This window comes from Candidatus Rhabdochlamydia oedothoracis, assembly GCF_019453995.1.
In the GTDB taxonomy this organism is placed as follows: Bacteria; Chlamydiota; Chlamydiia; order Chlamydiales; family Rhabdochlamydiaceae; genus Rhabdochlamydia; species Rhabdochlamydia oedothoracis.
In genome coordinates, this window is sequence record NZ_CP075587.1 from 1604994 (window position 1) to 1662664 (window position 57671).

At 36.1% G+C, this 57671-nt stretch carries 52 protein-coding genes and 9 pseudogenes (2 of these 61 cut by a window edge); 35 read left to right on the plus strand and 26 right to left on the minus strand.

Annotated elements, in window-relative coordinates; genetic code table 11:
• Positions 1–173 carry the 5' portion of a hypothetical protein gene (locus tag RHABOEDO_RS08865; RefSeq protein ID WP_220017560.1) on the minus strand. It extends 358 nt beyond the left edge of the window, so only the first 173 of its 531 coding nucleotides appear in the window; it begins with the start codon at positions 171–173; the stop codon falls past the left edge of the window.
• A gap of 204 nt (positions 174–377) precedes the next feature.
• Between RHABOEDO_RS08865 and RHABOEDO_RS08870 the strand changes: the two genes are divergently transcribed.
• The 3 genes from RHABOEDO_RS08870 to RHABOEDO_RS08880 all read left to right on the plus strand — a co-directional run bounded on the left by RHABOEDO_RS08870 (position 378) and on the right by RHABOEDO_RS08880 (position 2350).
• Positions 378–605, plus strand: coding sequence for a hypothetical protein (locus RHABOEDO_RS08870; RefSeq protein WP_215217366.1), 228 nt, complete (start codon positions 378–380; stop codon positions 603–605).
• 307 nt (positions 606–912) lie between these two features.
• Positions 913–1926 carry an IS630 family transposase gene (locus RHABOEDO_RS08875; RefSeq protein ID WP_220017561.1) on the plus strand — a complete coding sequence of 338 codons (1014 nt, stop codon included), beginning with the start codon at positions 913–915 and terminating at the stop codon, positions 1924–1926.
• Between the two features lie 13 nt (positions 1927–1939).
• Positions 1940–2350 carry an IS30 family transposase gene (locus RHABOEDO_RS08880; RefSeq protein ID WP_245397611.1) on the plus strand — a complete coding sequence of 137 codons (411 nt, stop codon included), beginning with the start codon at positions 1940–1942 and terminating at the stop codon, positions 2348–2350.
• Between the two features lie 74 nt (positions 2351–2424).
• On the opposite strand, the pseudogene RHABOEDO_RS11245 reads toward RHABOEDO_RS08880, so the two are convergent.
• A pseudogene (locus tag RHABOEDO_RS11245) lies at positions 2425–2589 on the minus strand (IS5/IS1182 family transposase); the annotation flags it as partial.
• Between the two features lie 88 nt (positions 2590–2677).
• Between RHABOEDO_RS11245 and RHABOEDO_RS08890 the strand changes: the two are divergent.
• The gene (locus RHABOEDO_RS08890; protein ID WP_215216525.1) at positions 2678–3691 is read left to right on the plus strand and encodes an IS30 family transposase; all 1014 of its coding nucleotides are present in this window, start codon (positions 2678–2680) and stop codon (positions 3689–3691) included.
• A gap of 224 nt (positions 3692–3915) precedes the next feature.
• On the opposite strand, the gene cutA is transcribed toward RHABOEDO_RS08890, so the two are convergent.
• From cutA to RHABOEDO_RS08935, 9 genes and pseudogenes are all read right to left on the minus strand, one after another.
• Positions 3916–4257 (minus strand): divalent-cation tolerance protein CutA, encoded by a 342-nt coding sequence (cutA, locus tag RHABOEDO_RS08895; RefSeq protein WP_215217814.1) that lies wholly within the window; start codon positions 4255–4257, stop codon positions 3916–3918.
• 185 nt (positions 4258–4442) lie between these two features.
• A pseudogene (locus RHABOEDO_RS08900) lies at positions 4443–4753 on the minus strand (transposase); the annotation flags it as partial.
• A 39-nt stretch (positions 4754–4792) separates the two neighbouring features.
• A pseudogene (locus RHABOEDO_RS08905) lies at positions 4793–4951 on the minus strand (hypothetical protein); the annotation flags it as partial.
• A 162-nt stretch (positions 4952–5113) separates the two neighbouring features.
• Positions 5114–5992, minus strand: a complete 879-nt coding sequence (locus RHABOEDO_RS08910) for an IS630 family transposase (RefSeq protein WP_220017562.1) — start codon at positions 5990–5992, stop codon at positions 5114–5116.
• A 55-nt stretch (positions 5993–6047) separates the two neighbouring features.
• Positions 6048–6548, minus strand: coding sequence for a helix-turn-helix domain-containing protein (locus RHABOEDO_RS08915; RefSeq protein WP_220017563.1), 501 nt, complete (start codon positions 6546–6548; stop codon positions 6048–6050).
• 70 nt (positions 6549–6618) lie between these two features.
• Positions 6619–6897, minus strand: coding sequence for a DDE-type integrase/transposase/recombinase (locus RHABOEDO_RS08920; RefSeq protein ID WP_215216869.1), 279 nt, complete (start codon positions 6895–6897; stop codon positions 6619–6621).
• A 120-nt stretch (positions 6898–7017) separates the two neighbouring features.
• On the minus strand, positions 7018–7137 hold the full coding sequence (locus tag RHABOEDO_RS11610; protein WP_215216886.1) for an IS3 family transposase: 120 nt from the start codon (positions 7135–7137) through the stop codon (positions 7018–7020).
• A gap of 95 nt (positions 7138–7232) precedes the next feature.
• Entirely contained in the window at positions 7233–8117 is an 885-nt protein-coding gene (locus RHABOEDO_RS08930; RefSeq protein WP_215216870.1) for a hypothetical protein, read from the minus strand.
• Between the two features lie 232 nt (positions 8118–8349).
• On the minus strand, positions 8350–8790 hold the full coding sequence (locus RHABOEDO_RS08935; protein WP_215216871.1) for a hypothetical protein: 441 nt from the start codon (positions 8788–8790) through the stop codon (positions 8350–8352).
• A 155-nt stretch (positions 8791–8945) separates the two neighbouring features.
• On the opposite strand from RHABOEDO_RS08935, the gene RHABOEDO_RS08940 reads away from it, so the two are divergent.
• Genes RHABOEDO_RS08940 through RHABOEDO_RS08960 form a run of 5 tightly spaced genes read left to right on the plus strand, consistent with a single transcriptional unit; the run spans position 8946 to position 12064 of the window.
• Entirely contained in the window at positions 8946–9329 is a 384-nt protein-coding gene (locus RHABOEDO_RS08940; RefSeq protein ID WP_215216872.1) for a type III secretion system chaperone, read from the plus strand.
• A 33-nt stretch (positions 9330–9362) separates the two neighbouring features.
• The gene (gene sctD, locus RHABOEDO_RS08945; protein ID WP_215216873.1) at positions 9363–11051 is read left to right on the plus strand and encodes a type III secretion system inner membrane ring subunit SctD; all 1689 of its coding nucleotides are present in this window, start codon (positions 9363–9365) and stop codon (positions 11049–11051) included.
• A gap of 45 nt (positions 11052–11096) precedes the next feature.
• A complete protein-coding gene (locus RHABOEDO_RS08950; RefSeq protein ID WP_220017564.1) occupies positions 11097–11333 on the plus strand; it encodes a DUF5398 family protein in 237 nt (78 codons plus the stop codon).
• 14 nt (positions 11334–11347) lie between these two features.
• Positions 11348–11599: a hypothetical protein gene (locus RHABOEDO_RS08955; RefSeq protein WP_215216875.1), complete on the plus strand. Its 252-nt coding sequence runs from the start codon at positions 11348–11350 to the stop codon at positions 11597–11599.
• A gap of 33 nt (positions 11600–11632) precedes the next feature.
• The gene (locus RHABOEDO_RS08960; protein WP_215216876.1) at positions 11633–12064 is read left to right on the plus strand and encodes a CdsG family type III secretion system protein; all 432 of its coding nucleotides are present in this window, start codon (positions 11633–11635) and stop codon (positions 12062–12064) included.
• A 125-nt stretch (positions 12065–12189) separates the two neighbouring features.
• Here RHABOEDO_RS08960 and RHABOEDO_RS08965 read toward each other — a convergent pair whose 3' ends face one another.
• Positions 12190–12420 (minus strand): hypothetical protein, encoded by a 231-nt coding sequence (locus RHABOEDO_RS08965; RefSeq protein WP_220017565.1) that lies wholly within the window; start codon positions 12418–12420, stop codon positions 12190–12192.
• Between the two features lie 470 nt (positions 12421–12890).
• Here RHABOEDO_RS08965 and RHABOEDO_RS08970 point away from each other — a divergent pair, with 470 nt between their 5' ends.
• The 14 genes and pseudogenes from RHABOEDO_RS08970 (at position 12891) to RHABOEDO_RS09035 (ending at position 25581) form a co-directional block, all read left to right on the plus strand.
• The gene (locus tag RHABOEDO_RS08970) at positions 12891–13556 is read left to right on the plus strand and encodes a hypothetical protein (RefSeq protein ID WP_215216877.1); all 666 of its coding nucleotides are present in this window, start codon (positions 12891–12893) and stop codon (positions 13554–13556) included.
• Positions 13557–13562: 6 nt separating this feature from the next.
• Positions 13563–14879: a type III secretion system ATPase SctN gene (gene sctN / locus RHABOEDO_RS08975; protein WP_215216878.1), complete on the plus strand. Its 1317-nt coding sequence runs from the start codon at positions 13563–13565 to the stop codon at positions 14877–14879.
• A 2-nt stretch (positions 14880–14881) separates the two neighbouring features.
• Positions 14882–15403 carry a flagellar FliJ family protein gene (locus RHABOEDO_RS08980; RefSeq protein ID WP_215216879.1) on the plus strand — a complete coding sequence of 174 codons (522 nt, stop codon included), beginning with the start codon at positions 14882–14884 and terminating at the stop codon, positions 15401–15403.
• Positions 15404–15458: 55 nt separating this feature from the next.
• Positions 15459–16397, plus strand: coding sequence for a hypothetical protein (locus RHABOEDO_RS08985; protein ID WP_215216880.1), 939 nt, complete (start codon positions 15459–15461; stop codon positions 16395–16397).
• The gene (locus tag RHABOEDO_RS08990; RefSeq protein WP_215216881.1) at positions 16398–16997 is read left to right on the plus strand and encodes a hypothetical protein; all 600 of its coding nucleotides are present in this window, start codon (positions 16398–16400) and stop codon (positions 16995–16997) included.
• Positions 16994–18124 carry a type III secretion system cytoplasmic ring protein SctQ gene (gene sctQ / locus RHABOEDO_RS08995; protein ID WP_215216882.1) on the plus strand — a complete coding sequence of 377 codons (1131 nt, stop codon included), beginning with the start codon at positions 16994–16996 and terminating at the stop codon, positions 18122–18124. Before RHABOEDO_RS08990 ends, sctQ begins: the two co-directional genes overlap by 4 nt.
• An 11-nt stretch (positions 18125–18135) precedes the next feature.
• Complete coding sequence (locus tag RHABOEDO_RS09000; protein WP_215216883.1) at positions 18136–19707, plus strand: serine/threonine protein kinase; 1572 nt, start codon at positions 18136–18138, stop codon at positions 19705–19707.
• 27 nt (positions 19708–19734) lie between these two features.
• A complete protein-coding gene (locus tag RHABOEDO_RS09005) occupies positions 19735–20814 on the plus strand; it encodes a hypothetical protein (protein ID WP_215216884.1) in 1080 nt (359 codons plus the stop codon).
• Between the two features lie 139 nt (positions 20815–20953).
• Entirely contained in the window at positions 20954–21676 is a 723-nt protein-coding gene (locus RHABOEDO_RS09010; RefSeq protein ID WP_215216885.1) for a hypothetical protein, read from the plus strand.
• A 78-nt stretch (positions 21677–21754) separates the two neighbouring features.
• A pseudogene (locus tag RHABOEDO_RS09015) lies at positions 21755–22397 on the plus strand (IS5 family transposase).
• Positions 22398–22642: 245 nt separating this feature from the next.
• Complete coding sequence (locus RHABOEDO_RS09020; RefSeq protein WP_220017566.1) at positions 22643–23860, plus strand: hypothetical protein; 1218 nt, start codon at positions 22643–22645, stop codon at positions 23858–23860.
• A 92-nt stretch (positions 23861–23952) separates the two neighbouring features.
• Positions 23953–24111, plus strand: a complete 159-nt coding sequence (locus RHABOEDO_RS09025) for a DUF4277 domain-containing protein (protein WP_215216483.1) — start codon at positions 23953–23955, stop codon at positions 24109–24111.
• Positions 24112–24247: 136 nt separating this feature from the next.
• On the plus strand, positions 24248–24835 hold the full coding sequence (locus tag RHABOEDO_RS09030; protein ID WP_215216482.1) for a hypothetical protein: 588 nt from the start codon (positions 24248–24250) through the stop codon (positions 24833–24835).
• A gap of 146 nt (positions 24836–24981) precedes the next feature.
• Positions 24982–25581: a hypothetical protein gene (locus RHABOEDO_RS09035; protein WP_215216481.1), complete on the plus strand. Its 600-nt coding sequence runs from the start codon at positions 24982–24984 to the stop codon at positions 25579–25581.
• Here the strand turns inward: RHABOEDO_RS09035 and RHABOEDO_RS09040 are convergent.
• Positions 25568–26482 (minus strand): O-methyltransferase, encoded by a 915-nt coding sequence (locus RHABOEDO_RS09040; RefSeq protein ID WP_215216480.1) that lies wholly within the window; start codon positions 26480–26482, stop codon positions 25568–25570. The two genes, RHABOEDO_RS09035 and RHABOEDO_RS09040, sit on opposite strands and share 14 nt — an antisense overlap.
• Before the next feature lie 141 nt (positions 26483–26623).
• Between RHABOEDO_RS09040 and RHABOEDO_RS09045 the strand changes: the two genes are divergently transcribed.
• Genes RHABOEDO_RS09045 through yidD form a run of 3 tightly spaced genes read left to right on the plus strand, consistent with a single transcriptional unit; the run spans position 26624 to position 31536 of the window.
• Complete coding sequence (locus RHABOEDO_RS09045) at positions 26624–30217, plus strand: secretin N-terminal domain-containing protein (protein ID WP_215216479.1); 3594 nt, start codon at positions 26624–26626, stop codon at positions 30215–30217.
• Positions 30210–31160: a tetratricopeptide repeat protein gene (locus RHABOEDO_RS09050; protein ID WP_215216478.1), complete on the plus strand. Its 951-nt coding sequence runs from the start codon at positions 30210–30212 to the stop codon at positions 31158–31160. Before RHABOEDO_RS09045 ends, RHABOEDO_RS09050 begins: the two co-directional genes overlap by 8 nt.
• Complete coding sequence (yidD, locus tag RHABOEDO_RS09055) at positions 31150–31536, plus strand: membrane protein insertion efficiency factor YidD (RefSeq protein WP_215216477.1); 387 nt, start codon at positions 31150–31152, stop codon at positions 31534–31536. The genes RHABOEDO_RS09050 and yidD overlap by 11 nt, the downstream gene beginning before the upstream one ends.
• On the opposite strand, the gene der is transcribed toward yidD, so the two are convergent.
• The 6 genes and pseudogenes from der to RHABOEDO_RS11195 all read right to left on the minus strand — a co-directional run bounded on the left by der (position 31524) and on the right by RHABOEDO_RS11195 (position 34861).
• Positions 31524–32915 (minus strand): ribosome biogenesis GTPase Der, encoded by a 1392-nt coding sequence (gene der, locus RHABOEDO_RS09060; protein ID WP_215216476.1) that lies wholly within the window; start codon positions 32913–32915, stop codon positions 31524–31526. The two genes, yidD and der, sit on opposite strands and share 13 nt — an antisense overlap.
• Positions 32916–33050: 135 nt before the next feature.
• Positions 33051–33206, minus strand: a pseudogene (locus RHABOEDO_RS11250) (hypothetical protein); the annotation flags it as partial.
• Between the two features lie 18 nt (positions 33207–33224).
• On the minus strand, positions 33225–33566 hold the full coding sequence (locus RHABOEDO_RS09065; RefSeq protein ID WP_220017567.1) for a transposase: 342 nt from the start codon (positions 33564–33566) through the stop codon (positions 33225–33227).
• Positions 33523–33876, minus strand: a complete 354-nt coding sequence (locus RHABOEDO_RS09070; protein ID WP_220017413.1) for a transposase — start codon at positions 33874–33876, stop codon at positions 33523–33525. The genes RHABOEDO_RS09065 and RHABOEDO_RS09070 overlap by 44 nt, the downstream gene beginning before the upstream one ends.
• Before the next feature lie 564 nt (positions 33877–34440).
• Positions 34441–34686, minus strand: a pseudogene (locus RHABOEDO_RS09075) (transposase); the annotation flags it as partial.
• A gap of 43 nt (positions 34687–34729) precedes the next feature.
• Complete coding sequence (locus tag RHABOEDO_RS11195) at positions 34730–34861, minus strand: hypothetical protein (protein ID WP_281069551.1); 132 nt, start codon at positions 34859–34861, stop codon at positions 34730–34732.
• A 424-nt stretch (positions 34862–35285) separates the two neighbouring features.
• Between RHABOEDO_RS11195 and RHABOEDO_RS09080 the strand changes: the two genes are divergently transcribed.
• The 4 genes and pseudogenes from RHABOEDO_RS09080 (at position 35286) to RHABOEDO_RS09095 (ending at position 38565) form a co-directional block, all read left to right on the plus strand.
• Positions 35286–35681, plus strand: coding sequence for a helix-turn-helix domain-containing protein (locus RHABOEDO_RS09080; protein WP_281069580.1), 396 nt, complete (start codon positions 35286–35288; stop codon positions 35679–35681).
• 12 nt (positions 35682–35693) lie between these two features.
• Positions 35694–36380 (plus strand): annotated as a pseudogene (locus RHABOEDO_RS09085) (IS630 family transposase); the annotation flags it as partial.
• A gap of 74 nt (positions 36381–36454) precedes the next feature.
• Complete coding sequence (locus tag RHABOEDO_RS09090; protein ID WP_220017570.1) at positions 36455–37498, plus strand: IS110 family RNA-guided transposase; 1044 nt, start codon at positions 36455–36457, stop codon at positions 37496–37498.
• Between the two features lie 53 nt (positions 37499–37551).
• The gene (locus tag RHABOEDO_RS09095) at positions 37552–38565 is read left to right on the plus strand and encodes an IS30 family transposase (RefSeq protein WP_215216525.1); all 1014 of its coding nucleotides are present in this window, start codon (positions 37552–37554) and stop codon (positions 38563–38565) included.
• A 551-nt stretch (positions 38566–39116) separates the two neighbouring features.
• Here RHABOEDO_RS09095 and RHABOEDO_RS11615 read toward each other — a convergent pair.
• The gene (locus RHABOEDO_RS11615; RefSeq protein ID WP_220017571.1) at positions 39117–40151 is read right to left on the minus strand and encodes an IS630 family transposase; all 1035 of its coding nucleotides are present in this window, start codon (positions 40149–40151) and stop codon (positions 39117–39119) included.
• Positions 40152–40383: 232 nt separating this feature from the next.
• On the opposite strand from RHABOEDO_RS11615, the gene RHABOEDO_RS11620 reads away from it, so the two are divergent.
• The 3 genes and pseudogenes from RHABOEDO_RS11620 to RHABOEDO_RS09120 all read left to right on the plus strand — a co-directional run bounded on the left by RHABOEDO_RS11620 (position 40384) and on the right by RHABOEDO_RS09120 (position 44395).
• Positions 40384–42090: a hypothetical protein gene (locus RHABOEDO_RS11620; RefSeq protein ID WP_220017572.1), complete on the plus strand. Its 1707-nt coding sequence runs from the start codon at positions 40384–40386 to the stop codon at positions 42088–42090.
• 143 nt (positions 42091–42233) lie between these two features.
• Positions 42234–43199: pseudogene (locus tag RHABOEDO_RS10995) on the plus strand (IS481 family transposase); the annotation flags it as partial.
• Positions 43200–43330: 131 nt separating this feature from the next.
• Positions 43331–44395: an IS110 family RNA-guided transposase gene (locus RHABOEDO_RS09120; RefSeq protein WP_220017575.1), complete on the plus strand. Its 1065-nt coding sequence runs from the start codon at positions 43331–43333 to the stop codon at positions 44393–44395.
• Here the strand turns inward: RHABOEDO_RS09120 and RHABOEDO_RS11000 are convergent.
• A pseudogene (locus RHABOEDO_RS11000) lies at positions 44315–44990 on the minus strand (IS5 family transposase); the annotation flags it as partial. The gene RHABOEDO_RS09120 and the pseudogene RHABOEDO_RS11000 sit on opposite strands and share 81 nt — an antisense overlap.
• A 416-nt stretch (positions 44991–45406) precedes the next feature.
• Between RHABOEDO_RS11000 and RHABOEDO_RS09135 the strand changes: the two are divergent.
• Both RHABOEDO_RS09135 and asnS read left to right on the plus strand, forming a co-directional pair.
• The gene (locus tag RHABOEDO_RS09135; RefSeq protein ID WP_215217502.1) at positions 45407–46273 is read left to right on the plus strand and encodes a deoxyribonuclease IV; all 867 of its coding nucleotides are present in this window, start codon (positions 45407–45409) and stop codon (positions 46271–46273) included.
• The gene (gene asnS / locus RHABOEDO_RS09140; RefSeq protein WP_215217503.1) at positions 46270–47655 is read left to right on the plus strand and encodes an asparagine--tRNA ligase; all 1386 of its coding nucleotides are present in this window, start codon (positions 46270–46272) and stop codon (positions 47653–47655) included. Before RHABOEDO_RS09135 ends, asnS begins: the two co-directional genes overlap by 4 nt.
• On the opposite strand, the gene RHABOEDO_RS09145 is transcribed toward asnS, so the two are convergent.
• From RHABOEDO_RS09145 to RHABOEDO_RS09165, 5 genes are all read right to left on the minus strand, one after another.
• Positions 47652–48788, minus strand: a complete 1137-nt coding sequence (locus RHABOEDO_RS09145) for a DUF8173 domain-containing protein (RefSeq protein ID WP_215217504.1) — start codon at positions 48786–48788, stop codon at positions 47652–47654. The genes asnS and RHABOEDO_RS09145 overlap by 4 nt on opposite strands.
• On the minus strand, positions 48776–49801 hold the full coding sequence (locus RHABOEDO_RS09150; protein WP_220017577.1) for a Rossmann-fold NAD(P)-binding domain-containing protein: 1026 nt from the start codon (positions 49799–49801) through the stop codon (positions 48776–48778). Before RHABOEDO_RS09150 ends, RHABOEDO_RS09145 begins: the two co-directional genes overlap by 13 nt.
• Positions 49802–49817: 16 nt before the next feature.
• Positions 49818–50267: a regulatory protein RecX gene (locus RHABOEDO_RS09155; RefSeq protein WP_215217506.1), complete on the minus strand. Its 450-nt coding sequence runs from the start codon at positions 50265–50267 to the stop codon at positions 49818–49820.
• A 163-nt stretch (positions 50268–50430) separates the two neighbouring features.
• Entirely contained in the window at positions 50431–51444 is a 1014-nt protein-coding gene (locus RHABOEDO_RS09160; protein ID WP_215216525.1) for an IS30 family transposase, read from the minus strand.
• Positions 51445–51749: 305 nt separating this feature from the next.
• Positions 51750–57671: the 3' portion of a DUF3638 domain-containing protein gene (locus tag RHABOEDO_RS09165; RefSeq protein ID WP_215216644.1), read on the minus strand. Its footprint extends 3786 nt past the window's final position; the window shows 5922 of its 9708 coding nt (coding positions 3787–9708); its start codon lies off the right edge, out of view; its stop codon occupies positions 51750–51752.

The following is a 57671-nucleotide window of genomic DNA, read 5'->3' on the forward strand; positions in this document are numbered from 1 at the left end:
TACGCTTCATCTTTAGATGAAGAGCATTGTTCCTCACTCAAATTAGAGAGAGTAGCTACTATCTCTGCTGCGGCTGCTAAAGAATTTTCTGCCATGATTAGCTCTCTTTTTATAGTTTGTGCTAATTTAATCGACCTTAGTTTTATTAAAACATAAAAATGAATTAATTTCACAGTCTTTTAATTCATTTTATTATTTATAAAGAAACTAAATGTAATAAATAAACAATAAAACTATTCGAAAAATTTAAAAGAAAACAGCTCTCTTACAGAAAGGCATCAAGAAAAAGAAATTGCTTTAGCAAAAACCTCTCTTTGACTAGAGATAAATTTTATTAATCAAATGCAGGTCAAGACAGTGCAAGGTTAGTTAGTTCTTTGATAGATAAAAGACAAATTTTCAAAAAACAATACACAGAAAACATACAAAAAATTTACACCTATTATAAATCAATGACAATTTCTCTTTCTAATCCAGAAAGAGTCCCAGAACGTATACAAGAAGAAAAGGCAAAGTTTTTAAAAATTTTCAAAACACAAGAAAATCAAATAGACTTTATCGAACGAGCCATACAGGATTACCAAAACATTAGATCTCTTGCATAACCAATAAGCAATCTAAAATTTTAAAGTATTTTAATCCAGGAGATATGATTGTTTGAGCGATATAGCTGGAAATGCTTTTGTTAAGATTAGGAATCTATAAATGAAAGCTTTAAAATAAGGGGTTATGCAAGAAATCTATTATAAATAAGGCTACAGCGGATTAATCGCGATGGAATGTTTAGTCCCAAAGTGTGATGGAGTGGGTTAATTCTAAAACTTTTTGGTTTTTTTTGCCAACTTTTGATGATATAGTGGTTCCGATTCAATCGGATAGAAAAATATTTTGTTTTGTGTTAAGCTATTGAGTATGAAAAAACTGACCCCTAGCCAGAGAGCTGACTTAGAACACAAGTTAAAGCATCCAAAAGACTATTCTGAACGGAATAGGCTTTGTGTAATTTTGGGCTATGATGAGGGTATCTCAACAAAAAATCTTGCTAAAGCACTTCGGATAAGCCCTATCACTGTTCAGGAATACCTCAGAGAATATGATTCCGAAAATAAAACTGGAAGTAGCCCTCGAGGCGGTAGCAAATTAAAACTTTCACAAGACCAAACAGAGTCTCTACTAAAACACCTACAGGAAAAGACCTATCTTAAAGTCAAAGGGATCATAGCTTATGTGCATGAGCAATATGGGATAAAATATTCCCGAAGTGGCATGACAGATTGGCTCATACAGCACGGATTTGTTTATAAACGTCCTAAAAAGATTCCTGGGAAATTAGATCCTGAAAAACAACGAATTTTCATAAAACAATATATGGTTTTAAAGGAGACCTTAAACCCTGATGAAGAGATCTATTTCATAGATGCTGTGCATCCTGAACATCAGTCCCAAGCCGTATGTGGATGGATCAAAAAAGGCGTTCAAAAGACTTTGCAGACATCCGGGAAACAATTGCGATTGCATTTTGCTGGAGCTCTTTGCCTGACAGGAATGAAGATTGTTACAGAGGAATATAAGACAGTTGATGCCGATGCAATGCTCGATTTTTTCAAGAAGCTAGAAAAACAGACAGAGGCTCGAATTATTCATGTAATTTTGGATAATGCGAGATCAAACAAAAATAAGAAACTAGAAGAGTTTCTGATGTCTTCTAGGATTAAAGTGCACTATCTCCCTCCTTATTCGCCGAATTTGAATCCTATTGAACGCTTGTGGAAGATCTTAAAGGAAAAGACGGTATACAATCGATATTACGAAACGTCGGTGACTTTTTTTCAGGCAATTAGAGGATTCTTCTTAGAAGAGATACTGAAAATAACAGATATTTTGAAATGTAGGATAAACGACAAGTTTCAAGTCGTTAGATATTAAGCAACGGCCTTGTATTGTAGAAAAAAAGACTCGTTTAGGAGACTGGGAACTAGATACAGTCATAGGGGCAGGACATAAAGGCGTAATTGTATCAATGGTAGAAAGAACTTCCAAGCTAACTAAGCTCGCCAAAGTTTCTCATAAAACTGCAGAGGAAGTAAGTCAAGCGTTAATTGAACAACTTAAACCTATCAAAGATTTTGTACACACATTAACAGCAGACAACGGAAAAGAATTTGTCTATCACCAAATAATTAGTTTCGAGCTAGAGACAGACTTCTACTTTGCAACGCCCTACCATTCTTGGGAAAGAGGCTTAAATGAGCATACAAACGGACTAGTTAGGCAATATTTTCCTAAAACACAAAGCTTTTTAGATACGACTTCCAAGGATATGGAAAGGGTGGAAACTTATACTAAATAACAGACCTAGAAAGGCTCTCAACTTCGAAACTCCAATAGAAGTGTTTTAGGAGATTAGACCTCTTTCAAAACCCATTAACATAGCTCCAGATTATAAATGCCCGCAATTAGATTGAACCGAAGACCAAACCTTTTTCGTCTATTTCTATAACGATCAGCTAAAATTTTGAATCGCTTAAGCAGACCAATAGCATTTTCATTAATTACACGTTCTTTGGAAAGGAATTGATTATTTTTTTGTCTTGTTTTGTTAAAGGAAGTCTTTTCAAGTTTGAAGTGCACAGAAGAATTAAAAAAAGAATAGGCAGGCGATGAAAGAATCTCTATTGTGATTTTTAACAATCAAACACAAGGAGAGACCTTGCCTAAAGGCTACCATCACCTAACCTATGACCAAAGATGTCAGATTTATATTTTAAAAGCTAGAGGAGATACATCTAGCTCAATAGCAAACATTCTAAAAGTTCATCATAGCACTATTAGTAGGGAACTTAAGAGAAATAAAGGGCAACGAGGATACCGTCATCAGCAAGCTCAAGAAAAAGCATTTCTTAGAAAAAATTCTCAGCCCAATAAAAAAATGACTCCTCAAATAGTTACCCGTATTGAAGAAAAAATCAAGTTGCAATGGAGCCCTATACAAATATCCGGATGGCTTAAAAGACATGGTAAAGAACATGTTAGTCATGAGACCATCTATAATCATATCTGGAAAGATAAACGACAGGGAGGACAGCTTTATAGAGAGCTCCGTCATCGAGGGAAAAAATATAACAAGCAGAGAAAGGGAGCTTCTGGAAGAGGGAACATGCCTGGTCGTATAGATATTAAGCAACGGCCTTGTATTGTAGAAAAAAAGACTCGTTTAGGAGACTGGGAACTAGATACAGTCATAGGGGCAGGACATAAAGGCGTAATTGTATCAATGGTAGAAAGAACTTCCAAGCTAACTAAGCTCGCCAAAGTTTCTCATAAAACTGCAGAGGAAGTAAGTCAAGCGTTAATTGAACAACTTAAACCTATCAAAGATTTTGTACACACATTAACAGCAGACAACGGAAAAGAATTTGCCTATCACCAAATGGTTAGTTTCGAGCTAGAGACAGACTTCTACTTTGCAACGCCCTACCATTCTTGGGAAAGAGGCTTAAATGAGCATACAAACGGACTAGTTAGGCAATATTTTCCTAAAACACAAAGCTTTTTAGATACGACTTCCAAGGATATAGAAAGGGTGGAAACTTTACTAAATAACAGACCTAGAAAGGCTCTCAACTTCGAAACTCCACTAGAAGTGTTTACGAGATTATCTACAAACATGCTATGCTCGGGTGCACAATAGATGTTTTTTCAAGTATTTATATGTTCTTTTTTGTGCACTTCAAGGTTGAAAGGGCCGGATTTTTCTTGCTTCTTCTTTTAGGCATTTGGGTTTTAGCATGAAGCTTTTTAATTCCTAGATACCCTCTTTCTTACACTGGAGGCATTTGAAATAGCTCTTCTGGATTTTGATGGCGCCATCTTGGTTATTTCTCACGATTCGACTTTTATCGAAAAAATTGCTACTCAGGAGTGGTCACTGAAAGAAGTTTCCTGAACAACCCACGATAAGTAACGAGGATTGCCTTGAGCAATATCGACCTGTAAAATCTCTGGCACTTCATAGCTGCAGTGTTTTTGAATATAGCTCTGGGCCGCACCAAAATGCTTGAGAGTAGTCTTGAGAATGACTTTTACCTCTTGGCTCTCTTCAATTTTGCCTTCCCATCGATAGATTGATTCGACTTCGGGGAAAATGGATGCGCAGGCGATCAACCGTTGATCAAGTAATCCACGAATGATCTTTTTGGCCTCTTGTTTCTCTCGGCACATCCAGAAAACGTAGATCAACTTTGTCTGATGGGTCATTGCAAGTTCTTCCTTAAAAGGTATATTTTTGAATTTTTCTCATACCCTTCTCGCACAAATTCGATCTCTTAGCCGAGTTTCTGGCAGAACGGAAGAGCCTCCCAATCCATCGTTGTCAGAGAGACAAAAGTACAATGTCGCTCTTGCCCCAACTTTTCGCATGCGTCGATCAGTTAAGAGCCTGTTTAAAATCTTTTCAAAAGTAGAGCAATAAAAGCAAGAACCACCATATTCAGGCTTGTATGTAGTTTTCTTTCGCAATTTTTCCATAGCCTGCGACATTTTTCTATCCACGCAAAAGAACGCTCTACAACCCATCTTTTGGGAATAACTGTAAAAGTATGAAGTGTATTTCTTTTGGCTATTTCTAATATACATCCTAATATTCCTGCACGCTCTTTGCAAATTTCTCTCCAGAATATCCTCCATCTGCTAAAACATTTTTTACACCGAACAAATGGTTTTTATGTAGTGAAAATGCTTCTTTGCCACCTTCTAAATAAGTTTTATAGTAACGCCTTATCGTATCCTCATCTAGGAGTAAAGCATGTGCTACTTGTGGGTATGTCCACCCTTCATCTAACAATAAAATAGATTTGATTCTATCGCATAGCCTTTTATCCCGTTCATGGCGATGACGAGCCTTGAGGATGTCTTTTTGGTTTCTTGTGATAAAGTTCGCTTCAGGTTGCATAGATGTAAGATCTATAACTCAATCAATGAGAAAAATTCAATGAATTTAGTGTTTGAAAAGTCTTTTTTCTAATGCATTTCAGTATATCGCTTGGATAAGAGCGGGTCATAACTACCTCCAAAGGTTTTATGAAAACTATCATTATACCTTAATGAAAAGATTTTAAACAGGCTCTAAGATGTTCCACAAGCATTCAATAGGATTCAAATTCGGCGAATAAGGAGGGAGATAGTGCACTTTAATCCTAGAAGACATCAGAAACTCTTCTAGTTTCTTATTTTTGTTTGATCTCGCATTATCCAAAATCACATGAATAATTCGAGCCTCTGTCTGTTTTTCTAGCTTCTTGAAAAAATCGAGCATTGCATCGGCATCAACTGTCTTATATTCCTCTGTAACAATCTTCATTCCTGTCAGGCAAAGAGCTCCAGCAAAATGCAATCGCAATTGTTTCCCGGATGTCTGCAAAGTCTTTTGAACGCCTTTTTTGATCCATCCACATACGGCTTGGGACTGATGTTCAGGATGCACAGCATCTATGAAATAGATCTCTTCATCAGGGTTTAAGGTCTCCTTTAAAGCCCTATATTGTTCTATGAAAATTCGTTGTTTTTCAGGATCTAATTTCCCAGGAATCTTTTTAGGACGTTTATAAACAAATCCGTGCTGTATGAGCCAATCTGTCATGCCACTTCGGGAATATTTTATCCCATATTGCTCATGCACATAAGCTATGATCCCTTTGACTTTAAGATAGGTCTTTTCCTGTAGGTGTTTTAGTAGAGACTCTGTTTGGTCTTGTGAAGGTTTTGATTTGCTACCGCCTCGAGGGCTACTTCCAGTTTTATTTTCGGAATCATATTCTCTGAGGTATTCCTGAACAGTGATAGGGCTTATCCGAAGTGCTTTAGCAAGATTTTTTGTTGAGATACCCTCATCATAGCCCAAAATTACACAAAGCCTATTCCGTTCAGAATAGTCTTTTGGATGCTTTAACTTGTGTTCTAAGTCAGCTATCTGGCTAGGGGTCAGTTTTTTCATACTCAATAGCTTAACACAAAACAAAATATTTTTCTATCCGATTGAATCGGAACCACTATATGCTACCAGGGATGTTCCCTCTTCCAGAAGTTCCCTTTCTCTGCTTGTTATATTTTTTCCCTCGATGACGGAGCTCTCTATAAAGCTGTCCTCCCTGTCGTTTATCTTTCCAGATATGATTATAGGAGATGATCTCATGACTAACATGTTCTTTACCATGTCTTTTAAGCCATCCGGATATTTGTATAGGGCTCCATTGCAACTTGATTTTTTCTTCAATAGGGGTAATTATTTGAGGAGTCATTTTTTTATTGGGCTGAGAATTTTTTCTAAGAAATGCTTTTTCTTGAGCTTGCTGATGACGGTATCCTCGTTGCCCTTTATTTCTCTTAAGTTCCCTACTAATAGTGCTATGATGAACTTTTAGAATGGTTGCTATTGAGCTAGATGTATCTCCTCTAGCTTGTAAAATATAAATCTGACATCTTTGGTCATAGGTTAGGTGATGGTAGCCTTTGGGCAAGGTCTCTACTTGTGTTTGATTGTTAAAAATCACAATAGAGATTCTTTCATCGCCTGCCTATTCTTTTTTTTAATTCTTCTGTGCACTTCAAACTTGAAAAGACTTATTCAAATAAGCTATCCACAGCTTCTTCTTTTATTTTAAACTTACAAAAGTTAGCATGCTCTGTTTTTAAGCTGTGAAAAAAGCTCTCTACAACAGCATTATCGTAAGAGTTTCCTTTGCTGCTCATACTTAAAATAATTTCATGTTGATCGGTTTTTCTCTTGAAATCTTCACTTGTATATTGAGAACCACGATCAGATTTTCTTGAAAACAGATCTAGCACAACTGCTAAATATAGCCATCCTTCACGAGTAGCTATATAACTGATATCTGACACCCAAGTTTGATTCGGAGCGCCTACTGTAAAGTTTTGATTTACCTAGTTAGGAATTATTTCTTTATGCATTTTAGCTACAGCTGTCTTTCTCCATACCTTATATGTTTTAGCTTGTATCCCCTATGCTCTCATGATTTTTGCTATTCTTCTACGAGAACAAATCACACCCTCTTTTTTTAGTTCGGCGTGAATTCTTGGGCTACCATAGATGGATCGACTACGCTCATGAATGCTTTTAATTTAGATATTCTGCGGTTTCCCTAGCTCTTTTACCGGGCTTTCTATGAAGAAAGCAATAAAAATTGCTTCTAGACACCTCTAAAAGTTTTGCCATCTTATCCGGTTTTTTGGTTTCGTATGATAGCCTCTTTTCCTTGAGAAGAAGCCTGTATACCCTGTTGTCCGATGTTATTAAATGAGTTTAAAATCTGCATAAACCCTTGGACAGCAGTTGTTTCCTGCTGTGAGGTACCGGAAGTTAACTGTTCACAAGCCTGGACGGATTGACCCCATTCGCCCAAGTAATCGGTATTAGTATCACCAGAGCCTGGGTGATTTTTATCGTAGAAGTTCTTAGCTAGAGCATAAATAGCTCCACAAAGGTTATTCGCTAAATCTTTACCATTTAGAGGAAAGTCTGTATTTCCATCCCATTTTTTAAGCAATTCATCAAAAGGATCTAATTTTCCTTTATCACCAGAGGGTGTAGGAATAGAAGAATTTAGATCTTTAAGCCAGTTACCCACCATATCAGCTACAGCTTTCAGTTTAGGATCCGAGCTTCCTGCTAGTGTTTTTTGGTCTTTACAAAGCTTTTCATAGGTGTCTTTTAACTGCTTTAGTAAGGATTTATCAAACTTTTTCCATTCATCGGGAGAAAGGTTTTTCTTAGAACCAAGCTCAGCTTCGATTTTACTAAGAATTCTTTGAAGGTTGATCAAGTCATCTTGCACATCACTAAGCTCATTAGTTTCTTCTGTAATTTTTATAATATCTAAAGAACAAATGTCCATCGCTCCATTTCCAGAGTCATTAGTCATAATCGCTAAAACAATCAATTCAAGCGTAGCGCCGCTTGCAATCATATCTTTAATACGATCTGCTAAAGATTCGGTGGGTAGAGTTGGGTCATCTTGAAGCCAATCCACCTGTTTATGGTGATGCTGCATATCATCGCTAATACCCTGTAGTAATTGTTGATTAAGTAATATATTTGACATACTTTCCTCTTATTATACTTTTATAATCTATCTATCTCTTCTAATATCTATTTAATCATAAAAACGTTAAGTAATTATTAAAAATATAATAATATTTGATTTAAATTCTGATAATAAAAGACTTAAGGGATCATTTTTATTTTTAAGAAAAATGAGCCGATGAGAAAATTCCTCAAAAAGACATAAGTTATTAAAGATAAAATTGTTATGTAAGTAACTGATGTAAGGTTAGTTAACTGCGCATCCAATTGGATTTTTTGATTTTTTTATTGGGATCGTGGGGTTTTTTCTCTATTTGGGGGTTGGAAAGCTGCTCTAGAGCTTTGGCTAGATCCTCCCCTGCATGAAAAATTTTCTCTCTAGATTCTTGAATAGACGTCCATTGCTCGGGTGAAAAGTTGGTGGGATTTTCCGCAAAAGCAACAAGCTGCTCTTCTGTCATTTCTGAAGTTTCACAGATGAGCTTGGTATCTTTGATCATATGCTGATAAATTTCCATTAACATGGTCATGGCTTCTTGTCTTCTTTGTGGATCTTTCTCTTTTAATTCCACTTTTAGTCGTTCAAAAAACTGTAGGGATTGAGAAAACACTTGCTGTAAATCTATCGATTGCCCTTCTGCAGCACGACGAAATAAGTCGCTAAGCTGTTGACATTCTTCCTTTAAACTCATGAGAATCCTCTTTATTCAATTTAATTATACTATAATTTAATTATTGATTAATTTATTTATTAATACAAATAAGACTTCGCTTTCTTCTCCCTTAAAAAAAACGATTTACTTTTATCTATAGAGCGGTTTAAACGTTATATAGAACGGAGATTTACATGTTAGAAGAATGTCTTATACAATTGGTCGAAAACCTTGCTTTGGAAGATGCCTTATCCAAAGAAAATAAGCTCTATCTATTAAAATTACATAAAGAACTAATTATTGCTTTTCGAGAATTAGATCCGGGGTGTACCTTCTTTGCGACAATTGGAATGTGTCCTTTAAATAAACGAGAAGAGCTATTTATATATCTCATGAAAGCGAATTTATTAGGACAAGGAACCGGGGGCTCTGTCATTGGCTTAGATCGAGATGAGAAGTTCTTGACACTGTGTCTGGTTTTACCGTATGACATGAAATACAAAGTATTTAAGGATACTCTAGAGGACTTCACAAATTATCTCGATTTTTGGAAAAATGAGCTCTCTTGTTATCAATAAAAAAAACATAAGTTCGATAAAGATAAAATAAATATGGCTGGATATTTAATTGGAGAAGAGGGCCCTCTAACAGGGTGTGTTGCACGATTTGAAGAGGAAGAGGAATGGATCTTAGGAAGAGACCCTGAAGTAGCTTCCATTGTTTTAGAAGATCCTCTTGTCTCACGTAGACACGTGATTTGTAGATATACAGAAGAGGGTTATTTATTAGAAAACATCAGCACAACTAACCCTGCGCTATATAACGGACAGATTCTTATAGAACCTGTTTTATTAAAGGAAGGAGACTTAATTAAGATTGGTAGTAGTGTCTTTAGATTTTCTCATTCCTATCCAGATTTAGAAACAGAAACTTTACAAGACGATACCGATCTAGAAAGTGTAAGAATAGGATCTGGAGCATTGGGTCGTTTTATTATTAAAGTGACAAATGGACCAAATGCCGGTGCCGAGTTTTCTATGCATAAAGGATCTTCCTATGTCCTAGGAAAAGATCCCAACTTATGTGATATTGCTTTTCAAGACTTAAGCGTTTCTAGACAGCATGCGCGCATTAGCATTGATGATAACCATCAAGTATTTATTGAAGATTTAAGTAGTCGTAACGGCGTATTAGTTAACGGAATAGCTATTGCCAGTAAACACCTTCTTTCCTCAGAAGACCTCATTTCACTAGGAACCACCTCCTTTTTGCTGATCGATCGAGAACAGATACAAGAAACCATTTTTTCTCCTCTTCCACTTGCAACGAGTACCAAAACAGAAGAGTTAAAACAGGAAGAGAACCCTGCATCTGCTGATTGGAGAGAAATGATTATCCCTAAAAAGCATTTAATCATAGCATCTGCTTTTGGGGTGCTTGTTTTAGCTGGTATTACCAGCATGATTACACTTTTTAAAACCGATAAGATTGAAGTTGTCTCTCAAAAAGAAGAGCATACAATTCTGCAAGAGAATCTTAGCGCTTTCCCCTCTGTGCAATTCTCTTTTAATCCTCCTAATGGCAAGCTCTTTTTATTAGGACATGTAATAAGCTCCGTAGAAAAACAAGAGCTTCTATATAAGATTGAAAATCTTCCCTTTGTGCAGGGTATCGAAGATAATGTGATTGTCGATGAATTAATTTGGGAAAATACAAATGCCCTTTTATTAACCAACCCCAACTGGGTTGGTGTTTCTCTCTCTTCCATTGCACCTGGAAAGTTTGTGCTACGAGGCTATGTACATACATTAGAGCAGGCTCAAGCACTATCTGACTATTTGAATCTCAATTTTCCTTATTTAGATAGTTTGGAAAATCAAATTGTTGTAGAAGCCAATTTACAAATGCAGGTCGAAAGCACCTTGATTGAAAAAGGATTTAGTTCGGTTACCTATCAGCTTAGCAATGGAGAACTTGTATTAGCAGGTAGAGTGGATCAAAAGAAAGCGCATACTTTCAATGCAGTTATTGATCAATTTTATACAGTACCAGGAATTCGTCTGATTAAAAACTTTGTGATTTATACAAAATCGGATACTTCGAGGATTGATCTATCTACAAAATACCAAATCACTGGTTATTCTAAAAAAGATGATCAAAATATGTTTGTTGTAATTAATGGAAAAATCCTCACTATTGAGGATGTAATAGATGGAATGAAGATTACAGAAATCTTATCCAAGATGGTATTGCTTGAAAAAGATGGCGTAAAATTTAGAATTAATTACAATCTGCAATAAGACTATAAGTATTTTTCATTCGCGCATCAATGAGGAGCTAAAATTATGTTTGGTTTGGAAAAAAAAGATAAACCGCTATTTGAATTTGATCTCGAAAAAGAATTAAAAAAAGAACCTGGAAAAGCAAAAGAATTACTCAAAAAAACAGATGAAGCTATTCAAGAAATCAAATCAAAATTAAGACAAGGCACCGAAAGCGAAGACTTTGAAAACTATGGTAAGCTATTGCATGCTTACGCTGCTTTGCAACGAGTATTAACTAGAATTGCTAACAAAAAATAAAATAAGGATGAAAAATGCCACAAGGATCGAATTGGGCGACCATTACATTTAGCACATTGATCAAGCAATACGCTAAATTACAGAGTACTGTAATTAGTCAAGTTCGGGCTGTTGCAAGTTCTATTTCGCATGCAACCCCAGGAAAATTCCTACTTCTGCAATTTTCCATGAGCCAAGTTACTCAGATTGGCGAATCAATTTCTAACTTGATCTCTCAAGTACAAGCAACGATTAATAATATGGTGCGTAACCAAAAAACTTCTTAATGCTATCCATCATTTTGCAAAAAGGATTTTACAATGTCTCTTCAAAAATTTAAAGATCACTTTATCTTAATGGCAGAAGCCGGCTTCATTGCAATTAACCAAAGCGATGAAGATGCAGCTATTAAGTTATTTACAGCAGCAGAATTACTCGATCCTAATAATCCACTACCTCGTTTAGGGATGGGATATCTCAATCTCTGCCAACTTAAACTCAAACAAGCAGCGACCATTTTTGAAGAAATCTTAGCTAAAGAACCTTCGAATGAAATGGCTAAAACCCTGCTTGGTCTGACTCTGTCTTTAAATCCAACAGAACTTGCTAAAGGAGAAAAGACCCTAGAGGAATCCATTCAAAAAAATCAAGACCCCATGGTTAAAAGCCTAGCTAAAACCGCCCTTGATTTTGTGGAAAAGTTCATTAAGAAAGCCCCTTCTCCTATCGAAACCAAATCTCCCAAAAAGTAATTTTTTCCAGGTTGTGCTTCAAAAGCGTTTAGTGATGGACACAACCTCTTAGAGGTTTAGTCCCAAAGTATAATGGTGTATACTAAGAATATTTACTTAACATTTACTTTGTACAGGACAATTTTTTAGGAGCAGATAAAAAGAATAGCCCGCAAATATGACCAGAGATCTGGCATAATACTTCCAGAAAGTAATCTAAGAGGTATTATGAAACATAATTGCGAACTGAAAAATATTTTAGCAGAACATTTTGATGGGAACAACTCTAGGAAAAAAATGCATTTTAGGTATGTTTTGAGTAGGGTAGAAAAAATTGTCCTGTACAGAGCTCCTTGTGTTTGATTATTAAAAATCACAACAGAGATTCTTTCATCGCCTGCCTATTCTTTTTTTAATTATTCTGTGCACTTCAAACTTGAAAAGATATCTTATTTAAGAGTATAATAATTAAATTAATACCTAGGTTAGGTTATCTCTATGGGCAAGTCCTGTTACACTCTTTTGACCTATCTAAAGAGCAAATAGAAGATTTACAAAAATATATCTTGGATGTAACCACTGCGGTCAATTTCTAAGAAGATTATTGATTGGGCCATTTAATCCTAGCATTTTAAAGTAGAAATAAGAAGATATCCACTTGTTGAGATTTCCCATATATAATATTATTTAATAATAAATCTTTTTTTGTAAGATCCATATTTTATTCCTTATACTTAAGTTAGTAGATGAAAGTTTCATGACGAAAAACCTCTAATTGTGCTATTTGTTAAGATACGCGGTATACCTATGCCGAAGTTTGAAAAAGTTAAACAATACGGATCAGATTATGGCAGACCAAGACTTTCCTACTAAAGACTTAAGCAATGCAGAGCGCGTTTCACCAACTGTTAAAATCGGAGAGGATAATAAAACCCTTCCTACAGGGCAGCCCTTTTCTTCTCTTATGAAAACAGGTGAGTCTCCTCTTGCCAATAACGGAAAAACTCCGATGATTTCTCCTTTTGATTTGATGGAATCAGGACATTCCCCTATCACACAAGCTGCTACGACAGATAATTTGCTAGCTCAAGTTAAACATGCACAGAGCACCTTAGGAGATATCTCCAATCAACTAAATACACCAAAACTTAAATTGCGCTCTTCCGATAAATATCTCTTAAAAAACAAGTTGAATAATACAACCGCTAATTTACGTGCGGTAAATGCTAAATTAGGGGCAAATGAGGAAAAACCAGAAAAAGAAACTCCTTCTACTAAATTTCAAGGTCCATTGGGCAGATTTATGAATTATCTGGCCGACGGCCAACAACAACTAGTATCTGCTCAAAAGCAACTGCAATCGCTTAAAGCAAAAGGAGATAGTCTCTCTCCTGCTGATTTTTTACTGATTCAGGTAAAATTAAATAAAGCTCAACAGGAATTAGATTTTACCTCTGTATTGCTTTCAAATGCTGTTTCTGGGTTTAAAACGCTGATGCAAGTACAGCTATAAGGACATATGAAACCAACGCCTGATTTTGATCAACTAGTCTCCCATCTTGATGAGTTAGAACTTACAACAGTACACGGAAGAATTACTGAAGTCGTGGGGATGCTGATTAAAGCAATCGTTCCCCAGGTAAAAATGGGCGAAGTTGTTCTTATTAAACGAGAAGAAGCCCCTTTAATGGCAGAGGTTGTGGGTTTTACTCGAGAAGAGGTCTACTTATCTCCTCTTGGAGAGATGCATGGAATAGGCTCTTCCTCAGAGGTGATCCCTTTGCGAATGTCTTTGCATATTAAAGTAGGAGAAGAGCTTCTCGGACGTGTAGTTGATGGTTTAGGCAATCCTTTAGATCTCGAACAAAAAGGCCCTCTTCACTTAACAGAAAGCTATTCGGTAATCAATCCCCCTCCTGATCCTCTCAAACGAAAAGTTATTACCGAACCGATCTCTTTGGGTATTCGTTGTATTGACGGTCTACTTACTTGTGGAGAAGGACAAAGAATGGGAATCTTTGCTGCTGCAGGGGGAGGAAAATCCACCCTTTTGGGTATGATTGCCCGCAATGCGAGAGCTGATATCAACGTTATTTGCCTAATTGGAGAAAGAGGAAGAGAGGTACGCGAATTTTTAGAAAACGATTTAGGCGCAGAAGGAATGAAAAGATCGGTTGTTGTGGTTTCTACATCCAACCAAGCAGCGCAATTGCGCATCAATGCAGCCTATATGGGAACAGCGATTGCAGAGTATTTTCGGGATCAAGGGAAAAAAGTGATCCTGATGATGGATTCAGTAACTCGTTTTGCAAGAGCTTTAAGAGAAGTAGGCCTTGCAGCAGGAGAGCCTCCAGCAAGAGCTGGTTTTACTCCTTCTGTTTTTGCAACACTCCCCCGCTTATTAGAACGCTCGGGCAATTCTGACAAAGGCTCCATTACAGCTTTTTATACTATTCTAGTAGCAGGAGACGATTTAAATGAACCTGTCTCTGACGAAGTGCGCTCTATTCTCGATGGGCATATTATTCTCTCTAGAGAACTTGCACGTCAATATCACTACCCAGCCATTGATGTTCTTGATTCGGTTAGTCGAATTATTTCACACATTGTCGATAAAGAGCACTTGCAGCTCATTGGCAAAGTTCGTGAAGTGTTAGCTAATTACAAAAAAAATGAACTGCTCATCCGCATTGGAGAGTATAAGCCAGGCTCCGATAAAGGAGCTGATTTTGCTATTAAATACATCGATAAGGTAAATCGTTTTTTACGCCAAGCAGTTGATGAAGCGTGTAGTTTCGAAGAAACTCTGCAACAACTCAAAATGCTTTTTAGATAGATATGCCAAGTTATCCCCTTAAACAATTAGCTGAGATTAAACAAAAAAATCTCGAAACAGCAGAAGTTAATTTGCGAGATAAAAAACGCATTCTTGAACAAGAACAAACAAGTTTGACCAAAAAAGAAAAAGAACGAGATGTGGTAAAAGAACATCGTATTGATAAGCTTCAGCAATTACGCGATCATATGGATGAAGGAGCAGTTCCTCATAAAGTAGAGCAGATGAAGCAATATTTAAGACTCGTTGATGAAAAGCTAGCTGTTAAACAGCAAACTGTCGTAGAACAAAAAAAAAAAGTAACACTCGCTGAAGAAGAAGTGGATAAAGCGCGCAAAGAGCTTATAGAATGCCAACAAGATGTAGAAAAAATGCGCTTACATCACAAAGAGTGGGGGCGCGAAATGCACCTTATTGAAGAACAAAAAGAAGGCGTTGAAATGGATGAAATAGGCTCTGCTGGTCATGAGCGTAAAAAAACAGCCGCTTCTCGTCAAAAGCATAAGAAAAAGAAGTCTCGCTAAAATGCTGGACAACCTAGATAAAAATCAAGTATGAGATGATAAAAGAGAGGTTTCTATGAGTGAAGTTGGCAAAATTCCTAACCCTCTTAATCCTGCTAATGATCCTAAAAAAGATAAGCATCGTCTAGGATCTAATCAATTCAGAGAAAAATTTGATTACAGAAAAAAAGAAGAAACCTCTTCAGGAAGCAATAGACAGCGCTATTCACCAGATGAAGAAGAGCAAACAGCTAAAACACCCACTCGCGATTCCATTTTTAAGAGTTCTAGTACTGGAAAAAGTTCTTTCCGAACAAAAAAAAATGTAGGAGCATCTCATAAAAAAGTAGCTTTATCCTCTGAAAAAGAAATACAAAAGAAGTCTATAGAGGAAACCTCTGTTGAAAAAAAGGTAGAAGAAAAGCAAATAGAGGAAAAAAGCATTAAAAAAAAAGAGGTTATTTTAGCAAATCCTAAGCCAGAAGCCCCACCACCTAAAGCTTCTCCTTCAAAACACATCTCTCCAATTGCAAAACCTAAGGGGAAAAAAAAAGAAGAGGTCCCTGCTTCTTTTGAACCTTTAGCAAATATACAACCCCATCAACCTAGCTATCAACCTTCTGTATTGCCAACGGGATCTGCTTTTACCTCTTATCAAATAAGTCAATTGTTTGACAGAATGGCAGGTGTGATGACGATTATGGAGCTTTCTGGAACAACAGAAACAGAGCTTACTCTTTCAGGAGAAGAATTTGCTTCTTCTGTTTTTTATGGAGCTCGTATTACAATTACCGAGTATGGTACGGCTCCCAAAGCCTTTAACGTTCAGCTATCTGCTAATCCAGAAGCAGTAGCCTTATTTCAAGGAAATATGTCTAATTTACTCGCAAACTTTGCAAGCGGTAATTATGCTTTTCGCATTCATCGTTTGGAAACAAACATAGAAGAGGGCCCTCTTTTTAAACGCAAAGAATCCTTTGGGGGCGATCAACAACCAACGCAAGGAGATTCTTAAATGACCATATCGTCAAAATTACCCGACTCTTTAAAAAAACAAGAGAGAGGGAAACAAACACCTAAGGATTCTTTCAGCAAACTTTTAGGTGAAAAACAGAAAAAACTTTTAAAAAACGAAGATGCGAATCTTCCAGAAAATCCCATTTGGGCACCTAACCTCTTACTTTCTCCTGAAAAAAAACCTGATTTATCTACCATTTTATCGACAAAAATCTCTGAGGTTGAATTGAGTACCAATGCGCCTGTAACATCTCATTTTCCCATAGAAATAGAAGAACTTTGGGAAAAACTGGGCTCAGCTTGCATTCTTATGAATCATTCGCAAGATAAGGAAACCACTTTTATTCTGGACACAAATACCCTTTTCTCTGGAATGCGCATTACCATAAAAGAATACTCAACAGCGCCTAAGATTTTTAATATTGAGCTAGCTCCTACCTCTAGCACTGCCTTATCCTTAATCGCTTCTCACGTACCTCAGTTACTTAATCGATTTCGTCAAGAGTCCTTTGGTTTTTCTATTAATAACATTATTCCAGAACTGCAATCCTATGAAACAACTGCTCATCAAAAACAAGATGATGAGGATAGTCAATGAGCACAATGCCAATGCACTGGATTCATCAGATCCACCATACCTTGCAAGAGATGCAGGAAGTTCCTTTATGGGGAAACCCTCCTAATATTCCTTGGGATCAATGTATACAAGAAATAGCTTCTCTTTTACAAACCCCTGAATTAAGTCTTGTGGAGGGAGATACTCAACTACTTCCAGAGGAAAAAGTACTATTAGGATTGGGCAATCATCCGATCGTAACAAGTATGCAATTAAGTCCCCTTGTAGGGCAATGCTTTTGGGTCATGGCACAAGAGGATATCACCTTTTTAATCTCACTTGCCCTCACAGAAAATCAGAACCAAAAAGCGATGAACTCTGCTTCTTTTCAAGAAGGTTTTTATAGATTTCTACTACTAGAAATCCTAAAAGCCCTTGATCCTTTAAAGCCTTTTTCCGATCTGTCTTTGAAAATGGGTTCTCTAACCACTATTCTTCCCAAAGAAAATTGTATTTGTATGGATATCGGGATTCATCACCCTAAAAAAGTAATATGGGGAAGAATCGTATGTCCTGTCAGTTTTCATCAGACTTTTAAAACCCATTTTGCAAATACAGCTTTTTCGATGTATGAGAGCAACCTTACAAAAGATATAGACTTAGCCGTATCTGCTCAAATCGGCTACACACAACTTACATTATCGCAATGGGAAAAAATCGCGGTCGGCGATTTTTTGATCTTGGATGTTTGCTCTTACTCTCCTCATACAGCAAAAGGAACAGCAACTCTTTTTTTAGAACAAACCCCTCTATTTATTGTAATTTGTAAGCCAACTAATTGCAAAATTATCGACTATGCCTATCAGGAGGAATCCATGGATGAAGATTTTGAAGAAGAAAATATAAATCAAGAAGAAGAGACAACACAAGAACTAGAAGAGCCATTAATCCCCGTACCCGATGCTCTCTTGACTATTCATGTAGAAATAGCAAGAATGCGGATGAACCTAAAAAAACTCACACAGCTTAAACCCGGCAATGTAATCGAATTAGCGGCAAGACCTGAACAAGGAGTAAAATTAACCTTAAATGGGAAAGCTGTGGCCAAAGGAGAGCTTATTCAACTCGGCGATGTACTTGGAGTTAAAATTCTGCAGATGGGAGAGTAATATTTTCAAATATGGTAGAGTATTCTTTCTACAAACAAAATACGCTCCCTGATCTGGTAGGAAAAGAAGATATCCCTCTGCCTGAAAAAATCGGCCCTTATAAAATAGAGAGTCTTTTGAATAAAGGAGGAATGAGCCTTCTCTATTTAGGTTTAGATCCTAAAACCAAAAAACCTTTAGCTATTAAGGTCTTATCCCCTAACCATATTAATCATCCTGAAGCTGTTGAGCATTTCTTAAGAGAAGCTAAAGCAATCTCTGTGTCTAATCACCCCAATATTGTAAAACTCTACGGGGAAGGAAGCTGGGAAAAAGGGCTTTACATTGCTATGGAGCTAATCAACGGCGTTTCGCTTAGACAATTTATCGTACAGCATTCTTTATCTATACGCAGAGTTTTAGATATCTCTTTACAAGTAGCCTATGCTCTTCAACATTTACACTCCCTTCGGATTATTCACAGAGATGTAAAGCCGGAAAATATTTTAATTACAGAAGGCGGTGAAGTAAAACTTATTGATTTTGGAATCGCGCAATTACAAGATGAGCAAGATCAATTCGCACTACCCTCTTATTTTATCGGTACACCGAATTACATGAGCCCTGAACAAAAAGAGAACCCCTCTCATTTAAGTTTTGCCTCCGATGTGTATTCTTTAGGCATCATCTTATATGAACTCATTTCTGGAAAACTCAGTTATGGCGCTATTAATCTTACCTCTATTCCTAAAGGATTAAGGCATATCCTCGTAAAAGCTCTAGCTATCTCGGTTAGTGAACGCTACCAAACCACTGAAGAGTTCATTCATGATGTCTCTTTCTATTTACAATCTAAAGAATTAGAAAAAGAGTATGCGGGCCCAGATCAAGTCAAGGAAGTCTATGAAGCCCTATACTCAGCATTTCAGCTAACATTGCCTAAGGTCCCTCCTTCCTGGTCTCATGCAGATATTGGTTTAGCCAAATGGCATGGGGTTCAATTTGGTCTTTATTACGATTTTATTCGTCTTCCTAACAATTGTCTTTGCATATTACTCGCCTCTTCTACTACAACAACAATGGAAACAACCATTTGCATGAGTAGCTTACAGGGGATGATTCATATGTATACACACCAATTAAACTTAAGTAAAATTGATGAACTAACCTCTAGCTTAAACCAACTGCTTTGTAAACAAGCCTGCCCAATTATTTTTAACGCGCTTGTTCTCGATCCTCTACAAGATAAGCTAAGCTGCATCTCTTGTGGATACGACAGTTTGATCCACATTTCTCAAGAGAGTTTTCATCCACGAACCATTGTAGCTAAAAACCCCGTATTGGGAACAAATCCCCAGTTAGAATTCTCTGAGACCATCGATAATTGGGATATTGGCGATACCCTTATTTTACACACCTTTGATGTCTCTGATAAAAATACAGAATTAGCCAACTTTGAAAAAATGTTTTTTGAAGAGATTAAAGAACATTTACTCTTTTCTGCACAAAGACAAGCAGAAACCGTTCTTCGATCGATTGTGCATGATCCCATAGCATCCAATGCTGTTTCTAAAGCATTAATTTGCATACAAAGAATTTCTTAAAAAAAACTTTTTAAAAAGGAAAGATCTATGAGTGTATTCATTACATCTATTTTAGAGTTATCTCAAAATTTTTTTAAATCAGACCCTTTAAAATTCAATCAATATTTTGCTATTACTCCCGATTATCAAAAATACTGCTTAGCCGCTAATCTACCTACTCGCTTTACCATAACGTTAGCCAAAGAAGCCATGCTTATTCACGATATTGCTATTCACTTGCTTGCAGGAGGATGTAAACTCACAACAGGCACAGTAAAGGGCATATGCGAAATTGCCTCTGGAATTCTTGGCTTAGAAACAGACCATCAAACATCTAGCAAACAAGCAGTTGTTCATATAGGTTTTGCATTTGTCTATACTGTAGACTTCTTTGTATCTATTACCAATATCAATAAGACATATCCTCAACATTTAATTGATAAAATAAAAAACGTTTTCATAAATTTTTTAGAAGTTTCGAATAAAGAAATTCCTATTAAATATATTGCTGATCCAGAAATAGAAAAAGCTCTTAAGAAAAAGCAAGCAGAAGCAGAAGAGAAAGAACTAGCTCTTCAAGAAGAGCAAAGGAAAGCAAAAGAACAAGAAAAACTTCTTAAAAAGACTCAACAAGAACTAAAAGACCTACGCGATAATGACTTTATTCCTGAAGAAGAGTTGGAAAAGATATCTCAAGAAGCAAAGAAAATTGCTGTAGATACCGCGACACATAAAAAAAAATCTATACAAGAAGAACCTACAACTATTACTACTTCCTATATTATTGATAATAAGAAACAATGTACTGATCTATACAAGCTAACTAGTGGGATTGAAAGCGATGATGATACTGATTCCTTAATCCAGAAAAAACCCAAAAACCCCGAACTTTTTTGGCTTGAAGATGAGCTAAGTAAGGATAAAAATGATACAGGAAAAGAGGAAGAAGATGGTCCATTTAAAAACGAATCAGTAATTCTTGAAACAAAAAAAGTAACGTCTCCAAAGAAGAAGAAAAACGCCTTTTCTACTAACAGTCCCCTTACAAAAAGTGCTTTTACTCGTCGTAAGGAATATGCTAAAAGCATAAAAAAACCTCCAAAAAAAACTTTAACAACTAAGTCCTAGAGCAAGTGATCTTTTATACTAGTTTGATTTCAAATTAAGAATTGCATAACTGGGTTTTTTTGAAAAAGCTACTCTAGCTTGCAAAAATGTTTATATATTTAACCTCTTAATTTGAATGTATATTAAAAAGGGAAATTTTATGAATATAGTTCAATCAATGACATCTTTTCTCATTTCAGACCCTATCGGTTTTAATCAAAGCCTTGGGAATCGATGTCAAACTTTTTGCTCAAAGAATCCCTTACCTAATATATTTTCTCGTCTTATTGTAGGTGTTATTATAAAAGATATTACCCGTATTTCTGATATTGCTATCCATATCATTGTAGGTTTGGCAAAATTAACTATCTGTTTAACAAAGCTGCTCTGTTCTATTCCAGCAAGGCTATGGGGATCTATTCCAAACTATGCAATAGGCAAAGAAGGCCTCTCTCATTTAGGTTTTGCTACGTTCTACTTAGCTGATATATTTATTTCTCTAACTAATATTATAGGTAATTATCCTAAAGATTTAATAGAAAGGGTAGAAAACTGTTTCTCTAGGTTTTTATCACCTAAAATAAACAATGCTAACAAAGAAGAAGTACATAAAACACAATTAGAAGAGTCACAAACAGCACCTTGTTCTGAATCTGAAGCAGATTTAGATGAATCAACTTTTACAGTACAAAAGACAGATACAGATTCGGATATATCTTTTGAAGAAGAGTCCTTTCAATCACAACAGGAAAACCCCTTATATCAAGGACTATTAGAATGTGGAACGGATCCAGAAAAAAGCAAAATATTGGCTACTAATTATCTTTCAAAGTACCCAAAAACCTTGCGCCATTCTACAAATTCGATACCTTCAGAGTATTAGATATTAGAGCTCTTTCAAAACTAGGAAATAAAAAAGCCCTTGTATAAAATAATGCCCTTAAAAATACGTAAGGGCATGATGAAATTTGAAAAAGCAAAAAGTTTAGACAACGAGAAATTCCGAAGATTAACCGGAGTAAAACGTAGCACATTTGATCAATGGGTAGAATACACCCTGATAAAACATCCCCTATTTGCACTGCCTGGACGTAAAGAGCTATTAAAAAGCGATATGGAATATGATGTTATTTTAATAGATGCCACAGAAACACCCATAGAGCGCCCTAAAAAAACAAAAACATTTTTACTCAGGGAAGAAGAAAAGGCACACCTTAAAGACGCAGCTTGTAATGAGCAAGGACACAAAAAAGATTATTTGTACCTTTTTTTCCAAAGGTAGAAGACATGATTTTAGGATATTTAAGGATTCTAAAATCAAGTTTCATTCCGAAATAAACCTTCTAACAGATGGAGGGTATCTAGGACTTAAAAAGCTTCATGCTAAAACCCAAATGCCTAAAAGAAGAAGCAAGAAAAATCCTTTAACAAAACAAGACAAAAAAAATAATCAATTCCTTTCCAAAGAACGTGTAATTAATGAAAATGCTATTGGTCTGCTTAAGCGATTCAAAATTTTAGCTGATCGTTATAGAAATAGACGAAAAAGGTTTGGTTTTCGGTTCAATCTAATTGCGGGCATTTATAATCTGGAGCTATGTTAATGGGTTTTGAAAGAGGTCTATTATTATTTAATAAAAATCATACATTATGTTTTACAATAAATACATGTTAGTAATAATGTTATTATTATAAAGCACATTTATTATATAAACATAAAAATACTAATTAAAAAAGAGTTTTAATATTAAACGCATTTTTTTCTTGTTTAGCTTAAAATAATAAAGCTCTGGCATTGAATCTTATATCTTGTACAGGCAAAAGACTATTTAAACAGAGGGGAATTTTTATGAGCGTATCTAATCCTGTTGACTCTAATCGAAACCTGGGAAATCATTTTCAAAACTTTTGCTCAAAGAGCTCTTCTCCTAATATATTATCTCGTCTTGTCGTGGGTATTGTTATAAAAGATATTGCTCGTATTTATGATATTGCTATTCATATAATTATAGGGTTAGGAAAATTAGCCCTCTGCGCCACAAAGATCCCTTATTCTATTCCAGCAAGATGGTTTGGATCTACTCCAAACTATGACATAGGCAAAGAAGGCTTTGTTCATTTAGTCTTTGCTGGGCACTACTTTGCAGATATGTTTATTTCTCTTACAAACATTATAAATAGATATCCTAAAGATAAAATGGAAAAGATAGAAAACCTTCTCTCTAAGCGTCTACTTACACTCAAAAAAGAGGTTGTTAACAAAGAAGAATTTCAAGATATCCTCTCTACAGAAAAAGCAAAATACTCCGTTAAACACCCTCCAAAAGTCGCTGAAGAAATGGCAAAAATCTCTTCCGAAAACCATCCTAAGTTATTCGGTATGTTATATGCAGAATACGTAAAAAACAATGAAAGCCAAAAAAAAATACAGCAAAAGGCAATAGCATATGCTAAAGGCTGTATTAGAATATATTCTATCATGTATCCAATTTTTTCAAAAGACCGTTCAGAAAAAGAAGCTAAAGAACAAGCATTGCTTTATGCTAAAACTTATGTTAATGCCTACTCCAAAAAATTCGCAAGACAGTCAAAAATACAATCAAAGAAAAAAGCTGAAGAACAAGCAGATCTACATGCTAAATATTTTACTAAGCTTTTTTTTTCAGAATATCAACGCTGCTTAGAAAATACACCTGAAACTGCTGAAGAACAAGCACTAGTCTTTGCCGAAAAAAACATCGAAATATTTTATAAAGTTTGTACTTTTTCGCCTGAATTCTCAGAAGAAGAAACTAAAGAAATAAAAGATATTCTTTTTAATGATTACCTTCATAAGATTTCTCAAGTAATAAAAAAAGGAATAAACCCAGAATTTTATTTTATACCATATGTTCGGAAATATGTAGAGTGCCTAAAAAATGGTAAGAAAAAAAAGGCTAAAAACATAGCGACTCGTCATGCCGAGCGACTTACTCAAGAAATAACACCTGAAATAGTAACCAAATTCAATAAAGCTAAGATGAACTCTGTCTTGCATAAGAAAAAAGATAAGGACAGCTTAAAATGAACCCTCCTACATTCCTACCCCCTAGGGCACTTTTTTGGAATTAGCTAAGCTTTTTTGTGCTATTATGTCTTTTTTGAACAAAGAGGTGCGGTATGGTAGAGGTTTCAGAAGGAGAAATTCAAACGACAGTAATGGATCATCATGGCTTAGTGGCTGCCATTTGTCAGGACTTAAAAATTGCTGAAAGGATTGACAATCGTCTGCCATCAGGTGCTTGTTTGGAGAAACGGCAATTCAAATCTATGGGCTAATTCCAAAAAAGTGCTCTAGGGCGGTGGGAATGTAGGAACCCTCATCTACAGCAAAAAGTTAAAGATTTCGAGAAAACGTCAATACGTCTAATAAGATAATCATACTTTTAATTAATAAGATACTACGAGGTCATTAATGAAATTTATAGGTGGCTACAATCCCTTATCTTGTGATAACTACATTAATGCTGGGAACTATTTCCAAAAACAGCTCTCAAACCATTCAAATCTGGTTGTACGTACAGCTTTTGTGTTTGCAAAAATTGTGGGAAGAGGGCGGGACGTGCTTATACATGCAGGTTTGGGATCTATTAAATTAATCGCTAGTACTGCAATGGCTATTTATTCCATTCCAGCTGCTGCATTTGATTCAATCCCAATACACCACAAAATTGCTAGACAAGCATGGCGACATTTTGGTTTTGTTTTGTTTTTTGTGGCAGATATTCCCCTCTCTTTGGCCAATATTTTGAAGATATATCCTAAACTTTTTTGTGAGAGAATCCAAGAAAAACTTAAAGTATCTCCTAGTATACTTACGTACGATCAAATTATAGATGATAAAAATACAGATGTCGGGATCTTAAATGAACGACAAAATATACAATTAAAACAAGAAAACAAGCAATTAAAAAATAAGAATAAGAAACTCTCTCAAGAGTATATAAATCTTCTTGAGACCAAACTACCACATGAAAACCATTTATTTGATAGTTTTCAATAGAAAAAGAAGAAGCTTTTGTAGTTAAAGCTAGGGCTTTTTAATGAAAAAGATTTAATAATTTTTTTAGTTTTTCTTTACTATAAATTGAATTTATTTTTCTGTCATAAACAGAACTTGATCTATCTAGGACAATCTGCGAGGTTAGTATGAGCTTTATAAATAAATGCAAGCCCTTATCTTGTGATAACTATATTAATGCTGGAAACTATTTCCAACAACAACTCTCAAACCATTCAAATCTGGTTGTACGCACAGCTTTTGTGTTTGCAAAAATTGTGGGAAGAGTGCAGGACTTGCTTATACATGCAGGTTTGGGATCTATTAAATTAATCTTTAGTACTGCAATGGCTATTTATTCCATTCCATCTGCTGCATTTGATATAATCCCAATACACCACAAAGTTGCTAAACAAGCATCAAGACATTTTGGTCTTGCCTTGTTTTTTATAGCAGATATTCCTCTTTCTTTAGCTAATATCTTGAAGAAATATCCTCAACATTTAGCTGATAAAATTCAAAAAAATCTTATAATAGAGAATATAATGGAAGAAATGGATATTGAATTTGATAAGACATACCCAACTGAAAAACAAATGATTATAAACAGTAAGTCTGAGAAAATACAACAATTACAAGAGGAATTGAGCCAAACAAGAGAAAACTATGACAATCTTTTACAGTCTTGTAAAGAACAGGTCCTTGAGCAAATAAAAAAAGAAGGACTCCAAGAATCTAAAGCCTCTTAATAATGACTATAACAAGAGCCTTATCCCCTTTATAATATTTGCAGTTATCAGGCACTTTGATCGATATCTGTTTTTCTTGGTAATCAAGATAGGGATGAGCAATGATTTCAGAAAAGCGAGGATCTATCAGCTTTGAATTAGGATCGCTTAAAAAACAGGAGAACCGGGACCCATTGCGCATATGAGAAGACAAACAGGGCTGAAGAAAAGAAAATAAACGATCGGAGGGCCCTTGAAAGCTAAAGGGTTGTTTTTCAGAAGGCTCGTTCAAATGTATGTTGTGGTTTTTTGTGAGTCTCTCAAATTGTTGCTTAGTGATTTGTTTATTGTTATAGAGTTGTTGTAGAAAAATAACCAGTTGATCTTCTGGCTCTGATGCAACTGTTTTTACAAAATCATCTAAATCTTGGTCGGAGTACTTTTGTGTAGATAAATTGGGGAATTGCTGATTAATTTCTTTAATGAGCAATTCTGCTTGTTTTACAATGTGGGAGGACTCTTGACTTTCTTTTTCTATGTTTTCTAAATACTGCTGGCTCTCTAAAGGGTAATCGTCAAAAAAAATACAATCGAATACCCCTAAATCTTTAAGAGCATTTTGCCAAGTATCTTCGATAATTGTGACATGGGGGTATTTTTTTGCGAAATCGCGCGCTTTTTGCGCGATTAAGGGATGATATTCAATGATCGTATGAGATTTAGGTTTATAGGATTGAATGTGAGTAGCGGAGTATCCCAGTCCAAAACCTATTTCTAAGACATCACCAAAAGGTTGTAATTCATCGATGCAGGTTTGCATATAAGGTTTTTCCCATTCCATCATTACCTGAAATGTATCTTCTTTTAATAAAATTTCTTTGCCGTTTTCATCGTGATCATAGCGCATTTTGCAAAAAATCATAAGTAATTCCTAGTTTATTAAGGCTTATTGCTTAAACAGCCGTTTACAATAAACCAAACAGTATTTTAGGATTCGTTACAAGCTATTTTATCTTTTGTATAGCTCCTTGTAAAAGGGTCATAACCGGAGTCTCCTTAATCTATGAAAGAATTTCGATCTCACTGTTTTTACAAAATCACTTTGTGTGCACTAGCATTTTCTACTATTGCCTATACTTTAGATACTGCTACCGCAGATCCTATTGCGTACAAATTAGAAAATTCTAAGGCGCTTATCTACTCAGATAAGGATACATATACTATTAATTTTAATAACGTGTCTATTATCGAGTTAATTCGCTTTGCAAGTAAAATTACAAATTTAAATTTTGTTTTTGAAGAATCAGAATTGCAATTTACTGTTACTGTTGTTTCTGAAGAGCCTGTATCTGCTAAAAATGTGATGACTGTTTTAATACAGGTGCTACGCGTGCATGACTTAAATTTAGTGGAACAGGATAAAAATATCCTGATTACTTCTAGTAAAAGAGTCCATCAAATCCCACCGATCATTTCCCAAGATCAACCTGCCGCTAAAATAGAACCTGCGGCTTTAGTAACACGTGTATTTCGGATTAAAAATGCAAATATCAATACGGTTGCAAGTATTCTTAGACCAATGGTATCCGATGCAGCTTTAATTGAAATGTCTTTAGAGACAAAGCAGTTAATCGTAACCGACATTGCTGCAAACATAGAGCAAATCAGTACCCTTTTAAGCAGTTTAGATGCGCCGCATAGTCCTTTAGAAATTGATTCCTACAATGCAAGAAAATTGTCTTTGGATCAGTTAATTCTTTTAACTCAACAAATTATCGCTCCTTTTGTTGAATCAAACCCGATCGTTTTCGTTCCTCAATTAGAATCACATATGATTTATATCGTTTCAACTCCCTATTTAATTGAAAAAGCCATGGAGATCATGGAGGATTTAGATGTCACTTCAGAAGCAGGTCTTTTTGCCAAACCTGGTTTAAGAAAAGTATTTCTCTATAAAGTCAAAAATCGCACGATTAGTGAACTAAAAAAAGAATTAGAGCAAGTAAGTTCTGAGCTTAAACAAACAGGAAACTCTGCATTAGCTTCTGCTATTTTTGGTGTTCAGGTTTTGCGTGATTCTAATTCTTTATTATTTGTGATTGATGATCAAAGCATCGCTAAACTACAAGATATTTTGTCAAAATTAGATACCCCTGTTCTTTCAAAAACGGGAAATAGCTCTTTTTTCATCTATAAAATTGAACATGCTGAAGAGTCTCAAATAGCAAATTCTCTGCACCAAATGCTAGAACACCTCCAAGCTTCTCCTCATCCCGATTCAGATCTTGTTGATGTGATTAAAAGCATGAAGTGGATCAAGGAAACCAATTCTTTAGTATTTACAGGAACAAGGCCTGCTTTGAGACAGATAGAAACCATTTTACCCACTTTTGATATTGCACCTCATGAAGCTCATCCTAATAAAAAAACACCTCCTAAGTCCAATTATTTTGTATACAAACCGGTATATCGCCAATCCGAAGATTTAGAAAAAGCGTTAAAAGACATGAGTCATGCTCTGAAAACAGGCGGCTTAATCGATAAATCCTTCTTAGCTGCTGTAGCAACTATGCAATGGGTTGAGAGCACAAAGTCTTTAGTATTCACGGGAGACCCTGACTCTTTAGAAAAAATTCAAACACTTTTAGTCTCTTTGGATAACAACGAAGGATACCCCGCAGGGGCTTCCTCTTTTTCTATTTACAAACCCAAATACGTCCCTGCAGAAGAGATCCAAGCTGCACTTGTCGATCTGGCTTTCGATCTAAAAGAATCAGGATTAAACGATCCTAAATTACTAAACACCCTATCCTCTGTGCGTTATGTTGCAGCTACTAAATCTTTTGTATTTGCAGCAGACCAAGAAACCCTTGTTAAAGTACAATCTCTACTCGATAGCATAGATGTTGCCAATGCTTCTGGGTCAATCCAACACGTAGGCAGTATTACCTTTTTTGTCTATAATATTCAAAACACCACTGCTACGCAGTTAATTGCTTCCCTTAAAAATTTTGCAGCCCAATTGGAAAAATCCACACTGCCCGATAAAAGTCTTGCAGAGACCTTAGAAAAAGTGCGCTGGATTAAAGAGACCAACTCTCTCTTATTTACGGGAACAGAGCAAACTCTTGAGCGTGTACAACAATTAGCGCAAAATTTTGATTTATCTAAAGGGGGCAAACCTCCAAAAATCCCCAACGAGCGTAAAGCAAGTACGTTCACTACTTATACCCCCAAATTTGTGAATGGCGATGATCTGATTGAAATTCTGCAAGAATTTATGAATAATTTAATCAGCGCAGGCGTTTCAGATACCTCTTTATTCGATGCTATTAACAATTTAAAATGGATCCCTAAAACCTCTATTCTCTTGATTTCCGGAGAACCTGTAGCTATTCAAAGAATAGAAGGATTGCTCCAAAAATTTGATATCCCCGGCCAATCTACTGCAAATCCAGCGATTGAATCGATTGATAATACAAGCTTTTTGGTCTACAAATTACAGTTTCATGGTGGAGATGATATTCAAATTGCCTTAAAGCAAGTAGTGGCTAGTTTAGCTAAATCTTCTGGAGAATCTTCCGCACTAGCTGATGCTGTGAGCTCTTTGCAATGGATTAAAGTGACCAATTCCCTTCTTAGCACAGGACAAGAGGGTATTTTGATTAAGCTCAAAGAACTCATCCAAAATTTAGATACTCCTCTTAAACAAGTTTTCATCGAAGTGCTCGTCATTGAAACACGTTTAAACAATGCCCAAAACTTTGGTTTGCAATGGGGCAGCCAAATGCAGTATTTAAATAAAGCAACAGTTGGTTTTGGAAACTTCCCTGGAGGAGCACCTTTAGTACAAAGTCAAGCTCCACAGGATTTTTCTCCAACTCTTAAATCAATCAATGCGAAGACTACCCCAAAAGGAGGAATGGTACCTTTTACTAATGGCTTTGATTTAGGAGTCATTGGCGATATTATTATGCATAAGGGGAAATCCTTTATTTCTTTGGGTAGTTTGGTTAATGCACTACAAACAGATGTGGATACGACAATCGTGATGAATCCTAAGATTATTACCCAAGACAATCGCCAATCCAATATCTTTGTCGGACAAAATATCCCTTTTACCGGAGCCATTGTAACAAATAACTCCACTAACACAGTTACCACTTCAAATGTGGAATATCGAGATATAGGAGTCAATCTAACGATTACCCCTATACTAGGCGATAACGATATGGTTACCTTAGATATCGTGCATGACATTACAGAATTAGTAAATACTGTTGGTAGTGTAAGCAATGCACAATTAACAGGCATTCAAACCTCGCATACACATATGGATACTAGGGTGCACGTTCCTAATAATCACTTTGTGATTTTAAGCGGAATGATTCAGAATGCTAAGACTCGCCTCAAAACAGGTCTTCCCTGTTTAGGAGGTTTACCTGTAATTGGTGTTTTATTTAGCGAAAATGACCGTAATCTGGCAAAATCTAATGTAATTATTTTTGTTAGACCTCAAATTATTAACTCCTATGATGAATATAAAAAAGTTACCGAACATCAAGAATGGCTCTACAAAGATGATGCTTCTTTACCGGTCCTCAAAGAAGAATTTGATCAAGGGCTCGATTTGGTTAAACTTCCTGAGAATGAATAAACTTTGTTTATACATTCTCTTTTTATCCAGCTTATGTAGTTGTTATAAAAGAGTCTCTGATGAGATAGAACCTGTACTGCAATATTTTGTGCATGATCGCTATATAAGAGCACTGCCTTCTGCATTTGAAGCTCTATCTCACGATGAAGAGTCAGCCGACTGGGGCAAAGAGATGCGGATTGCTTTAGGTTTTGCTAAAGAATGCGATCTCTATCAAGCTATCACGGCTTTTAAAAGAGCGGAGATCTTACTTTCTTGTTCTGACAGTCCTCGTCTTTTGCAAATACAATACGGGATCCTTATTTGCTACTATATGGGTCAGAAATACGATCAAGCCCTTGCTGTTTTTCAAAACAGCGCTCTTAGACTTGTCTCTACAGAATTTGCACCTTTACAAGATCTCTTAGTGGTTCTCTATGATTGCTATATCCAAACCAATCAATTAACCCAAGCTAATCATATTCTGCAGTTATTTAATCAGTACTTCCCTGATCAATCAATAGATCTATATTTATCTAAATCTTTCCTGACTGCTGACTTTCCCGCCTTAAGTCTTATTGAAGAGAGTCTCCCTCCAAGACCTTATTTAAGCGATTTTTTGCAAGAGTATCAAATGCATAAAAAGTCTGTTGGTAAAGCACAATTGCTAAATGCCCTACTACCAGGTTCTGGTTATTTGTATTTAGGACAAAAACAATCCGCTTTAACCGCTTTTTTACTAAATGGGTTATTTGTCGCTGCATCTGTCTATTGTTTTGACCATGGCAACGTTGCAGCTGGAGTAATCTTTACAAGTTTTGAAGCCGGATGGTATTTTGGAGGGGTGTATGGCGCAGGTTTAGAAGCTAAATGCTATAACGAAAGACTCTATGAAACCCTGGGTTGCCATTTGATGAGAGAACAACGTTTATTTCCTATATTGATGCTTAAATATGCTTTTTAGATTACTGCTTCTTTTATTCCCTTTTTATTTGTATGCACTGCCAGGTTACTTTGAGCCATGGGGCAAAGATGCAGATCTCATTTTCCTACAACAAAAAAAAACAGAACCGACTTCTTGCTCTTTACCTATATATCTTGCAGAAAAGATCATTTGGTTCCATCAGCATATTCTATCGCCAGTAGACGGACCAAGAAGCCACTTTTATCCTTCTTCTTCTAGCTATATGAAACAGGCCATGCAAAAACATGGCTTTGTACTTGGCTTCCTTTTAGGCTGCGATCGTTTACAACGAGAAAATAGCGATCCTTGGGTCTACCGCTGTATCGAGATAGATCAAAAGCTCATTAAATATAACCCTGTACCTCATTCAAAATAAGAAGGATCTATGTCTTCTTCTAAATCAATGGTTTGTTTTTCTAATTGAGGATTTGATGAAACTAATTTTCTTTCTTTGCGCCCTCTTAGAATAAATTCAATAGGAGAGCCTAAAAACCCATACTGTAAACGAAACTGATTGATTAAATATTTTTTATAAGAATCAAGCATCAACTCGGGTTTATTGACAAATAGAACAAAACGAGGGGGCTGCACGCCAATTTGTGCCATATAATAAATACGCAAGCGCTTTCCATCAATCATGGGGGGATGATATTTTTGCACAACTTGTTCAACAAACTTATTTAACTGTCCTGTTGTAATACGACGCAATTGTTGCTCGTGCACTTTAGCAACTGTATCGAAAATCTTTTCAATGTTTCTTCCGGTTTCTGCAGAGGTAAATAATAAAGGACAGTGGGTTAAAAAAGGTACATCGAGCGCAAAACTTTTCTGACAATGTTCCATTCGGAACCCTTTGACAAGGTCCCATTTATTAAACACTAAAATACAACCTTTACCTAAAGCAGCGATTTCATTAGCAATCCGTTTTTCTTGCGTGCTAATCCCCTTTTCTGCATCGATTACAAGTACGCACACATCTGCTCGATCCATTGCTCTTTCTGTACGCAAAGCTGCAAACTTATCTACGACTTCTTTCTCTGATTTTTTTTTGCGAATACCTGCTGTATCGATTAAAGTAAACAGCTGATCTTCTAATTGAATCTCCACATCGATAGAATCACGAGTGGTGCCTGCAATAGGACTAACCACACACCTTGCTTCTTTTAACAAGTAATTTACAATGGTAGATTTGCCTACATTCGGGCGGCCAATAATTGCAGTACCGATTCCCTTTGTCTCTTTAATCACCTCATCAGGGAAACTTACCCCAAGAAATGCAACCTCTAATAATTCTGCAATCTGAAACTTTTGCATAGCAGAAACCGCAACAATGTCTTTAATTCCTAGAGAATGAAACTCATAGATTGCTTGCGCTTTAGAAAAGTCATCTACTTTATTAACAGCTAAAACAACCTTTTTTTTAGTGCGCAATAAAATTTTTGCTACATATTCATCTAAAAGCGTAATTCCTACAGTGAAATCCACCACCATGATCAATACATCAGCCTCTTCAATAGCAATCTCCGCTTGACGGCGGATTTCTTCCTGGAAAGAAATCCTCTGATCAGAATGAATTCCTCCTGTATCGATCACCTCAAAAGACTGGCCAAAAAAATCAGTTTCAGCATATAGACGATCACGCGTTATCCCTTCTGCTTCGTCTACAATAGCAATTCTTTTTTTGCAAATTGCATTAAATAAGGCAGATTTTCCGACATTTGGACGCCCTATCAGAGCTAGTTGTATTGTTTTCATAAGCCTCTTTAAGATTTAAGATAATCATAATAAAAAAAAGCCCATTAAAAAACCACAGATTGCGAAAGAACTAAAAAAATACTTTAGTTAAAACTTATTAAGTTTTAATCCGTATGAACCTATCTTGAATTAAATTTACTGTTTTAAAGATACTTGCCGACTTAAGAAATTCATCCAATATCCCAGTAGTCCAAACATTAATAGTCCGTTCCAATATATTGCCTTTCTTTCCCAGCGCACTGTAAGACGACGGAAGCATGTCTTTAACCAAGAAATCGTTCTCTCAACGACCCAACGTTGCTTTTCAAGTTAGCAAATGCCTTTTATCTTATATCCCTTGGTGTTTCTTTTCCGAGCTATCAGAGGAAAAACCTCATGGGAAAGAACATCGATACGTGTTTGCTCTGAGTCATAACCTTTAGCTGCTTCAAGTATGGGTACTTTTCCCTGATTCCATGCTTTTTTAATGAAGGGAATGACTTTCCTAAGCAGAGGAATCACTTGTTTTTTCTCATCCCCGGATGCTGATGTAAAAGTGATTGCAAGAGGCTTTCCTGATTTTTCTACCAGTAAATGCGATGTCACGCCTTTACCTTTGTAGCCATAATCAACTTGCTCTCCTCCTCCGCGTCCGCTGGAAAAAAAAACCATCTACAGAGAGTCTCTGGACATCAATACACTCCAGTTGTTCGGCAAGCTTAAGCAGCTCTTCTAAAAATTGATCTAAAAATCCAGCAGATTGCATTCTTCCAAGCCATGCGTGTGCTGTTGAGGGATGAGAAAACTCCTTGTTTCTAGGTGCATCTTTCCAAGGAGCTCCTGTCCGAAGCACCCAGAAAATAGTATTCACTACAGGTCTCCATGGCGCTAATTTTCTTCCATAATGGTTACGATTTACCCATTTTTCCATTTGAGGTTCGAGTATTTTAAACTGTTCTTCATTTAATCCTTGCTTGCTCATGTCATCTGTCTTTAGTTAAAAAATAAAAAGATCTGGTATCATAGCGAAAATTTATATTCAATTCAAGATAGGTTCATCCACAGAAACTTAAATATATATAATTTTTTTAATTTACATCAAAAAACTGTTAAGAATGTTTTTATCCTTATGGACCTCAGTTTTGGGTTTTAGTCAATAGATTTCTTGCATAACCCCTTATTTTAAAAGCTTTCATTTATAGATTCCTATCTTAACAAAAGCATTCCCAGCTATATCGCTCAAACAATCATATCTCACGGATTAAAATACTTTAAAATTTTAGATTGCTGATTGGTTATGCAAGAGATCTAATAAATAATCCCCAATTACTCTACACAAGAAATATTTCTAAGATGTTTAGTCCCAAAGTGTGATGGTAGCCTTTAGGCAAGGTCTCTCCTTGTGTTTGATTGTTAAAAATCACAATAGAGATTCTTTCATCGCCTGCCTATTCTTTTTTTAATTCTTCTGTGCACTTCAAACTTAAAAAGATATATATAAGATATTAAACCATTTACATTAAAAACATATTATAGTTATTTAAATCTATATTGATAAAACAGCTTGATCTAAGGCTTCGGATAAATTAGCTACAGTAGGTAAAAGTTCTCGGATTTTCGTTTTCATATTGGCCCAATATTTTTCGATAGGATTTAAGTCAGGTGAATAAGGCGGGAGAAAGAGCATTTCATATCCACTTTCCTCTATCAATGTTCTAGTTGTCTTTGATTTATGAAAGCTCGCGTTATCGAGAATCAAAACTTGGCCATGAGTCAAATTTGGAATCAATTCCTGTTTTAGCCATACATTAAATAGATCCGTATTGCAAGTTTCTTCAAAACAACATCGGTGCCAGCAATTTCTTCCCTTGTAGTGCTGAAATTAAACTCTGTCTACCAAATCGTTTTCCTGAAATTCCTCCAAATATTTGTTTTCCCTTCGCGCTCCTCGCATATTGCCTATGCACATATTAGAGCTCTTTCAAAACTAGGAAATAAAAAAGCCCTTGTATAAAATAATGCCCTTAAAAATACGTAAGGGCATGATGAAATTTGAAAAAGCAAAAAGTTTAGACAACGAGAAATTCCGAAGATTAACTTGATTTTGGAAATAAGTCACAAAGAGAAAAAAGCCCGAGGAGGCCGCGTCAATAAATTAAAAATTGATTCTCTACCCTTTGGAATAGATAAAAAGCTTTAGGTTGCCATATAGCCCCCTCATCCGTATCAGGTACGTAAGTTATTCCCATAGATCTAGCAATCAGATTCCATTCTTTTTCTATCTTTTTTAGATCTTGAAAACATGTATATAGTGGTTCCGATTCAATCGGATAGAAAAATATTTGTTTTGTGTTAAGCTATTAAGCATGAAAAAAACTGACTCCTAGCCAGATAGCTGACTTAGAACACAAGTTAAAGCATCCAAAAGACTATTCTGAACAGAATAGGCTTTGTGTAATTTTGGGCTATGATGAGGGTATCTCAACAAAAAATCTTGCTAAAATACTCCGGATAAGCCCTATCACTGTTCAGGAATACCTCAGAGAATATGATTCCGAAAATAAAACTAGAAGTAGCCCTCGAGGCGGTAGCAAATCAAAACTTTCACAAGACCAAACAGAGTCTCTACTAAAACACCTACAGGAAAAGACCTATCTTAAAGTCAAAGGGATCATAGCTTATGTGCATGAGCAATATGGGATAAAATATTCCCGAAGTGGCATGACAGATTGGCTCATACAGCACGGATTTGCTTATAAACGTCCTAAAAAGATTCCTGGGAAATGAGATCCTGAAAAACAACGAATTTTCATAGAACAATATATGGCTTTAAAGGAGACCTTAAACCCTGATGAAGAGATCTATTTCATAGATGCTGTGCATCCTGAACATCAGTCCCAAGCCGTATATGGATGGATCAAAAAAGGCGTTCAAAAGACTTTGCAGACATGCAGGAAACAATTGCGATTGCATTTTTCTGGAGCTCTTTGCCTGACAGGAATGAAGATTTTTACAGAGGAATATAAGACAGTTGATGCCGATGCAATGCTCGATTTTTTCAAGAAGCTAGAAAAACAGACAGAGGCTCGAATTATTCATGTAATTTTGGATAATGCGAGATCAAACAAAAATAAGAAACTAGAAGAGTTTCTGATGTCTTCTAGGATTAAAGTGCACTATCTCCCTCCTTATTCGCCGAATTTGAATCCTATTGAACGCTTGTGGAAGATCTTAAGGGAAAAGACGGTATACAATCGATATTACGAAACGTCGGTGACTTTTTTTCAGGCAATGAGAGGATTCTTCTTAGAAGAGATACCGAAAATAACAGATATTTTGAAATGTAGGATAAACGACAAGTTTCAAGTCGTTGACTTGAAACTTGTCGTTTATCCTACATTTTTCTATGCGATTGAATCGGAACCACTATATACATGCCATAATTGCACACAAAGAAGGGGTTGCTCCTTAAACGGAGTAGGTTAAACTCTCCAATATAAACGAGATTTTTTCAAATCTCAAAACCGCTCATTAAAGAGCAAAAAAATGAGGAGCAACCCATGAAGCATTATATTGGATTAGATGTATCAATGAAAAGAACTTTTATCTGTGTATTAAATGAACAAGGTAAGATTGTCCATGAAGGTTCAGAAAAAACAGATCCTGATTTACTAGCAGATTATTTTTCCAAAAGAGATTTTCAAGAAATCGTTGTTGGCTTTGAAAGTGGATGTTTATCTCATTACCTAGTCACAGGATTTAGAAAAAGAGCTATAGATCCCCTATGTATGGATGCAAGGAAGCTGAGTACGATTCTTGCTTTGAAAATAAATAAGACAGACAAAAATGATGCACGAGGAATCGCAGAAGCTCTTCGATCAGGTATGTATACACGAGTACACTGTAAGCCCCAAGATTCAGTAGAAAAAAGCATTTTGTTAGTTTCCAGAAGAGCGCTAATTAAACAGCAAACGCAGTTAAAAAATACTGTAAGGGGCTTGCTTAAAAGTTACGGAATACGATTGGGATCTGTGGGATCCAAAAGATTTTCGTCTGTGGTTGTAAAGCAGATAGAAAAACAGGAAAAAAGTATTGTTCTGAGCATAACCTCTCTATTAAATACCTTTGATAAGGTAGTTGAGGAAGTAGAAAAACTGGATAAAGAAATGCTTAAGCTGGTCAGTCAAGATAAAGAAGTACAACGGCTTATGACAATCCCTGGCGTAGGACCTGTAACAGCATTAACCTATAAAACAGAAATTTTTGATCCCACTCGTTTTAACGATTCTAAATCAGTAGGAGCCTATCTTGGTATGACGCCTAAACAGTATGCCTCCGGAGAGGTGCAAAGACAGGGAAGAATTTCAAAATGTGGATCCAGTGAACTTAGATCTCTATTAGTTGAAGCCGGAATAGTAATGCTGACACGAAGTAAGAAATGGAGCAAGCTAAAAGCTTGGGGATTAAAAATCATGAGAAAAAAAGGAATGAAGAAAGCCGCCTTAGCAGTAGGTAGAAAGTTATCCGTAATTATGCATAAGATGCTGATTGAACAAAAAGAATTTATTTACGGTGAGCCAAAGGCAGAGTCTTTTCAAGTTTGAAGTGCACAGAAGAATTAAAAAAAGAATAGGCAGGCGATGAAAGAATCTCTATTGTGATTTTTAACAATCAAACACAAGGAGAGACCTTGCCTAAAGGCTACCATCACCTAACCTATGACCAAAGATGTCAGATTTATATTTTAAAAGCTAGAGGAGATACATCTAGCTCAATAGCAAACATTCTAAAAGTTCATCATAGCACTATTAGTAGGGAACTTAAGAGAAATAAAGGGCAACGAGGATACCGTCATCAGCAAGCTCAAGAAAAAGCATTTCTTAGAAAAAATTCTCAGCCCAATAAAAAAATGACTCCTCAAATAGTTACCCGTATTGAAGAAAAAATCAAGTTGCAATGGAGCCCTATACAAATATCCGGATGGCTTAAAAGACATGGTAAAGAACATGTTAGTCATGAGACCATCTATAATCATATCTGGAAAGATAAACGACAGGGAGGACAGCTTTATAGAGAGCTCCGTCATCGAGGGAAAAAATATAACAAGCAGAGAAAGGGAGCTTCTGGAAGAGGGAACATGCCTGGTCGTATAGATATTAAGCAACGGCCTTGTATTGTAGAAAAAAAGACTCGTTTAGGAGACTGGGAACTAGATACAGTCATAGGGGCAGGACATAAAGGCGTAATTGTATCAATGGTAGAAAGAACTTCCAAGCTAACTAAGCTCGCCAAAGTTTCTCATAAAACTGCAGAGGAAGTAAGTCAAGCGTTAATTGAACAACTTAAACCTATCAAAGATTTTGTACACACATTAACAGCAGACAACGGAAAAGAATTTGCCTATCACCAAATGGTTAGTTTCGAGCTAGAGACAGACTTCTACTTTGCAACGCCCTACCATTCTTGGGAAAGAGGCTTAAATGAGCATACAAACGGACTAGTTAGGCAATATTTTCCTAAAACACAAAGCTTTTTAGATACGACTTCCAAGGATATAGAAAGGGTGGAAACTTTACTAAATAACAGACCTAGAAAGGCTCTCAACTTCGAAACTCCACTAGAAGTGTTTACGAGATTATCTACAAACATGCTATGCTCGGGTGCACAATAGATGTTTTTTCAAGTATTTATATGTTCTTTTTTGTGCACTTCAAGGTTGAAAGGGCCCAGCTTAAAAACGCATTTTTTTAGAAATAAAAACATTAGGAAAAGTGACTAAAATTTTTTGCAGGAGAAAACCGAAGAAATAGGTAAAGACGACAAATGAGTTGGCTCTTAGAAGCCGTAATATACATTGTCTTGCCCATTTCATTTCGGATAGCATAATGGAGCGAAGAATCTAAAATAGTTTTCTTCAAAAAGACTCCGCAGAGAACCCTGGACTTATCTCCCGCATTAAACTTTGCTGTCCTAAGATCTTAAAAAACGCCTTTTATTTTGCAAGCAAAATATCGGCTCGGAGAGCTTATGAAGAATTAAGAGAATTTATATTCCCCTTGTGTGCAATTAGAGAACTCGTTTGCATTCAAATTAAGAGTTTGAATACATAAAAATTTTTATACAAAAAGATAACATCTTCTTGCAAGATAGAGCAGTTTTTATAAAAAAACCTAGTTATGCAATTCTTAATTTGAAATCAAACTAGTATATACTAGTGCCGATTCAAACGGCTAGCTTAATGGGATTTAAGTCAACGACTTGAAACTTGTCGTTTATCCTACATTTCAAAATATCTGTTATTTTCGGTATCTCTTCTAAGAAGAATCCTCTCATTGCCTGAAAAAAAGTCACCGACGTTTCGTAATATCGATTGTATACCGTCTTTTCCTTTAAGATCTTCCACAAGCGTTCAATAGGATTCAAATTCGGCGAATAAGGAGGGAGATAGTGCACTTTAATCCTAGAAGACATCAGAAACTCTTCTAATTTCTTATTTTTGTTTGATCTCGCATTATCCAAAATTACATGAATAATTCGAGCCTCTGTCTGTTTTTCTAGCTTCTTGAAAAAATCGAGCATTGCATCGGCATCAACTGTCTTATATTCCTCTGTAACAATCTTCATTCCTGTCAGGCAAAGAGCTCCAGCAAAATGCAATCGCAATTGTTTCCCGGATGTCTGCAAAGTCTTTTGAACGCCTTTTTTGATCCATCCATATACGGCTTGGGACTGATGTTCAGGATGCACAGCATCTATGAAATAGATCTCTTCATCAGGGTTTAAGGTCTCCTTTAAAGCCCTATATTGTTCTATGAAAATTCGTTGTTTTTCAGGATCTAATTTCCCAGGAATCTTTTTAGGACGTTTATAAACAAATCCGTGCTGTATGAGCCAATCTGTCATGCCACTTCGGGAATATTTTATCCCATATTGCTCATGCACATAAGCTATGATCCCTTTGACTTTAAGATAGGTCTTTTCCTGTAGGTGTTTTAGTAGAGACTCTGTTTGGTCTTGTGAAGGTTTTGATTTGCTACCGCCTCGAGGGCTACTTCCAGTTTTATTTTCGGAATCATATTCTCTGAGGTATTCCTGAACAGTGATAGGGCTTATCCGAAGTGCTTTAGCAAGATTTTTTGTTGAGATACCCTCATCATAGCCCAAAATTACACAAAGCCTATTCCGTTCAGAATAGTCTTTTGGATGCTTTAACTTGTGTTCTAAGTCAGCTCTCTGGCTAGGGGTCAGTTTTTTCATACTCAATAGCTTAACACAAAACAAAATATTTTTCTATACGATTGAATCGGAACCACTATAGTCGAAAGATTTTGACAATTTATGTATGCACAAAATTCAAGATAATGTATTTCTTTGCAAAAGAATAACTTCAGCGTTATTAGGGTATTTATTTTCGCGAAATTTTGCAATAAATAAGTCTTCGTATTCTTGTTTTTTAAAAAGTTGAATAATTTAATCTTAGGAAATAAAAATGAGCTTTATCAATTCAAGTATAGCAATCAATGGATCTCTAACTCCATTTAATATAGGGAATAATACTAGTATACTTCCTTTAAATCTCACACAAGCACAAGATTACTTGTCTAATAATAGTCTAATAAATTCTATATTGCCATTTTCAAATGAATCTCCAATGAATGTAAAGAATGCTGCCAATATATTTTCTTCAAATCGAACAATAGATAGAGTGACTAAGGTGAAAATTGGAAATGGGTTTACAGATCCAAAGTATGGAAATATTCCACGGTCAAAGCGTATTCATGCAAGACATAGAAGATCTATTGATATACCATTTGATGATCTAATCCCTGAAAGAAATGCTTGTGAAAATTCCTTAGTTACTTGTAAAGAAGAAAAACTTAACATAACATCAACTATGGAGGAAGAGATTAACCGTTTGACTCATCAATATATAAATAATTTGAAAGATGAGAGATCTAGATGTAGAGAGATAAAATTAAGTAAAGACCAAGAATATAATAATCTCATTAATCATTACAATGATTTAAGAAAAAGAGTTTCAGTATTAAGAACTACAAAGGATAATTGCATAGAAGAAAATCAGTTATGTAATAAGTCTTTAAAAGAAAAAGAAAGCAAGATTGCTCAATTAGAAGAGCGTTGGAGTAGATTAAATCAATTTTCAAATGAATCTCCAATGAATGTAAGGAATGCTACCAATATATTTTCTTCAAATCGAACAATAGCTAGAGTGCATGAGGTACAAATTAGAATTGCGCTTAGAGATCCAAAGTATAGAAATATTCCACGGTCAAAGCGTACTCATGCAAGACATACAAGATCTAATGCTTGTGAAAATTCCTTAGTTACTTGTAAAGAAGAAAAACTTAACATAACATCAATTAAAGAGGAAGAGATTAACCGTTTGACTCATCAATATAGAAATAATTTGAAAGATGAGAGATCTAGATGTACAGAGATAAAATTAAGTAAAGACCAAGAATATAATGATCTCATTAATCATTACAATGATTTAAGAAAAAGAGTTTCAGTATTAAGAACTACAAAGGATAATTGCATAGAAGAAAATCAGTTATGTAATAAGTCTTTAAAAGAAAAAGAAAGCAAGATTGCTCAATTAGAAGAGCATTGGAGTAGATTAAATCCATATTGGAAAAGTTCAAAAAAATCAACTACAAAACTTGAACTAACTCAATCACCAACTGCTCCAGAAACAACAGTTAAACAAACAAAACTAACAGCCGCTATTTCAACAACAATACCTGAACCAACTACAACAATAGAACCAATAACACTTGAACTCACTCAATCAACAACTGCTCCAGAAACAACAGTTAAACAAACAAAACTAACAGCCGCTATTTCAACAACAATACCTGAACCAACTACAACAATAGAACCAATAACACTTGAACTCACTCAATCAACAACTGCTCCAGAAACAACAATTAAACAAACAAAATTAAAAGCTGGTACTTCAACAACAATACCTGAACCAAACACAACAACAGAACCTAAAATAACTCAATTAACAAATATTCAACGATGGATTGCATTAATAGGATCAGGTCTATTTGCAACTGGAAGTTTATTAGCTGGTATTTTCATGTTTAATAAAAAAAGAAGATACAAGCGTAGTTTACATCTCGCTAATAACTTAAAAACTTCACAGAGACAAGGCCATACTCAAGTATAATTTGTAATATAGTGGTTCCGATTCAATCGTATTGTAATAGACAAGACTTAAATTGACACTTAGTGGTAAATAGCAAAGAAAAACAGCTTTTACAACTAAGGCATGATGCCTTAGTTGTAAAAGCAGAACCAAAGTGGTAATTTATGAATATAGCAATAGAGAGAAAAGTGATAAAAAATAAACTAGGCCTTTTAAAATTAGCAAAAACGCTAGGAAATGTATCTCAAGCATGTAAGCACATGGGATATTCAAGAGAAAGCTTTTATACATACAAAGAGCTTTATGAAAAAGGCGGAGAAGCCGCATTACAAGAAATCTCTAGAAGGAAACCCTGCCCTAAAAATAGAGTGGAAGAAAAAATAGAAACTAGCGTAGTTGCATTTGCTATAGAAAAACCTGCATATGGACAGCTCCGAGTTTCCAATGAGATGAAAAAGAAGGGAATTCTTGTTTCTCCTGGAGGGGTCAGATCGATATGGCTAAGGCATGATCTAGAAACATTTAAGAAGAGACTAAAGGCGTTAGAAGCAAAAGCAGCTCAAGATCACTTGATCTTTACAGAAGATCAATTAAGAGCGCTTGAAAAAGCTAAAGAAGAAAAAGAAGCTCATCGAGAGATAGAAACATAACATCCAGGCTATCTTGTTGCACAAGATACTTATTATGTAGGCACTATTAAAGGTGTGGGAAGGATCTATCAGCAAACAGTGATTGATACCTATAGTAAAGTTGCTTTTGCTAAGTTGTATGACAGAAAAAATGCACTAGTAGCAGCAGAAGTATTAAATGATAAAACAATACCCTGGTTTGAAGAACAAGAGTTAAGAGTGTTAAGAATACTTACCGACAGAGGTACAGAGTGCTGTGGGAGTCGGGAATACCATGAATATGAGCTCTATCTTACAATAGAAGATATTGAAGATACTCGAACAAAGGCAAGACATCCTCAAACCAACGGAATCTGTGAGAGGTTTCATCAGACGATTCAAAATGAATTTTCTGCATCAGCATTTAGGCAAAAAGTTTATCATAGTCTAGAAGAACTACAAATGGATGTGGACAAATGGGTAAAAGAGTACAATGAAGAGCGAGTCCATTCTGGTAAATATTAGACATGCCATAATTGCACACAAAGAAGGGGTTGCTCCTTAAACGGAGTAGTATAAACTCTCCAATATAAACGAGATTTTTTCAAATCTCAAAACCGCTCATTAAAGAGCAAAAAAATGAGGAGCAACCCATGAAGCATTATATTGGATTAGATGTATCAATGAAAAGAACTTTTATCTGTGTATTAAATGAACAAGGTAAGATTATCCATGAAGGTTCAGAAAAAACAGATCCTGATTTACTAGCAGATTATTTTTCCAAAAGAGATTTTCCAGAAATCGTTGTTGGCTTTGAAAGTGGATGTTTATCTCATTACCTAGTCACAGGATTTAGAAAAAGAGCTATAGATCCCCTATGTATGGATGCAAGGAAGCTGAGTACGATTCTTGCTTTGAAAATAAATAAGACAGACAAAAATGATGCACGAGGAATCGCAGAAGCCCTTCGATCAGGTATGCATACACGAGTACACTGTAAGCCTCAAGATTCAGTAGAAAAAAGCATTTTGTTAGTTTCCAGAAGAGCGCTAATTAAACAGCAAACGCAGTTAAAAAATACTGTAAGGGGCTTGCTTAAAAGTTACGGAATACGATTGGGATCTGTGGGATCCAAAAGATTTTCGTCTGTGGTTGTAAAGCAGATAGAAAAACAGGAAAAAAGTATTGTTCTGAGCATAACCTCTCTATTAAATACCTTTGATAAGATAGTTGAGGAAGTAGAAAAACTGGATAAAGAAATGCTTAAGCTGGTCAGTCAAGATAAAGAAGTACAACGGCTTATGACAATCCCTGGCGTAGGACCTGTAACAGCATTAACCTATAAAACAGAAATTTTTGATCCCACTCGTTTTAACGATTCTAAATCAGTAGGAGCCTATCTTGGTATGACTCCTAAACAGGATGCCTCCGGAGAGGTGCAAAGACAGGGAAGAATTTCAAAATGTGGATCCAGTGAACTTAGATCTCTATTAGTTGAAGCCGGAATAGTAATGCTGACGCGAAGTAAGAAATGGAGCAAGCTAAAAGCTTGGGGATTAAAAATCATGAGAAAAAAAGGAATGAAGAAAGCCGCCTTAGCAGTAGGTAGAAAGTTATCCGTAATTATGCATAAGATAACGCTCTACAACCCATCTTTTGGGAATAACTGTAAAAGTATGAAGTGTATTTCTTTTGGCTATTTCTACTATACATCCTAATATCTCCTGCACACTCTTTGCAAATTTTTCTCCAGAATATCCTCCATCTGCTAAAACATTTTTTACACCGAACAAATGATTTTTATGTAGTGAAAATGCTTCTATACACCCATTTCTGTCAGTGATATTAGCGGTGGTAATGTGAATCGCATGAGGAAGCCCTTGGGTATCGACTGCTATATGTCTTTTTATTCCTGATATTTTTTTCCCTGCATCATATCCTTTCTTCTCCGCTGTATCAGTATTTTTAACACTTTGAGCATCAATAATTACAAAGCTTGTTTTCTCTTTCCGACCACTGCTTTTTCTGACCTCGCCAACCCATTTTTTTTAAAACTATTTCAAGAATACTCTTAGAATTTTTATCATCTTTTTTATTCCAAAGAGGGAAATAATAATAACATCATTCCCATTTAGGATATTCTATGGGTAACATACGCCACTGGCAACCACTTTTTAAAATGTACAAAATTCCACAAAAAATATCATATAGATCAACTCTTCGTGGACGTGTTTTTTTGCGTGTAGACTCAAGTATTAGATGGATTTTGCTAAATTGTTTACGAGAAATATCGCTTGGATAAGAGCGGGTCATAACTACCTCCAACGGTTTTATGAAAACTATCATTATGCCTTAATGAGAAGATTTTAAACAGGCTCTTAATTCTTCATAAGCTCTCCGAGCCGATATTTTGCTTGCAAAATAAAAGGCGTTTTTTAACATATTGGACAGCAAAGTTTAAGGAGTAACTCCTTCTTTGTGTGCAATTATGGCATGTCTATTTAACTTAAATTCTCGATCATATTTTTTTTGATTGCTCATAAGAACCTCTTTAATAAATTTGTTTTAATTTATTCGGGTTTTTCATGTCTAATTTATTGTAGCAAGATCATTCTAGGAATGTAGGATATAAGATTTAAAACTTGCTTGGGATCTATGAAGACCTTCTAGACATTTAAGCCTCTTATAAACTAGGATAGACCATATTTTAATCTAATCGGACATCTTAAATGCCTAAAGTTCCCAGCTCTGAGTTATTAATCGGCGCTCATACCTCAGCTCAAGGTGGAGCTCAAAATGCTATTTGGATGGGACAGGAAATCGGTGCTAATACCGTACAATTTTTTACCAGCAATCAAAAACGCTGGTCTGGTAAAGAGATTACCCAAGAACAAGCAGAGCTTTTTCAAGAGGCCGTAAGGGTAACTGGACTTTGCCAGTTGATGAGTCACGATAGTTACTTGATTAATTTAGGCTCTTCTAATCCATCTGTTTTACATAAAAGCCAGAAGGCTTTTGAAAAAGAATTAATCCGCTGTCAAAAACTGGGGATTTCTTTTTTAAACTTTCATCCTGGTGCTGCTGTAGGAGCAACAGAAGAGCAATGTCTAAACAATATTGTAGATAGCTTAGAACAATTCGAGGAGCTTATCTCCCATGGAGCTACTCGTCTTTTACTTGAGACAACCGCAGGCCAAGGAACTACGGTAGGATACTGCTTTGAACATTTAGCCTACCTAATTGAAAAACTCTATAGGAAAATCCCTGTCGGTATATGCATAGATACCTGTCATATCTTTGCAGCGGGTTATGATATCCGCACAGAAGCTGGTTGGGAGAAGACATTAAAAGACTTTGAAAGAATTGTCGGAATGAAGCACCTATACGCTTTTCATCTCAATGACTCGCTAAAACCTTTAGGATCTCTTCGAGATAGACATGCTCCTTTGGGTAAAGGGGAAATTGGTATGGAGTGTTTCAAAGTGCTGATGAAAAACCCTAAAACTCGCCGTCTTCCTAAATATTTAGAAACCCCCGATGGCCCCCCTCTTTGGAAAAAAGAGATCGCCATGTTAAGAGAGTTTGCAGACTTATGAAACATAATAAAATTCGATCGATTCAATCCTCTCAAATAGGAAATGTGATTACCGTATGTGGGTGGATTCGCACAATTAGAGCACAAAAAAGCTTTAGCTTCATTGAAATAAATGATGGCTCTACGCTTTCTTCTCTGCAAATTGTGGCAGATGTTTCACTCCCCCTTTATGAGGATCTCTTAAAAAAGCTTTCTACAGGAGCTTCTATTTCAGTAACAGGCGAATTAGTAGAGAGTTTAGGGAAAGGACAACGCTGGGAATTAAAAGCTCATGCCATGCACCTTTTTGGTACTTGTCCTGAAGATTACCCTCTGCAAAAAAAACGACACTCCTTTGAATTTTTACGCTCTCTTGCTCATTTACGTCCACGTACAAATACACAAGGAGCCATTGCCAGAATACGTAATGCTCTCTCTATTGCAACCCATCTATTTTTTCAACAAAGAGGGTTTTTATATCTACACACACCCATCATCACCGCCTCTGATTGCGAAGGAGCGGGTAAACAATTTCTAGTCACCACACTAGATATCAATAAACCACCAAGGCACTCTGATGGTAATGTGAATTTTACAGAGGATTTTTTTCATAAACCCGCTTATCTTACTGTCTCAGGACAACTGAATGCAGAAACATTTGCCTGCGCTTTTTCTGATGTGTACACGTTTGGACCTACATTTCGTGCAGAGAATTCTAACACCTCTCGCCATTTAGCTGAGTTCTGGATGATTGAACCGGAAATGGCTTTTGCTGACCTCGATGATAATCGTGAATGCGCAGAAGCTTATTTGCGGTTTCTCCTTCGATATGTTTTAGATAACTGCCAAGAGGACTTAGCCTTTTTTGAGAGGTTTATAGAAAAAGGATTATTGAATCGTCTGCAACAGGTAGCTGAAACAGAATTTGCTCACCTAACCTACACCCAAGCTATTGCTATTTTACAAAAATCAGAACAAAGCTTTGCATTTCCTGTAGAGTGGGGTATTGATCTACAATCAGAGCATGAGCGCTATTTAGCAGAAACATACTGTAAAAAGCCCCTGGTCTTAACCGATTATCCGGAGAAAATCAAAGCTTTTTATATGCGGGAAAATTCTGATGGGAAAACAGTAGCTGCTATGGACGTCTTAGTGCCAAAAATTGGAGAAATCATGGGAGGAGCTCAAAGAGAAGAGCGTCTAGATGTGCTAGAGAAAAAACTACGCTTATTTGGTTTACATCCAGAAGATTATTGGTGGTATATGCAACTACGTAGCTATGGAACTGTTCCACACGCAGGCTTTGGTTTAGGGTTTGAGCGTCTGGTATTGTTTGTCACCGGAATGGAGAACATCCGCGATGTGATTCCTTTTCCTAGATTTCCTGGTCATGCAGAGTTTTAAAGACCTATGTGGTAGCGCTTGGTCTGAGCCGTAACTGCAGCCCCAAGCCCAAATACCATTGCAGCTAAGGAAAAGATCTTACCTACTCCTGGAATAGAACTTATGATCAAATAGGCAATTAAACCCACGACAAAAGCAGCTAATCGATGTATTGTCCATTTGATTTTACTAGATAGCCAATCCGATCCCCAGAAAATAAAGTATACTTTAGCCGTATAAAATCCTACGATGTTTAAAGCAATCAGAGTTAGAGCAAATGGCACCCCTAAAACAGTCATTAATAGCAATAAACAACAAAGCGGCAAAACAATCAAGGTAATCAGTCCTGTGCTTAAAGAACGCCACGGCTGCCCTCTTAAAGAGAGAAGAGCCGACTGCAAGTTCCTAGGAAAAAGCCTCAATAATAAGTAAGCAATCGCAAGGCTGTAGAGGAAATTCATGGAAAGAGTGAGTAGCTTAGAGCCCACTAATATCTTTTGGATCCATGTGCCTTTTACCAAATTGCGCACAAAAGAAGGATGTTGGGTAATAGTTCCTATTACATTAGCGCCCTGATCAATCCATGCATCTGAGTTGCTTCGATAGTCTACATCTCCGTTAATATGCGCCTGCGAAGTAAGTCTCATTAAACCTACAACCGCATGTAGGTCCTGTCCAATAGTTGAGGATACACGTAAATGAGAAGCTACAACGGTTACCTCTGACCCGATACGGGCTGCTAAATCGGCATTCCCAGCTGTTATTACAACATTTTTTCCAACAGATGATTGTTTAAGTAGCTGAACATTGCCTCCAACAGCTGTAATATTGTGTCCAATCTCTCCGCTTAATAAAACCTGGCCTGCTAATAACCGTGCATTATTTGCCACTTTTCCTGAAATATCTACACTTCCCGCACAGCAAATGAGATCTCCATTTATCACCCCATCAACAACCACTTGCCCAGCAATTAGGTATACATCTCCATTGACTATTCCTGAAATCTCTACACTATCTCCTGAAGCAAAATAGTCTCCTTCATAGACTACATGAGATGGGATCATAATTATGCTATGATCTTCTATTTCTTTGGGTTTCTTAGCAGAACAGAGGAAAACAGGAACCAATAATAAAAATAGAATTATACGACGCATTCATAGCCTCTTTTGCTACTTTGAAATACCGCTAAATAGCGCTGAACCGATTGAAATAACATAGTTTCTGCTTCTTGAATCTGAAGAACATTTTTTTGTTGCTTTGTTTTAATGATCGCATTGATCTGCTCTATATTTAACAAGCTCACACTAAAATGACGAGAAAGAAATGGATCTACCGCTCTGGGCATGCTTAAATCTACGATTAAACGCGTCTTAGCGTCGACAAACTGATGAGCATGCAAGATAGGTTGATTTGTATAAGTTCCACAAACCACCATCGGAAATTGAGAACTTAATTCGATTTGGGAAAAATCCAGTAGCAAGACATCTTCTTTTTTACTCCATTCAAGAGCAGCTTGTCTATTGCGCGTACACAAAAACAACTGCTTCATACCTTTGGATTGAAAATAGCTAATAATCTTACGGTTGATCTCTGAAAATCCAATGAACAAAATAGCAGATGTGTGTAGTTTAAAATACTTTGCTAATAAAAATAGTTCCTTATCAATCCCTATATTTTTTTCTACAAAGAGAAATTGTGTGCGAATGGTTTTACCCAATCGTAAAGCTTTTTGAAATAGAAAATGCAAATCATGAGGCAATTTTTTTCTAGCTGCAAATTGATAGGCTTCTTTTACCTGTCGTTGGATTTCTGACTCTCCAAGAATAACGCTATCTAGCCCCGCTGTTACTCTTGCTAAATGCAAAAAACAATCCAAGCCAAAATATGCATAAAGTTTATGCTCTACGTTAAAAGAGAGCTCTGAGCGCAGAGCATTTAATAATAAACTATGCGCTTCTGCTAGGTCCTCTGCGCTGAAATAAATCTCCATGCGACTACAAGTAGCAAGCAAAACCCACCCGCTACCTTGTAAGAGTGCTTTGCTCACTCGATAAGCAGCTATAATTTGTTCTCGACAGCTAATCTCAGCAGATTTATGACTAATCCCTAACACTCCGACGTGCATACACAACCAACATATAAGGAAATGGTTGTTATACATTGACATCGAAATTTAAAGCCACTTATTCTGCTAAGCACCTAACAATCTCATCGTAACAATAACCACGTCTTAGACATTTTGTAATAAGTCGTTGTCTTTGCTTAGGGTTCAAAAGATGAGTTGGCTGATTTTTTTTCTGTAATAAACGTTTGAGGTCTTCAAATTGGCTTTTTTCTGTTTCTAGAATGATCTGTTGTAAAATAGAGCGGTTAATTCCCACTTTGCAATACAGTTTATGCCAAATAGCTTTTGAACCAAATCCCCTAAGCCGTGCTCCTTCTACTAACTGCCTGATCAGTTTTTGGTCGTCTAAAAACCCTTGCTCAATACAAAGGTTTATTACTTTATCAATACCTTCTTGAGAAAACCGTTTATGGATAAGTTTCAAACGCAACTCTTCTACAAAAAAAGAGCGTCTAGCTAGATACAAAAACGCCTGTTTTTTTACATGATCTTCTTCCGAATAAGACATTTATTTGCCTTTTAACATCCTATAGCCTATTCCCAGATATATATTTGACCGATCTAAAGCGTTTGTGATAGTGCCCAAAAAACGGAAAAAAGCAATTCTTTTTAATAGGCCCTTTCAACCTTGAAGTGCACAAAAAAGAACATATAAATACTTGAAAAAACATCTATTGTGCACCCGAGCATAGCATGTTTGTAGATAATCTCGTAAACACTTCTAGTGGAGTTTCGAAGTTGAGAGCCTTTCTAGGTCTGTTATTTAGTAAAGTTTCCACCCTTTCTATATCCTTGGAAGTCGTATCTAAAAAGCTTTGTGTTTTAGGAAAATATTGCCTAACTAGTCCGTTTGTATGCTCATTTAAGCCTCTTTCCCAAGAATGGTAGGGCGTTGCAAAGTAGAAGTCTGTCTCTAGCTCGAAACTAACCATTTGGTGATAGGCAAATTCTTTTCCGTTGTCTGCTGTTAATGTGTGTACAAAATCTTTGATAGGTTTAAGTTGTTCAATTAACGCTTGACTTACTTCCTCTGCAGTTTTATGAGAAACTTTGGCGAGCTTAGTTAGCTTGGAAGTTCTTTCTACCATTGATACAATTACGCCTTTATGTCCTGCCCCTATGACTGTATCTAGTTCCCAGTCTCCTAAACGAGTCTTTTTTTCTACAATACAAGGCCGTTGCTTAATATCTATACGACCAGGCATGTTCCCTCTTCCAGAAGCTCCCTTTCTCTGCTTGTTATATTTTTTCCCTCGATGACGGAGCTCTCTATAAAGCTGTCCTCCCTGTCGTTTATCTTTCCAGATATGATTATAGATGGTCTCATGACTAACATGTTCTTTACCATGTCTTTTAAGCCATCCGGATATTTGTATAGGGCTCCATTGCAACTTGATTTTTTCTTCAATACGGGTAACTATTTGAGGAGTCATTTTTTTATTGGGCTGAGAATTTTTTCTAAGAAATGCTTTTTCTTGAGCTTGCTGATGACGGTATCCTCGTTGCCCTTTATTTCTCTTAAGTTCCCTACTAATAGTGCTATGATGAACTTTTAGAATGTTTGCTATTGAGCTAGATGTATCTCCTCTAGCTTTTAAAATATAAATCTGACATCTTTGGTCATAGGTTAGGTGATGGTAGCCTTTAGGCAAGGTCTCTCCTTGTGTTTGATTGTTAAAAATCACAATAGAGATTCTTTCATCGCCTGCCTATTCTTTTTTTAATTCTTCTGTGCACTTCAAACTTGAAAAGACTATACATAAATCCCAGAAACATATGCTAGCACACGCAAACTACCTAAAGCTCCTCCTTTTAATAACATGAAAGTTCCCGAATGCTCTTTGTATTTATGCTTGAATTGTGCCTCATTTAAATGCTTATAGTGCTGCTCTGGAATTTGGGTACTTTGCTCAGGTTTGAGAGCTGAATATTGGTTTGTAGTAAGATATTGCACAAGATAGGCTGGAATAGCCCGAATTTGCTCTTTCTTCTATATATATTTTAGTTGTTCATTATCTAAGTGTAGTAGAATTTCTCGTATGTCATTTTCCTGTAAAAGAGCTTTCAACTGTGCTTTAGACAGCTCTTTTAATTGAGAAGGAAGAATATTCTTTGCTTGATACAACTGACAAATGCGTTGTCCATCAATCTTTTGTAAAAGCCTCTTTTCTAGATACTGTATCTTTTCATCAGGAAGATTCCTAATCTGACTTAAGGCTAAATGACACAATTGCTGGGGAAGCAATGAACCAAGTTGTCTTTGATGAACTTGCTGAATTTGCTCAGGCGTAGTTAAAAAACGAATCTGCGAGTCTAAGAGATGTCGGACTTGGTTTGCAGTAACTGCTTGTATTTGGGCAGGATCTAAACATTGTATTAAATCCGGTTCTTGCAAATAGCAGATCTTTTCAGCACTTAAAAATGGAATGTACTCTTTATCCCCTATAGAAAGAGCGCTAATTTCCTGATTTGTCAAATGCTCAACCTTTTCTCGTCTCTTTCTTTTGTCTAAAAGGTGTTGTTGAGATTTTAATCGATTGTCTTTAGAGCTTTCTTCTAATACATGTTGTAGTAAATAACAAAAAATGACCTTTTGCTTTGGATCTCGAATTGTTTTAAGGTTAAGAAACCGCGTTTTAAGCTCCGTATTTTTTTCAGTAATCAGTCTTTTTGTGAGATCTGTATGCTCTGCTAGATATGACATATCGCCATTGAAAAAATTGATAAACCAAAGAGTTTTCTCTACCCAATCAGTATCCTCTAATAGTTCTTGTCGTATATTCAGGGGACTACCGTCCTTTAAAGCCGGAGATAACTTGTCCCCGTTTGGAAGAATCAGCCACATATTTTCTCGAGAGGTAGCAGCTAAATACTCTTTAAAAGTCCTAGCCTCTTTGATGGAAAGAATAATTGCATGCATTTTTCCCTGTTCTTTGACAATTGCAACTTGGTGAGCAGGTTTTTGCGTATGTGAAAAGACAGAATTAAGGCTATAAGAAGTAAATACAGCATTCTCTGTAATTAGAATTTCTTGCTCTTCAAACACTTGATAATAAGGTCTGTGATGAGGGTAGCTTTGAATAAAATCAGATAACCGGTATGTGTTTGGCATACCTAAAGTTATGCTTTTATTAGTTTGTTTCTCATCTAAACCCACAAACAAAGACATTGGGATTTTAGAAGAATTCTTGTTACAGAAATCGTTGAAAAATGCAATAACTTTTTCTAACCAATCGGTATGCACTAATGGCTCTTGTAGTGCACTTAAGAAATCTTTACCTTGAAAAAGTACAGGTATTTTATTATTATTCAGCACAACCCATCTTATGTTATCAGGATGATTAGCTAAATACTCTTTAAAAGCACTAGCCTCTTTGACAGAAAGAATAATTGCATATGTTCTTGCTTGTTCTTTAATAACTACAACCTGATCTTCATTTGTAAAGACAGTATCTTGATTAATCTCAATAGCAGCATTTCTTGTCATAAAAATTTCTTGTTCTTCAAAAATCTCACGATAGGTCTCAAAGGAAGGGTTCTGTTTAGTAATAAAATCAGTTATACGGAAACGAATTCTCTCCTGTAGACAGCGACGAAATCCTTTTTTAGGTAGATTCTTTGTTATTTGCAAGAAACCATTTAGCGCAATAGCATCAAATTCCCATGTAGATTCTGGCCTTGGTTCATCTATATCTTTACATTGATAAGCCTCTAACTCTGTTTCAACTTCGGTATCGACTTCTAATTCTGTTTCTTGTTCTAGCTCAACTTCTTGCTCTTTTCCTAATTCAGACAGTGTTATTTCAATTGAGTCCGGCAAAAACTTGCAATTGGAAGCTCTTTGTATAACTTGAGTAAGTTCCCCTGCTACTACGTTTTGTAAGTGAATGTCTGGTTGAATTTGCTTCCAATATTGTAAACGTTGTTGTTTGTAGTTTTCAAGAGCTTGCTGAGTAACTTCTTTTTGCAATAGATTCCCGTATTGTTTAAAAGGATCTATCTCAGAATTGTGCAAGAAAAGCATCTGATACTTTTTAAAATATGCAATCATCTCATCGGGATCGCTAGTATCAAGTATTTGATCCCAAGCACTTTTACATAACACATGATCAATCTCATGCAGAAAAGTACGATAGGTTTCCTTAGCTTTCCTTTCTGCTTGATTGATAAGCGAAGGATTAAGAATAGCATTTTCAAAAGTAGGTTTATCTTGAACGTTTAGTTGTTTAATTGTATTTTCATGAATTACGTATTCAATATCTTGACCTTTAAGGAACCCACGCGCACGTAACATTCCTTGTAACAAGTCTCTTAAGATAATTGAAGCATCGCTAGAAAGCAGGTTTACCGCATTTTGTATTTGAGGCAGATCCGTGGCTTCACAGTGGCATTCATCGTAGTAAATAAAAGTAGATCTTGGATCAATGTTCTGTTTTTTTAAATCCTCAACACGCGTACTTCCAATCACAATAGGAACAAGATTTCCCCTTTTAAGCGCCATTAGTGTATTAGAAGACCCTGCCTGAGCAGAAGGTCGGCCAAAAAAGAGAACACATTCAATCCGAGAACCTTCTTCAAAATATTTTAAGATTTGCTTAGCTGTATACAAATTATCGTAATCTTTGAATAGTCCAGCTACATCAATGAAGGCAGTGACTTGATCTTTGCGAGGGTTATTTTCCAGGCAAACCTTTAGTATCTTTTGAACTTCTGTGTTTTGAATGACATGGATTACCTGTGGATTTTTTTCTGCTTTCTGGTACGCTACATCTACAATTCTTCCCTCTGTTCCTGCATCTAATAAAATATTTTCAGCAAGATCTTTAGGATAACACGAACTATTCCAAGGGGTACCAGAAAACCCTGTAACCGAAGCAAACTGTGCAACAAGATGAGAAGCATTGCTATTGAGATAAGAAGAATGGTAGCTAATCAAAGAAGCTACCAGCTCAGCTTCTACTTGTAAAATCTTATTAGGATTGCTATTAATATTTTCTACAGCCCTATCTAAACGATTTTTATCCTTTATATCCGTAAGAGAAACCGCAGCAATTGTAAAAAATTTTATTGCTTCTTGAGTCTGTTCAAACGGTGTTCCAGTGTACAATTCATTAGCTTGGGCCCCTTGATATGCTTTTTCTGCATATGGCCTTACTAAATCTACGCTCAGTTTCTGTGATAGCGCTGTTTGAAACTGATACGCTAAAGCTTCCCAAGGATTGCCAAATTGTGTGGTTGAAGGTGAATTAACCCCTTTATAGGGAACCACTTTACCTAAATCTTGTGTATTTGAGCGTCCGTAATGACGGTTGGTATCTTTAGTTAACGTCAAAGGGAGAATTTCGGTACATTGTGCCTTGATCCAAGCTATTAAAGCTGCGGCGTCTCTTTCCACACTCTCTGCAGAAGATGCATATTCCCTAAGCAATGTTAAAAAGCGGCTCTCCTCTGTAGTCTGATTTGAACTGTTTATTTTTCCTTGTACATAATGTAGAAAGCTTAGACGATTCTCTTCTGATAAAAGTAAAAGACTCTTGCAAGACGTAAACAATTCTTCTGCAATTACAGGCAGTACTTGTTCGTAGTAATCTTCTGTTTTCATAAAAGACTGCGCATTCTGCAATAAACCGACAAAATCAGCGATGGTCTGGCTTTGATTCACTATCTTATGCTGGCTTACCAGCAGCTCGAATATCTTTACTGCACATTCAATATACATAGGGTCAATCTGCTTTTTTTCTCCCAATGTAAAATTCACCTCTTGCATGGGGTTAAGCTGCAAGTCGCACTCGTCGAATATTGCATGGCCAGAACTGCGAAAAATTTTTACGATATCGCGCAAGATATGTATTTTTTCTAAGTCTTGTGCTTTGTATAAGGAGCTTTGCAACTCCAGAGCAAAAGATTGAATGGTTTCCTTTTTGATCAACACTGCCCACCTTTTCTTTTGCACTTCTACAAGGTTTTGATACACCTCTTGTAATTTCGATGAGCAAAAGTCAGAGCGAGTAGCATCAATTGGAATAAGTTCCTGAAAAAAGTATGTATGCTGCGTTGTTTTTAAATTGTTGCGCAAAGTGTCAAATTGAGTAGCAGGAGGAACAAAAACCGCTAATCTATTAGGTTTAGCGAGAATAACGAGTAAAATAGAAGCTAATACACTTGTTTTCCCTCCTCCCATAATTAATTGCGTGATAAGGTTTTTACATTCACCTGTTTCAGAAATTGCTGTCATCTCAAAAATGAGCTTCGCTTGATTTTGACGCACTCGAATTTTAGCTTGATACTCATAGACTAATAATACACGGCTCTGCCCAGGATCATAAGACATCTCTTCTGTTAGAACAGTATACAGCTCCTGTTCAATAGACGCAGACTCTTCCGTCTTTTGCAAATTCTCGAGCAATATAAGCGCTCTTTCTACTTGGCACTGTTTTGTGCTCTCTAGCATAAACCTTTGCAGTAAACAATCGAGCTTTTGTATTTCTTGTACACTCAAATAAGGATTTAATACTGAGTATTCGTTAGCATCTCCGCGTAAAAAAGCACAAATAAGTTGTTTTAAATGCACTGGGGCCTTAAACCGACTTGTTTCCAAAAGAGTGTTGTATAAAACAGTTTCCTTAGGTTTTGTGTTTGCTAACTCTAAGATGCTTTGTTCCTGCGATCGCAACAGGTCTGGATGCCGAAATTCCTGCAATGCGGTAAACAGATTTTCTATTTCTGACTTCTTTAATCTAAATTCTTTAATACCTTGATTAAGTAAAGCCCCTGCTTCTAGATCTGCGCGAAAATCTTTGTACTGCTGCTCAATAGCTTGTTTGTATTGCTCTTTTTCCTTTCCCAATACTACCTCTAAAGAATGGCCCCCAATGTATTGGGTTGTATTGAGCTGGTCAAAGTACCTAGCAGCTAGATGGGAAAGATTAAGACAACGATCTTTTAGTTCTATATTAGACAGAACAAGCGACTCTTCTATTTTTATCTGAGAAGAAGATAAGAAGAGCTGAAGAGGTTTTAGATGTTTGTATTTAAAAACAGACTCTTCTGCTGACGTTTGAAAAGCAGGTTTTGGATTACACTGTTCTTTCTCATACTTCTTTATATAATTTTTTAGTAATTGCTGTAGTTCTAAAGAATCTAAATCAGGAGCTAATTCTGGGTACTTTAAAGCAAAGTGCATAATTTGATAGAATTGGTCTTTTTGATTGCTAAGATCAATAGATGTAAAATGTAAGCGGGTAGAGATACGCAATTTCTCTTTTCTACACTTGTTAGCACGTGCTAATTGGTAAAATTTTTTATAAAGATCTGCACACTGCGTTCTATAATTGCATAACCATTCAAAAAAACAGGCGATTGACCAATTTAAAAAATTTGTATCAGATAACAATGCTTTTTCTTTCCACTCTGTAAGGGGAAGATCTGGATGGACAAAAAACCCTGCTTTCCAAGTTTGTAGCAAACTACCAATAGGACATTGATCAGTAAAGAAATTAAAACAATAGGCTTTTTCTTCATCAGAAAGCTTAACAGTACTGTCGACATTAGATACTCTTTGCTTGTAAGAGTGAAAATTTTCTATAAGTTTTTTATAAAGAAATAGATCTTCTTTGATGGTTTTCTCTTTGTCTGTCGATCGCAATAAAAATAACGCTTTGAAATATATTGCACAGGCAGAAGGGTGCCCATCTGCAATAAGAAGACAGTTGTATAAGATAGCAGAGGATATCTCGGATAAAAGATCTGCTCGTCTTATTTGATGTAAATATTGCACTGCTTTCACATACTCTTTTTGCGCTAAGTATAAGTAGGTCAAAAGCAATGTGCCTTCTACATTTATAGCAGAAATATGCCTCTCATTTAGTTCAAACTCCAGATAAATGATGTTTTTTTCCTCTTTAAGCAGATC

What these genes read in the sequence shown, in the direction of transcription:
- RHABOEDO_RS08875 (WP_220017561.1), top strand. Translation starts at nt 913, where the DNA reads ATGAAAAAACTGACCCCTAGCCAGAGAGCTGACTTAGAACACAAGTTA.
- cutA (WP_215217814.1), bottom strand. Translation starts at nt 4,257, where the DNA reads ATGACCCATCAGACAAAGTTGATCTACGTTTTCTGGATGTGCCGAGAG.
- RHABOEDO_RS08910 (WP_220017562.1), bottom strand. Translation starts at nt 5,992, where the DNA reads ATGAAAAAACTGACCCCTAGCCAGATAGCTGACTTAGAACACAAGTTA.
- RHABOEDO_RS08930 (WP_215216870.1), bottom strand. Translation starts at nt 8,117, where the DNA reads ATGTCAAATATATTACTTAATCAACAATTACTACAGGGTATTAGCGAT.
- RHABOEDO_RS08935 (WP_215216871.1), bottom strand. Translation starts at nt 8,790, where the DNA reads ATGAGTTTAAAGGAAGAATGTCAACAGCTTAGCGACTTATTTCGTCGT.
- RHABOEDO_RS08940 (WP_215216872.1), top strand. Translation starts at nt 8,946, where the DNA reads ATGTTAGAAGAATGTCTTATACAATTGGTCGAAAACCTTGCTTTGGAA.
- sctD (WP_215216873.1), top strand. Translation starts at nt 9,363, where the DNA reads ATGGCTGGATATTTAATTGGAGAAGAGGGCCCTCTAACAGGGTGTGTT.
- RHABOEDO_RS08950 (WP_220017564.1), top strand. Translation starts at nt 11,097, where the DNA reads ATGTTTGGTTTGGAAAAAAAAGATAAACCGCTATTTGAATTTGATCTC.
- RHABOEDO_RS08955 (WP_215216875.1), top strand. Translation starts at nt 11,348, where the DNA reads ATGCCACAAGGATCGAATTGGGCGACCATTACATTTAGCACATTGATC.
- RHABOEDO_RS08960 (WP_215216876.1), top strand. Translation starts at nt 11,633, where the DNA reads ATGTCTCTTCAAAAATTTAAAGATCACTTTATCTTAATGGCAGAAGCC.
- RHABOEDO_RS08970 (WP_215216877.1), top strand. Translation starts at nt 12,891, where the DNA reads ATGGCAGACCAAGACTTTCCTACTAAAGACTTAAGCAATGCAGAGCGC.
- sctN (WP_215216878.1), top strand. Translation starts at nt 13,563, where the DNA reads ATGAAACCAACGCCTGATTTTGATCAACTAGTCTCCCATCTTGATGAG.
- RHABOEDO_RS08980 (WP_215216879.1), top strand. Translation starts at nt 14,882, where the DNA reads ATGCCAAGTTATCCCCTTAAACAATTAGCTGAGATTAAACAAAAAAAT.
- RHABOEDO_RS08985 (WP_215216880.1), top strand. Translation starts at nt 15,459, where the DNA reads ATGAGTGAAGTTGGCAAAATTCCTAACCCTCTTAATCCTGCTAATGAT.
- RHABOEDO_RS08990 (WP_215216881.1), top strand. Translation starts at nt 16,398, where the DNA reads ATGACCATATCGTCAAAATTACCCGACTCTTTAAAAAAACAAGAGAGA.
- sctQ (WP_215216882.1), top strand. Translation starts at nt 16,994, where the DNA reads ATGAGCACAATGCCAATGCACTGGATTCATCAGATCCACCATACCTTG.
- RHABOEDO_RS09000 (WP_215216883.1), top strand. Translation starts at nt 18,136, where the DNA reads ATGGTAGAGTATTCTTTCTACAAACAAAATACGCTCCCTGATCTGGTA.
- RHABOEDO_RS09005 (WP_215216884.1), top strand. Translation starts at nt 19,735, where the DNA reads ATGAGTGTATTCATTACATCTATTTTAGAGTTATCTCAAAATTTTTTT.
- RHABOEDO_RS09010 (WP_215216885.1), top strand. Translation starts at nt 20,954, where the DNA reads ATGAATATAGTTCAATCAATGACATCTTTTCTCATTTCAGACCCTATC.
- RHABOEDO_RS09020 (WP_220017566.1), top strand. Translation starts at nt 22,643, where the DNA reads ATGAGCGTATCTAATCCTGTTGACTCTAATCGAAACCTGGGAAATCAT.
- RHABOEDO_RS09025 (WP_215216483.1), top strand. Translation starts at nt 23,953, where the DNA reads ATGGTAGAGGTTTCAGAAGGAGAAATTCAAACGACAGTAATGGATCAT.
- RHABOEDO_RS09030 (WP_215216482.1), top strand. Translation starts at nt 24,248, where the DNA reads ATGAAATTTATAGGTGGCTACAATCCCTTATCTTGTGATAACTACATT.
- RHABOEDO_RS09035 (WP_215216481.1), top strand. Translation starts at nt 24,982, where the DNA reads ATGAGCTTTATAAATAAATGCAAGCCCTTATCTTGTGATAACTATATT.
- RHABOEDO_RS09040 (WP_215216480.1), bottom strand. Translation starts at nt 26,482, where the DNA reads ATGATTTTTTGCAAAATGCGCTATGATCACGATGAAAACGGCAAAGAA.
- RHABOEDO_RS09045 (WP_215216479.1), top strand. Translation starts at nt 26,624, where the DNA reads ATGAAAGAATTTCGATCTCACTGTTTTTACAAAATCACTTTGTGTGCA.
- RHABOEDO_RS09050 (WP_215216478.1), top strand. Translation starts at nt 30,210, where the DNA reads ATGAATAAACTTTGTTTATACATTCTCTTTTTATCCAGCTTATGTAGT.
- yidD (WP_215216477.1), top strand. Translation starts at nt 31,150, where the DNA reads ATGCTTTTTAGATTACTGCTTCTTTTATTCCCTTTTTATTTGTATGCA.
- der (WP_215216476.1), bottom strand. Translation starts at nt 32,915, where the DNA reads ATGAAAACAATACAACTAGCTCTGATAGGGCGTCCAAATGTCGGAAAA.
- RHABOEDO_RS09065 (WP_220017567.1), bottom strand. Translation starts at nt 33,566, where the DNA reads ATGGTTTTTTTTTCCAGCGGACGCGGAGGAGGAGAGCAAGTTGATTAT.
- RHABOEDO_RS09070 (WP_220017413.1), bottom strand. Translation starts at nt 33,876, where the DNA reads ATGAGCAAGCAAGGATTAAATGAAGAACAGTTTAAAATACTCGAACCT.
- RHABOEDO_RS09090 (WP_220017570.1), top strand. Translation starts at nt 36,455, where the DNA reads ATGAAGCATTATATTGGATTAGATGTATCAATGAAAAGAACTTTTATC.
- RHABOEDO_RS11615 (WP_220017571.1), bottom strand. Translation starts at nt 40,151, where the DNA reads ATGAAAAAACTGACCCCTAGCCAGAGAGCTGACTTAGAACACAAGTTA.
- RHABOEDO_RS11620 (WP_220017572.1), top strand. Translation starts at nt 40,384, where the DNA reads ATGAGCTTTATCAATTCAAGTATAGCAATCAATGGATCTCTAACTCCA.
- RHABOEDO_RS09120 (WP_220017575.1), top strand. Translation starts at nt 43,331, where the DNA reads ATGAAGCATTATATTGGATTAGATGTATCAATGAAAAGAACTTTTATC.
- RHABOEDO_RS09135 (WP_215217502.1), top strand. Translation starts at nt 45,407, where the DNA reads ATGCCTAAAGTTCCCAGCTCTGAGTTATTAATCGGCGCTCATACCTCA.
- asnS (WP_215217503.1), top strand. Translation starts at nt 46,270, where the DNA reads ATGAAACATAATAAAATTCGATCGATTCAATCCTCTCAAATAGGAAAT.
- RHABOEDO_RS09145 (WP_215217504.1), bottom strand. Translation starts at nt 48,788, where the DNA reads ATGCGTCGTATAATTCTATTTTTATTATTGGTTCCTGTTTTCCTCTGT.
- RHABOEDO_RS09150 (WP_220017577.1), bottom strand. Translation starts at nt 49,801, where the DNA reads ATGTCAATGTATAACAACCATTTCCTTATATGTTGGTTGTGTATGCAC.
- RHABOEDO_RS09155 (WP_215217506.1), bottom strand. Translation starts at nt 50,267, where the DNA reads ATGTCTTATTCGGAAGAAGATCATGTAAAAAAACAGGCGTTTTTGTAT.